This is a genomic window from Terrabacter sp. NPDC080008 (assembly GCF_040702505.1).
GTDB lineage: Bacteria > Actinomycetota > Actinomycetes > Actinomycetales > Dermatophilaceae > Terrabacter.
The window spans coordinates 1-57,671 of record NZ_JBFBLC010000005.1 but is presented as its reverse complement, the minus strand read 5'-3'; the positions used below and the strand labels follow the sequence as shown (position 1 = coordinate 57,671).

Here is a 57,671-nt window from a genome sequence, read left to right as displayed (position 1 = left end):
CGAGGATTCGGTCGAGGGGCACCGCCGTCAGGGCGTCCCGCAGGTTCCGGGCGCTCTTGAAGGTCACCGTGCCGGCGAAGCTGAGGTAGTAGCCACGGTCGACGCACTCACGCGCCATCGCCAGGTCGCCGGAGAAGCAGTGCAGCACCGTGTGCTCGGGAGCCCCCTCCTCGGACAGGATTCGCAGGACGTCGTCGTGCGCCTCGCGGTCGTGGATCTGCAGGGCCTTGCCGAGGCGCTTGGCGAGGTCGATGTGCCAGCGGAACCCGTCCTGCTGCACGGCGACGCCCTCGGGTCCGGTGCGGAAGTAGTCGAGGCCCGTCTCGCCGATGACGCGGATGCGGTCGTGGGCGGCCGAGGCCTCGACCTCGGCATAGGCGTCCTCGAGCCTGCCGGCGGCGGCGAGGCGCGGAACCTCGTTGGGGTGCAAGGCGATTCCACCGACGAGCTCGTCGTGCACCTCGATCGCCTTCATGGTGAAACGGATCCCGTCGAGGTCGCAGCCCACCTGGACGAGCCGGGTCACCCCGACGGCTCGGGCCCGCGCGATCGCCTCCGCCACGTCGAACGGCTCGTCGCCCTCGCGCGTGATGTCGAGATGCACGTGGTTGTCGACGACGTCGATGGGCAGCGGGTCGGGCAGTGTCTCCGGCAGGCCCCGTTGCCCGGACGAGCTGGGAGTCATGCGGACTCGCCGCCACCCTCGCCGGCGACCTCTGCGACAGCATGCTTCGGCTTGGCCATCTTCGGAGCGGCGAGCGGGTCGGTGTGGTGGCGGGTGCCGCCGCGGACCGAGTCGCCGAGCCGCGCGCGTTCGTCCTCGATCACCTGCTCGGGGTCGAGCTTGGTGAAGACGCCGGTGGGCTTGGTGATCGGCGTGCCGACAGCGACTGGGCGCGACTCCCAGCGCGGGGTCGCGGAGTACTCGCCGGTGATGACGGGATAGCTGCGCGACTCGTCGTCGAGGTCGCGGACCACCTCGAGCCGCGGCATCGGCATGAACTCTCCCTCGCCGCCGAGCACCGCGTGGACGCGGTTGGCCGCGTGCGGCAGGAACGGCGAGATCAGGGTGTTGATGTCCGATACGGCCTGGGCCAGCGTGTGCAGCACCGTCGAGAGCCGCTCGCGCTCGTCGTCGCCCTTGAGCTTGAACGGCTCGGTCTTCGACACGTACGCGTTGGCCTCGCCCACGACCCGCATGACCTCCGCGAGTGCCGCCTTCTGGCGGTGCCGCTCGAGCGAGGCACCGACGGTCGCGAACGCACCACGCACGGTGGCGAGCAGCTCCTCGTCGACGGGCTGGACGGCATACGCCCTCGGGATCTCGCCGAAGCTCTTGGCGATCATCGCGGCGGTGCGGTTGACGAGGTTGCCCCAGCCGGCGACGAGCTCGCTGTTGTTGCGCTGGACGAACTCGGCCCAGGAGAAGTCGGCGTCCTGGTTCTCGGGACCGGCCGCGCAGATGAAGTAACGGATCGGGTCGGGGCCGTAGCGCGCCACGATGTCCTGGACGTAGATGACGTGCTTGCGGCTGGTCGAGAACTGCTTGCCCTCGAGGGTCATGAACTCGCTCGCGACGACCTCGGTGGGCAGGTTGAGCTCGCCGTACGCGCCGGGCTCACCGCCCTTGTCTCCCTTGCCGGCGTAGCCGAGCAGCTCCGCCGGCCAGATCTGGCTGTGGAAGGTGATGTTGTCCTTGCCCTGGAAGTAGTAGGACACCGCGGACGGGTCGTTCCACCACTCGCGCCAGCGCTCGGGCTCGCCGATGCGACGGGCCCACTCGATCGAGGCGGACAGGTAGCCGATGACGGCGTCGAACCACACGTAGAGGCGCTTGGTGGGGTTGTCCTCCCAGCCCTCGAGCGGGATCGGGATGCCCCAGTCGATGTCGCGCGTCATGGCGCGGGGGCGCACGTCCTTGAGGAGGTTCTTGGAGAACTTGATGACGTTGGGGCGCCAGGTGCCAGAGGCCTCCCGGCCGTCGAGCCACTCGCCGAGCGCGCCGGCGAGGGCGGGCAGGTCGAGGAAGAAGTGCTGGGTCTCGATGAACTCCGGCGTCTCGCCGTTGATCTTGCTGCGCGGGTCGATGAGCTCGTCGGCGTCGAGCTGGTTGCCGCAGTTGTCGCACTGGTCGCCGCGCGCCTCGGGGAACCCGCAGATCGGGCAGGTGCCCTCGATGTAGCGGTCGGGCAGCGTGCGCCCGGTCGACGGGCTGATGGCACCGCGGGTCGTCTGCTCGATCATGTAGCCGTTGGCGTGGACCTGGCGGAACATCTCCTGCACGACGGCGTAGTGGTTGCGCGTCGTCGTGCGGGTGAAGAGGTCGTAGGACAGACCGAGGTCGGTGAGGTCCTGGGCGATGACGGCGTTGTACTTGTCGACGAGCTCCTGCGGGCTCAGGCCCTCCTCCTCGGCGAGGACGAGGATCGGCGTGCCGTGCTCGTCCGTGCCGCTCACCATGAGGACGTCGTGGCCGGCCATCCGCATGTACCTGCTGAAGACGTCGGAGGGCACGCCGAACCCGGCCACGTGGCCGATGTGGCGCGGGCCGTTGGTGTACGGCCAGGCGACGGCAGACAGGACATTGCTCATGGGAGCGATCCTAGGCGGGCGCGAAGTCGTGACGGCATACGGCCTCGCGAGGTATGACGGTGGCATGACAGGTCACGTTGCGCACGCGAGCGTGAAGGTCGACGCGACGCCGCAGGAGGCGTGGCGCGCCCTCACCGACCCCGAGCTGGTCAGCACGTGGATGGTGGGCACCGAGGTCAGCACCGACTGGCGCGTCGGCAGCCCGATCACCTGGCAGGGCGAGATCGACGGCCGGCCCTACCAGGACAAGGGCGAGGTGCTCGAGGCCGACCCGCCGCGGCGGCTCTCGGTCACCCACTACAGCCCGCTCATGGGTCAGGAGGACCGGCCGGAGAACTACCACACCGTCACCTACACGATCACCGGCGACGGGATGTCCGGTGGGACCACGGTCACCCTCGAGCAGGACGGCAACACCTCGCAGGAGCAGGCCGAGCAGTTCTCGCGCAACTGGCAGTCGATGCTCGAGGCGCTGCGGTCGACCGTCGAAGGACGCTGACGGGGCCGCTGACGAAGCGCCGGCAGCACTGTCGCACATGGGAGTCGGCACCGGCTCGTGCGAGCCGGTGCCGACGGGCGTGCTGGGTGCCTGCGTCAGCCGAGGCGTGCCTCGAGCGAGATCGGGACTGCCTTGAGCGCCTGGCTCACCGGGCAGTTGGCCTTGGCGTCCTCGGCGGCGGCGCGGAAGTCCTCGTCGGACATGCCGGGCACCTCGCCGACGACGCTGAGGGCGATCTCGGTGATGCCCGTGCCGGGCACGAAGGTCACGTTGGCGGTGGTGTCGAGCGTGGTCGGCGGCGTGCCGGCCTTGGCGAGGCCGTTGGACAGGGCCATCGAGAAGCACGACGAGTGCGCAGCGGCGATGAGCTCCTCCGGGCTCGTCTTGCCGTTCGACGACTCCGCCCGCGACGGCCAGTTGACGTCGTAGGTGCCGACGCCCGAGCTCTCGAGGCTGACCTGGCCGGAGCCTTCGAAGAGCGAGCCCTCCCAGTGCGTGCTGGCGGTGCGGGTGGTTGCCATGCCGTGCTCCTTCGCTGTGCGGTGGTCGAGGTCGGGCGGGACGCCCACCTCGTCGAACGGGGAACCACAGCAGCCTTACCCGCGATTCCCGCTGAGGCAAGCGGTCCGGTCAGCGGGCGGCGAGCGACGCGTCGTAGAGGGCTTTTTTGGACAGGCCCGTCCGCGCCGCGACGTCGGCGGCGACGTCCTTGAGCCGCTCCCCCGCGTCGACCCGCTGGCGTATGCCGGCGACGGCGTCCTCGAGGGACGGCACCTTCCGCTCGGCGCCGGCCACGACGATCGTGATCTCGCCCTTGACGCCCTGCTCGGCCCACGTGACCAGCTCATCGAGCGTGCCGCGACGGACCTCCTCGTAGGTCTTCGTCAGCTCGCGGCACACGGCGGCGCGGCGATCGGAGCCGAAGGCGTCGCGCATGGCGGCGAGGGTCTCGGCGAGCCGGTGCGGTGCCTCGAAGAAGACGACAGTGCGGCGCTCGTCGGCCACCTCGGCGAGCACCTTGGCGCGCTCGCCGGGCTTGCGCGGCAGGAAGCCGTCGAAGCAGAACCGGTCGACCGGCAGGCCCGAGACTGCGAGCGCCATGAGCACCGCGCTGGGTCCGGGGACGCAGGTGACGGGGACGTCGGCATCGATGGCGGCGGCGACGAGGCGGTAGCCGGGGTCGGAGACGGACGGCATCCCGGCGTCGGTCACGACCACGACGCGGTCGCCGGCAACGAGGCGGGCGACGAGGTCGGGCGTGCGGGAGGCCTCGTTGTGCTCGTGGTAGCTGATGACCGAACCGCTCGGCGTGACGGCGAGCTCGGTCAGCAGGCGCCGCAGCCGACGCGTGTCCTCGGCTGCGATGACGTCGGCGCCGGCGAGCTCCTGGCCCAGTCGCGGGGCCGCGTCGCGCGGGTCGCCGATGGGAGTGGCCGCGAGGACGAGGGTGCCGGTGCTCATGCCGTCATCCTCGCAGGGTGCGCAGCTCAGGCCGCGAGCGCGAGCGCGAGCACGCGTTCGAGGGGACTGAGAGTGTCGAGGTCGAGCTCTTCCGGCGACCCGTCATCGACGTCGAACGGGCGTGCCGGATCGTCGTCGCGGCGCACCGGATGGTTGAGCGGACTCGCGTGATCCGGGATGCGCTGCGGACCCCGGCCTCGGTGCGCCTGATCCTGTGGGCGCGCCCAGTCGTCGGACGTGGGCATGCCGGGCAGCAACGGTGGGGCGTGCGAGGTGTAGGTGTGCCGGGTCGGGGTCCTGGTCTTCACGGTGTGCGGTGCGCCAGGCTCCTCGCCGGTGACCGTGGTGGCGGTGAAGCCGGGCAGCTGCTTGGTCAGGTTGCACCGCACGCACAAGCCCTGTCCGTTCGCTGCACTGGTCGGGCCGCCGTCGGCGTGGTCGTGCACGTGGTCGAGGTGCCGGGCCGGGGCGTCGCACCACGGGGTGCGGCACACCCCGGCATCCCGGGCCAGCAGGAACCGGCGCAACACACCGTCGAACACCCGTCTGGTGGAGTCCATCGCCACCAGCGCCCCGGTCACCGGGTGCGCGAACAACCGACGCAGCCACACCCGCGCCGCCTGCTCCACGTGCTTCACGTACTCCGCAGCGCCTGCTTCATCGATCCCGCAGCCATCCCCCTGGCCGGCTCGCCTGTTGTCGGCATCCGCGTGCCGAGCCTCGGTGCTCCCGGCGCCGGCATGGCGGACCCTGCTCGCACCGGCATCCGTTCCGAACGCGCTGCTCGCTTGACGAGGCGCGCAGTCGATCCCCTCGTCGTAGCCGCCGAGCAGGTCCCGGGCCCACTGGGCCGGGACCGTGCCGTACCCGCGCAGCTGCGCCGGAGTGTCAGCGCCGGCCAGCAGCGTCTCGGCGCTCATCACCAGCTGCACCTCGACCGGCACCGCCCCCGCCGGCACCTGCCCGGTGACCCGCTCCACCAGCGTGTCCGCCATCACCTGACCCTTGCCCCGCTCGTCCCCCGCCGCCTTGGCCGCGTCCGCCGCCGCGGTCAACGCCGCATGCGCCGCGACGGCCTGCGCCACCGGCAGCAGCGCCGTCAGGTACGCCATCGTGTCCGGCGCCGGCCGCAGCGTCACCCGACGGTCCGCCTGCGCCTTCGCCGACCGCGCCATCACCGAGGCGGCATCGACCCGGTAGGCGACCGCCCGCACCCGCCGCGCCAGCTCCCGGTCGCCCAGCCCCGCCACCGGCTCCCGCCGGTCCCCCACGACCTCGGCGTCCACCAGCGACCGATCCTCACGGCTCAACGTCGCGGTCTCACGCACGATGATCTGCGCCCGCCACTCACTGAGCTCCCCCGCCTCCAAAGCAGCCAACGTGTGCGGCATGTCCCGCACCAGCGCCAACGCCAGCCGCACGTGGCCGGCACCCTGCACCGGCGACTCACGCCGCGCCAACGCCACCTGCGCCGCCACCCCGGTCATCCCCGACGGCCGCCGCCGCTTGGCTACCGACCCGGCAGCCTCCCCCTGCTTCCCGTCATCATCGCCGAGGGAAGCCGCTCGAGCCTGGTCCCGGGCGGCGCGCCACCCGTCGAAGTCCCCCGCCTCCGAGCACTCCCGCGCCCGTTCCCGCCAGCCCTGCGCCACCTGCTCCTGCGAGTCCACGAACGCCGCCGTCACCCGAACCTGCGCCGCCGCCACCGCCGCCTTGACCCGCTCCAACACCGCCAGCTGGTCCACCCGCACTCCGTCCGACACCGGCATCGGCATCGGGTCGAACGACCCGACGCGCGCGAGCGCCGACACGAGGGCCTCCAGGCCCCCGGTCGTCTCGAGCAGCGTCTCTTCGAACATGTGTACGACTCTAGACGGGACGTCTGACAGTGCACGGCCGTCGTCCACAGCCGCGCCGCTCGGCGAGCGACGACCCGGACTCAGTGTTCGACTGGTGTTGCGCCCGCTGCTCGGACCGCATCCAGCTCGCGCCGCCCTCGCCGCCACCCTCTGTCGGCGACACGTCCTAGCCGGCTGCCGCCACAGCCGTGGCTGCCGCCTCCGCGATCCGCTGGTGACCCGCGGCGTTGGGGTGATCCCCGTCCGGGGCGAGCAGGTGGGTCTCGTCCCATGCGTCGTCGGGTCCGCGGAACGCGGTCCGGAGGTCGACGTAGACCGTCCCCGGCGTGCTCGCAGCCGCCGCACGGATGATCTCGTTGACCCTCTTCGTCAGGGTCGAGGCCGCCTCGACGTAGGCCGGGCCCTGGTCGTGGGCATACTGACCGCCGAGCCACACGCTCCAGTAGTCGAGCACGACGAGCCCGATGGGGTGCCCGGCCGGCAGCTCCTTGACCTTCGTCAGGATGGCGTCGAGGTTGCTCTCGAGCTGCGGGAGCCGCTGCTCGTAGCAGGCGACGTCGGTCCCACACGACGGCGAGAACGCGACGTCGTTGGCGCCCACCTCGAGCGTCACGGCCTGGCTGTTCCGCAGCCGCGCGGTCACTGAGTCGTCCTTCGCGAGCTGCTGGAGGACGCCGTCGCTGGTGATGCCCGCGACGGCGTCGTTGGAGGCGCTCACCGGGTGTCCTGCGACCCGGGCTATGTCGTCGGCCATCAGCTGGGGATAGGGAGTGCAGCCGCACCCGGTGCCACGCGGGACCGAGTCCCCCAGCGCGGAGGTCGCGGTCACGGCACCGAGCCGAGCGGCGGTCACCGGCGAGGAGCCGGTGGGCACCGTCGAGGTCGTGCCTTGCACCGACGTCGAGCCGGCCGTCACCAGCCCCGCGGTCGCCGGTGGTGCGGTCGGGGCGACCGAGCAGGCGGAAAGGGAGAGGGACAGCGCCGCAGCGAGGAGCAGACCGGCCCGACGCCGGACGTGCACGTCTCGACCCGCGCGGCTCACCCCTCCAGTCTGCTCCGTCGTCACCGGGCGGGCGTTCTGATCGTGGACTCCCGAGGCCCCGACGACCCGCGCGCGGTAACACTGGGGCATGAGCACCCAGGGCCGCACCACGACCGAGCAGCTCCTCGAGGCCGACCGCCGCCAGCCCGACGTCGCCACCTTCGCCTCAGGCGTCTCGTCCGCCTCTCAGCACGCGGCCCTTCGGGCGTCCGTTCGCCAGCTGGGCACGCTCCTCGGCGAGGCGCTGACGCGGCACGAGGGCGCCGAGCTTCTCGCACTCGTGGAGAAGGTGCGCGGCCTGGCCCGCGAGCCCGAGGACGGCGAGCTGCGCGCGCTGTTGGAAGGGGTCGACGCACCCACCGCTGTCGTGCTGGCACGCGCCTTCACCGCATACTTCCAGCTCGTCAACGTCACGGAGCAGCTGCACCGCTGGCAGGAGCTCAGCGCCGTCGACGAGGCGCCGCTCGCGGCGACGGTCCGGCGCATCGGCGCCGCCCTCGAGGAGGGACGCCTCGACCGCGACGAGCTGGACGACGTGCTCACGCGCCTCGAGTACCGACCGGTCTTCACCGCCCACCCGACCGAGGCCACGCGGCGCACGGTGCTCAACCTGCTCCGCCGCATCGCCGTGACGGTCAGCGAGCTGGAGGACCCTCGCCGACCGGCGAGCGAGGGGCCCCGCACGGAGCGTCGTCTCGCCGAGCTGGTCGACATGCTCTGGCAGACCGACGAGTTGCGCATCGTGCGCCCCGAGCCGACCGACGAGGCCCGCACGGCGATGCACACGTTGCGCTTCCTCGCCGACCAGGTGGTGCCCGACCTGCTCGCCGAGCTCGACCGCGCGCTCGCGGGCATCGGCGTCGAGCTGCCCCCGTCGGCGCGGCCGCTGCGCTTCGGCGCCTGGGCCGGCGGTGACCGCGACGGCAACCCCAACGTCACGCCGGAGGTGACCCTCGAGGTCATCGGCATGCAGCACGACGCGGGCCTGGCGGAGCTCGTCGAGAAGCTCGACCACATGCTCCACGAGCTGTCCTCGTCCACGCGTTTCGTCGCGGTGACGGACGCGCTGCGCGAGAGCCTGAAGCGCGACGCGACCGCCCTGCCTGTCACCTACGACGCGGTGCGCCGGCTGAACGCCGAAGAGCCCTACCGCCTCAAGCTGAGCTTCATCCGCGTGCGCCTGCTGCGCACCCGCGACCGGCTCGATCACGGCACGCCGCACGAGCCGGGCCGCGACTACGCGACCTTCGACGAGCTGCTCACCGACCTCGCGCTCATCCGCGACTCGATGCTCGCCGGTGGTGACGAGCTCACCGCCGACGGCGCGATCCTGCGCCTCATCCGCGCCGTCGTCGCGACCGGCATGGGGCTGGCCACCCTCGACATCCGCGAGCACAGCGGCAAGCACCACGCCGCCCTGGCCGACCTCTACGACCGCATCGCCGAGCTGGAAACGCCGTATGCCGACCTCGACCGTCCCGCACGCATCGCCCTCCTCTCGCAGGAGATGGCCTCACGCCGCCCGCTGACGGGCCACGGCGTCCAGGACCTCGGCGACGCCGCGCACGCCTCCCTGTCGCTCATGAGTGCCATCGGCAGGGCCCTCGACACCTACGGCGCCGCGGTCATCGAGACCTACATCGTCTCGATGACGCACGACGTCGACGACCTCTTCGCCGTCGTCGTCCTCGCCCGCGAGGCCGGCCTGGTCGACCTCGGCAGCGAGACGTCACCGGCCACGGCCCGCATCGGCTTCGCCCCGCTCTTCGAGACGGTCGCCGAGCTCGAGGCGGCCGGGCCGCTGCTCGAGGCCCTGCTCTCCGACCCGTCCTACCGCCGCGTCGTCGCGGCCCGGGGCGACGTGCAGGAGATCATGCTCGGCTACTCCGACTCGTCCAAAGACGCGGGAATCGCCGCGTCCCAGTGGCAGATCCACCGGGCGCAGCGTGCGCTGCGCGACATCGCGCGCCAGCACGGCGTCGTCCTGCGCCTCTTCCACGGCCGCGGCGGCTCGGTGGGGCGCGGCGGCGGTCCGACCGGGGAGGCGATCCTCTCCCAGCCCTACGGCAGCCTCGACGGCCCGATCAAGATCACCGAGCAGGGTGAGGTGATCAGCGACAAGTACACCCTGCCCGGCCTGGCGCGCTTCAACCTCGAGACGGCCCTCGCCGCCGTGCTCGAGGCCTCGGTCCTGCACCGCAAGTCGCTCCTGCCGCGCGACGTCCTCGACGGCTGGAACGGAACGATGGACCTCGTCGCCGGCCGCGGCCAGGACGCCTACCGCGAGCTCGTCCGTGACGACCGGCTCGTCCCGTTCTTCGTCTCGGCGACGCCGGTCGACGAGCTCGGCAAGATGAACATCGGCTCCCGCCCCTCGAAGCGCCCCGGCGGCACCGGCGGCCTCGAGGACCTGCGGGCGATCCCGTGGGTCTTCGGGTGGACCCAGTCGCGGATCATCCTCCCCGGCTGGTTCGGCGTCGGCTCGGGCCTCGCCGCCGCCCGCGAGGACGGCCGGGACAAGACGCTGCGCGAGATGTACGGCTCGTGGGCCTTCTTCCGCACCTTCCTCTCCAACGTGCAGATGACGCTCGCCAAGACCGACCTCGACATCGCCGCCGGCTACGTCACCACGCTGGTCCCCGACGAGGTGGCGGGTGTCTTCGACGCGATCCGCGAGGAGCACGCCCGCACCGTCGATGAGGTGCTGCGCCTGACCGGCCAGAAGGAGCTGCTCGAGTCATCGCCGGTGCTGCGCCGCACGCTCGCGCTGCGTGACAGCTACCTCGCCCCGCTGCATGCCCTGCAGACCTCGCTGCTCGCCCGCTCACGCGCCGTGCCCGAGGAGGCTGAGCCGGACACCGACGTCCAGCGGGCGCTGCTGCTGACCATCAACGGCATCGCCGCAGGACTGCGCAACACCGGCTGAGGGCGTATGCCGTGTCGACGGCAGCCGCGCCACCGCGCGGTTCCTGCGTCGGCTCAGGTCGTCTCGGGGTCGGCGGACGGGCCGGGTGAGCCGGCGACGGCGCGCAGCATCCGGGCAGCCTGCTCGCGCATGACCTCGCGCAGCTCGGGCGGCTCGAGGACGGTCAGCTCCCACGGCAGTGCACCCAGGTGCATCGCCATGAAACCGAGGTGGTTGCCGCCGGACTCGAAGATGCAGCGGTCCGGGCCGTCTGCCGTCACAGTGCCGACCGACGCCGGAATGTGCCTGTCCACCGACGCCTTCGGCGCCTCGATGCGCACCCGCGCCAGGTGGTCGTAGACCCCGCCGGTGATGGAGCGGCGCACGTGCTCGGCGGCGTCCGGTGCGGGCCGGGGCGTGAAGCGCCAGCCGTTGGACCGTGCCTGCGCGATGCGGTCGAGCCGGAAGATGCGCCAGTCGTCACGGTCGAGGTCGAAGGCGAAGAGGTACCACCGCCGCCCGGTCGCGACGAGGCGGTACGGCTCGACCCGCCGCTCCCCCGAACCCCGCGGGCCGGCATACGCGAACGTCACGCGCTCGGTCTGGCGGCAGGCGCGCGCGAGCAGCAGCAGCGTCGTCGCGTCGACGGCTACGGCCCCGCTGTCGAGGGTCACGGTGGCCTCGTGGATGGCCTCGACCTGCGCGCGCAGGCGGCCGGGGAGCACCTGGTCGAGCTTGGCGAGCGTGCGCACCGCCGCCTCCCCCAGTCCCTCGACCGTGCCGCCGGCCGCGAGGCGCAGGCACACGGCGACCGCCACGGCCTCGGTGTCGTCGAGCAGCAGCGGCGGCAAGCGCCGCCCGGCTCCCAGCTGGTAGCCGCCGCCGGCCCCGTGGGCGGCGTTGACCGGGTAGCCGAGGTCGCGCAGCCGGTCGACGTCGCGGCGCACGCTGCGGGTAGTGACCCCGAGGCGCTCAGCGAGCTCGGTGCCGCTCCACACCGGCCGGCTCTGCAGCAGGTCGAGCAGGCGCAGCACCCGAGCGGTGGCGCCGGTGCCGTCGGACGATGAGGACATGTCTCGAGTGTGCCAGCCACTGCGGACAGGATCTGTCCTATATCTACAGGACGCTGGTGCCATGACCACGACACAGATCTCCATCGACTGGACCACCACGCTCGTCGACCAGGCCGCCCGGCACTGGACCAACCAGCTGCGCCCGCGCCTCGAGGGACTGACCGACGAGGAGTACCTCTGGGAGCCGACGCCCGGCGCCTGGAACCTGCACCCGCGCGGCCAGGGCGGCACCGAGATCCAGGGCGGCAGCGGCGAGCTGACCATCGACTGGGCCTACCCCGAGCCGGTCCCCGCTCCTGTGACGACGATCGCCTGGCGGCTCGCCCACCTCATCGTCGGCGTCCTCGGAACCCGGGTGCACCACCACTTCGGCGGCCCGGAGGTCGACTACCTGACCTTCCCCTACGCCGCCACCGCCGACGGCGCGCTGGCGCAGGTCGACGACGCGTTCGCCGCCTGGACCGAGGGCGCCCGGGGCTGGGACCTGGACGCGCTGGCCGAGCCCTGCGGCCCCAGCGAGGGCCCGTGGGCCGACCACCCGCGGGCCGAGCTGGTGCTCCACATCAACCGTGAGGTCATCCACCACGGCGCCGAGATCGCCCTGCTGCGTGACCTCTACGCCCACCGCAACGACTGAGCCACCGACCACCGACCGACCCCTCGAGCAAGGAGCACCACCATGGCCCACGTCCCGCCCGTCGCCGACGAGCGCGAGAGCCTGATCGCCTACGTCGACCAGCAGCGCGACGCCTTCTTCTCCGTCTCCTACGGGCTCACCGAGGAGCAGATCCGACTGGCCCCGACCGCCGGCACCCTGAGCATCGGCGGCCTCATCAAGCACGTCACCACCTGCGAGCGCGGCTGGACCGAGCGCATGGCCGCGGCGCCCCACGCACCCACGCCGCCCGACACCTCCGTCGCCGAGCAGGCCCGGGCCTGGGGCGACGACTTCAAGGTCACCGCCGACGACAGCCTCGAGTCGCTGCTCGCCGCCCTGGCCGTCCAGGGCGAGATCACGCGCCGGGTGCTGCGCGAGGCCGACCTCGGCGCTCCGGTGCCGGTGCCGCGCGACGCACCGTGGTTCCCGCACGACGTCGACGCGTGGTCGGTGCGGTGGGTGGCCATGCACCTCGTCGAGGAGCTCGCCCGGCACGCGGGTCACGCTGACATCGTCCGCGAGTCGATCGACGGCGCCACGATGTACGAGCTCGTCGCGGCCCGCGAGGGACAGCCCGAGACGCCGTGGCTCAAGCCCTGGCGGCCGGCTGCGCGCGCCGACGCCTGACCGGCCGGGCCGTCTCGGCGCCGGCCTACCGCAACGAGGCGAAGGGCCCTCGGAAGTATGAGTCCCAAGGGCCCTTCTGGTTGATCGGTGTGTTGGTGACTCTCCCGATCGACGTCTCGTCGTCTCCGGCCCCAGCAGCCTCGTCACCGGCTGCCGCGGTGGTCGCCCCACCGTGTGGACCCTCGTCTCCGAGCCGTCCCGCTCTCCCCGAGGGGAGTGCGTAGTTCAGTTGTACGCCGAGCCCTCACGCCTCGCCCGCGGTTCGGCGAAACTGCTCGCCCTCGTTCGCGAGGACCTCGTGCAGCAGCAGTGCACCGTCCGCGGCCGCGCGGGCCCGATCGACGTCGCCCGCGGCGGCATACGCGATCTCCGCGGCCTGCAGGGCACCCACCTCCGCCAGCACGACCTCGCGTTCCGCGTCGAGGTCCAGGCGGCGACGGTCGCGCTCGGTCGAACCCACACCGAGCGAGGACTGCGCCACCAGCCCCGCCGTCGCGGCCTCCCCGACGTTCGCCCCAACCTCAGCCACGGGCACGGCCTCGGCGTTCTCGATGGCGGCGACCGCGCTCCGGAGCACGCTCACGGCGGCGCGGTCGCGCTCGCGCATGGCAGCGGTGAGCCGGGCGCGCAGGAGCGTTCGCAGCGGTGAGGACATGACGAGACCGTATGCCGTCGGGCGGGCGGAGGCGACCGGGTTTCAGGTCGTGCCGAGGAGCCGCTCACGCAGGAAGGAGGTCACCCGCTCGACGGCCTCGGGGTGCCGGTGGTCGGTCAGGGTCGCGTGCCCGTGCCCGTCGAGCTCGACGGCGACGAAGCCGTCGCCGAGCTCGCGCCGCAGCGTCTCGAAGCGGGTGCCCGTGACCCAGTCGGAGTGGTAGCGCACCCCGAGCACCGGGCAGCCGTCGGCGACGCGGCGCCGCACGGTGGCCAGGTCGTCCGGGTCGAGGTTGACGTCCGCGGCGCGGGCCGGACCGATCGGCAGCGGTGTCGCCGGCTGCGCGACGACCGGCGCGACCACGACCGGGTCGACCATCGCGGCGAGCGCGAAGCCGCCGGTCACGCACATCCCGAGCACGCCGACACCGGGGCCGCCCGCCTCCGCGTGCACCCGGCGGGCGAGGCTGCGGAGCCAGCCCGCGAGAGGTGCCGTGCGGCCCGTCGCGAAGAGGGTGAACTCGCGGGTGACGCACAGACGCGGGACGACCCGGGCGGCCTCCCAGGTGCGGGGCGGCGCATGGGACGAGCCGAACAGGTGCGGCATGACGACCGTGAAGCCGCTGTCGACGAGGTGCTGACCGATCTCGATCACCTCGGGGGTCAGCCCCGGGCTCTCGTGGACGACGATGACTCCCGGCCCGACCCCTTGTGTGTACGTCGCGTACGCGAAACCCTCCGCGGCGTGCTCGCCGCGACGCCAGTCGGAGAGCAGCGACATGCCGGAGACGCTACGCCGCCAGGCTGTCCGGAGGTCCCTCGGCGGGCGGCCCGTCCTGCCTGCGAGGTTACGCTGGGCGCCATGGCGACCACAGCGACGGCGGAGCGCGGCCGGTTCGCCGGCCTGCTCGCCGCCTCCGACCGCGACCCGGCGCCCGCGGTGGAGCCGGCAGCCCGCCGGGGGCTGCGGTGGGAGACCGTCCTCGTCCTCGGACTCAGCCTCGGCTCCTCCGCCGTCTACGCGGTGCTCAGCATCATCGAGAAGCTGACCCGACCCGTGCCGCTGTCGCAGCAGACCACTGCGATGAACCAGTCGGCGACGCCGGGTCGGCCCTGGCTCGACCTCGCCTATCAGCTCGCCGGCATCGTGCTCCCACTCGCCGCTGTGGCCCTCGCGCTCTACCTGCTGAACCACGTCCGCCGCCCGGCCGGCGACGTCCGGGCCGGCCGCTTCATCGGGCTCGACCGGCGCGAGCCCGGCCGCGACCTGCTCCGCGGCGCCGGGCTCGCTGCGCTCATCGGCATCCCCGGCCTCGGCCTCTACTTCGTCGCCCGGGCCATCGGGGTCAACACCCAGGTCGCCGCCGCCAACCTGCAGCCGGTCTGGTGGTCGGCGCCCGTCCTGGTCCTGGCGGCCGTCGAGAACGCCCTCCTCGAGGAGGTCGTCATGGTCGGCTACCTCTTCACCCGCTGGCGCCAGACGGGCTGGGCGTGGCCGCTCGTCATCGGTGTCTCCGCGCTGATCCGCGGCAGCTACCACCTCTACCAGGGCTTCGGCGGCTTCGCCGGCAACATCGTCATGGGCCTCGTGCTCGGGCTCGTCTTCGTGCGCACCCGACGGGTCATGCCGCTCGTCGTCTGCCACGCGCTGCTCGACACCGTCGCCTTCGTCGGCTACTCCGTGCTCAAGACCCGCGGCGTCGCGATCTGAGCCCGCGGCAGGAAGCCCGGCGCACCCGAACGGCACGGCGCCCGCCCGACCCAGCGACACTGCATACGATGGCGCCCATGAACTCGGCCCGGCAGCTGCGCGCTCGCCTGCTCGGGGACCCGGCCGACGACTTCCGCCTCTCGCGCCGCACCGCGGGCCGCATCGCCTGGCTCGGCTGGGCGGGGCCGCTCTTCTTCATGCTCGTGGGCGGCTTCATGCGCTTCTGGCACGTGGGCGCCCCGCACCAGCTGGTCTTCGACGAGACGTACTACGTCAAGCAGGGCTGGTCGATGGTCCTCTACTGGTTCGAGATGAAGAACGACCCGACCCTGCAGAACGCGAACCAGGTCGACCAGCACTTCACCGCCAACGACCCGATGGTCTACGGCACCGAGGGCGACTTCGTCGTGCACCCGCCGGTCGGCAAGTGGCTCATCGGCTGGGGCGAGGTGCCCTTCGGCATCCTCAACTCGTTCGGCTGGCGCTTCGCCGTGGCGCTCGCCGGGACGATCTCGATCCTCATGCTCGGCCGGATCGCGCGCCGACTCTTCCGCTCCGACCTGCTCGGCACCGTCGCGGCTGCGCTGCTCGCCTTCGAGGGGCACCACTTCGTCCACTCGCGCACCGGGCTGCTCGACATCTTCATCATGTTCTTCGGGCTCGCGGCCTTCGGCGCCCTGCTCATCGACCGCGACCGGGCCCGCGAGGTGCTGGCCCGCAAAGTCGGCGACAAGGCGCGTGCGGCCACCTCGTGGCTCGGGCCCTGGCTCGGCTGGCGGCCGTGGCGGTGGGTCGCGGGCCTCATGCTCGGGCTGTGCTGCGGGGTGAAGTGGTCGGGGGCCTACTTCCTCGTCGCCTTCGGCCTGCTCACCGTCCTGTGGGACCTCGGCGCCCGGCGGGCCGCCGGCGTGCGCGGCTGGACAGCCGGCACCTTCGTGAAGGACGCGCCGTACGCGTTCGTGCAGGTCGCGCTCACCGCCGTCCTCACCTACGTCGCGAGCTGGACCGGCTGGATCCTCACCAAGGGCGGCTCGTTCCGGGACTGGGCGCAGAACAACCCGACCACCCACACGTGGCTGCCCGACTGGTGGCGCTCGCTGTGGGCGTACCACCAGCAGATGTACGCCTCGACCCAGGCCATCACCTCCTCGCACCCGTACCAGACCAACCCGTGGTCGTGGCTCATCCAGGGGCGGCCGACGTCGTTCTTCTACGAGGGGCCCAAGCAGGGCGTCGACGGGTGCACGGTGGCCCAGTGCAGCAAGGCGATCACCTCGATCGGCACCGTTTCGGTCTGGTGGGGCGGCACGCTGGCGATCTTCGTACTGCTCTTCATGTGGGCGCTGCGCCGCGACTGGCGGGCCGGCGGCATCCTGTGCGCGCTCTTCGCCGGCTACCTGCCGTGGTTCTTCCTCGGCAACCGCACGATCTACACCTTCTACGAGGTCGCCTTCGTGCCCTACGTCGTGCTGGCCTGCGTCTACGTCCTGGGGATGGTCATCGGCGGCCGCGAGGCCTCGGTGACCAGGCGCCGCATCGGCTACGGCGTCACGGGCGCGTTCGTGCTGCTCTCGATGGGGCTCTTCGCCTTCTTCCACCCGATCTACGTCGCCGACGTCATCCCGCTCTCGGAGTGGCAGGCGCGGATGTGGTTCCCGAGCTGGGTGTGAGGCCGCTCCGGGGCGCCATCGCAGGTCCTGCGGGACGCGCGGGCTGGGCAAGCACCTCGGGAGGATGCGCCCGCCCAGCCCCGCGCGTCTAGGGAGTGGAGCCGCCGCTCGGGACCGGGGAGGCGGTGGCCCCGCCAGCCGCGACCGAGGGACCGGTCGTGCCCGTGGGCACCGCTGTCGAGGGATCCGGCGAGGCCGTGGAGCCCGTGGACGGTGGCGCGCTGCCCTGCTCCGACGGGGTGGGACCGGGCTCGACGGTGGCGCTCGTGGCGCCCTGGCCCGTGGGCGGGGCCGTCGAGGCCGTCGAGGCCGTCGAGGCCGGTGGCGTAGTGGCCGGTGGCGTCGTGGAGGCCGACTGGCTGGTGGACGGCGTGGTCGCGCCAGGCGTCGGGGTTGCTGACTGCGCGGGGAACAGGGCCCTGATCTGGTTCTGGTAGGCCAGGAGCTTGGAGCGGATCTGGTCCAGCGGGAGGTTGTCGACGGAGCCCGCGAACGCCGAGATCTGGCGCCACAGCGCGTCGAGGCGCTGGCGGGTCTCGGGGGTGAGCTCCGCAGGCACCGTCAGGACGAGCTGCTGCGCCAAGGCGTAGGTCACGCACTGGGCGCAGGAGTAGTTGACCGCACCTGAGACGTTCTGCGGGATCGCGACGCGGGCGTCCCCGGTGATGAGAACGACCTGGAAGGCCACAGCCACCGTCTTGCAGCCGCGGCAGCTGGCGAAGGCGTACGCCTCGTTGGAGTTGGCGACGGTGCTGCCGTCGGCCCAGACGAGCGCGAAGGCGACGTCGTAGAGAATCGAGCCGTCGGTCGTGTTGACGGCCAAGGCCTGGTTGTCGCCGGCCCCGGGCGCGCCCGGGCGGTTGAACGGGAACACCCAGGCCGGGGTCGCCGTCTCCTGCCCGCTCGCGGTCTTGGGAACCAGGACCAGGGCGAGCGCCGGGTGGTCCTTCGTCGGGGGAACCGAGGTCGAGGCCCACACGGAGCGCTGTCCCTCGACGACCTGCCCGTCCGAGAGGGCGGCGCCACGCGTGAAGCCGGCCGCACTCAGGCCGTCCACGACGGTGCCGTGCTCGAAGGGCTGGACCGGGCGGTAGCGGTTGGCGTCGGGCCACCAGGCCCAGGCGAGCCCCGCCGCAACGGCGAGCACGAGCAGCCCGGCGAGGGCGCGGCGTCCGGGCCGGCCCACGGTCTTGCGCCACAGCGACAGCACGACCGTCCTGACCAGCCGGGCCAAGACCAGGAGCGAACCGAGCACGGGCAGGCAGACGGCCACGACCGCCAGCGCCCTGACGGCCACACCGACGAGATCGCCGCCGGACCAGTCGGCCCCAAGGGCGTGCGCCTGCTTCACCACGCTGCTCCACGCCGTGCCGAGCACTCGGGGCAGCGCCAGCACCATGAGGACGAGGGTGGCGAGCAGCAGCGGCACGATGACGAGCACCCACGCGGTGACCACCGCCCTCGCCCACCGCTTGAGCTCCGTCGCCCGGGGTTCGGGTTCGCGGCCGGGCACGAGGCTGCGCAGGGTCGGCCCGATCCGCGAGGCGAGGTCCGGCACGCCCGTCAGGTCGGCCAGCACGTGGTAGCCGTCGAAGCGGACCATGGGCGCCAGCTGGCGGACCATCTGCAGCAGCTGGGCTGCGAGGATCAGCAGGAGCGCATCCCACCGCGTGGTGAACCAGACGGCGAACATCGCCACGGCCACCAGCGCATTGAAGTAGAGCCCCCCGAGGTCCACCCGCAGGCGCCCGGCGCGACCGAGTCGGTAGCTGTCGGTCACGTCCGTGTAGAAGGCCGGCCACACGAGGTAGAGCCCGGTGCCCATGGCGCCGGGCGTCGCGCCGCCGTAGCGACAGGCCGACGCGTGCCCGAACTCGTGGAAACCTGCCGAGAAGATGGTGATGACGAAGACGACGACGAGCAGCAGGGGCTGGTCGAACGCCTGGTGCGTCGCCGAGGCCAGGCCCTTGGTGAACAGGACCCAGCCCGAGACGAGGGCGAACGCCACCAGGACCACCACGACGAGCGCCGGTGCGAACAAGGCCGCGAAGGGGGCGGTCAGGCGTCGGGTCACCGCAGGGTCGGACACCACCCAGCGGAAGCGGAGCGCGAGCAGCGGGTTCGCCTTCCTCAGCGCCGGTTCCGACCCGTCGGCGTTGCACACGAGACCCAGCGGCCGCAGCCGCGTCTCGACGAGCTGCTGGACGTCGCCGGGGGCGAGACGTCGCCCGTAGGCGGTGCTGACCCGCTCGGCCACCTCGGCAGGAGTGCGGCGACCGTCGATCGCCTCGAGCACCAGGTACAACAGCGGCGTGAGCTGGACGGTCTGCCCGTCGGGCCGTCGCACGAGTGCCGGCGGGTTGCGGTAGCCCGAGCCCGTCGCGGTCCCCAGCAGCTCGACGCCAGCAGTGCGCGCGGGAGGCCGCTCCACCTGGTCGACAGCCGGGCCCACGCCCGCGGACGACGGGGCCGAGGCGTCGGAGGAGGTCGCCGGCCCCGAAGCCCTGTCGTCCGCTGACGTGACGGTCACGGTCTCACCGTCTACTGCTGGATCTCGGAGGTCTGGTCCGCCGTGGCCTGCGCGGTCCCGGCCAGGTGCTGGGTGATCGAGCCCTGCTGGTCCGCGATGGAGGTCGCCTCGGAGCCCACCGAACCGACGTTGGCCGAGACCGAGGCGTCGATCGGCGCGGCGACGTTGGCGTTGGCGGCCACGGCACCGTCGATCGGGGCGGCCAGCTTCGCGTCCGCGGCAGCGTTGACGTCGATGTTGAGCAGGTTGCCGCTGAGCGCCGAGGACGCTGTGGGCGCGGTCGTCGTGCCCGCGTCCGGGGTCGCCGTCGTCGCGGTCGACGGGTCCGTCGCACCGGCGTCCGGCGTGGCCTGGTCGATCGTGCTCTGCTGCGGCGCGTGCGCCACTGCAGACCCCGACAGGTCCTGGTTGATGTCCACACCCTGGTGGGCGACTGCTGCGTCGGCGGAGCCGACGGACAGGATGTTGGCGCCCACGGCCCCGTTGATCGGTGCGGCCACGTTGGCGTTCGCCGCCACACCGAGGTCGATCGGGGCGGCCACGTCGAGGGCGAGGTTGAGGTCGGCGTTGAGGTCGAGGAGGGACATCACCTCCTTGTCCGGGAGGGCCGTCCCCCCTTCGGCGGCCAGCTCCTCTGCGGACAGGGGCGGCAGTTCGGCTTCGCTCATCACTGTCTCCGTTCCGGCACGTGCGTGTGCCCGGCACTTGGTTGCGGTGGAGCACCCATACCCGGCCATTCCGCCACACCAACGGGGCGGAAACAGGAAGAGAGACCGGACGAAAAGCGTGTCCGTTCTCTCTGGCCTTGGTGGAGCTGAGGGGATTCGAACCCCCTGCCTTCTCATTGCGAACAGGTGCGGGGTCCTGATCGTGCTCGTCTTGGTGCTGCGCATGCGTTACGTCGGCACCCTTGGTGGGTGGGACCTCGCTGAGCGGGCCCTGAAGAGGAGCCGACTCTCGAGGTGGGCAGTGGTCCTCTGCGGGGCTGTGCCCCGCGCTTTTCTGCGCCGCAGGCGCAGCTTGAGCCAGTACAGAAACTCCTCACGGCTTGGACGTCCGGCCCGCAGGCCTCCTTCGCGGGTCGGTCACCGAGGGGCATCCCGTGCGACTACAGGCGGGCATGGCGTACGCCGGTGGAGGGTTCCTAGGGTTCCTGCACGGGGCGGTCGCGTCGGCCGGCCATCCGGGCCTCCACGAGGGCGCACCCGAAGAGCAGGCCGGCCAGGGCCACAGTCACGAGCACGGTGTCCAGGATTCCTTCGTCAAGGCCCACCGTTCGACCCTTCGTGTTGCCTGGTCATGGCTGGTTCCAGCCGCTGTTGTAGACGTCGAGGCCGAACCGGTTCAGCCCCGCGGTCTGTGCGTAGCCGAGGTAGGGCAGCCGGAAGATGTCCTCGATGGAGGCCAGCAGCGAGTAGTGGTTGTAGCTGGTGGTGCTCCACGTGTTCGGCTTGACGTAGCGGGAGAGGACGAGCGCGCCGATGCGGCCGCCGCCGAGGCCGGTGATGCCCGGCAGCGCAGCATTGGGGCCCGGGCCCTCGTTACAGCAGGCGGTCGCATCGCTTTGGGGGCCGTCGGACTCGTCGGCGGTGATGACGAGCATCCCGTCGGCCTTGTAGGCCGGGGAGTTGAGGATCTTGGGGACCCAGACCTTGAGCCAGTCATCGACGCTGGTCAGGCCGCCGGGCTGGCCGTCGACGCACGGGGAGTCGTGCCCGTCGTGGCACAGGTTGGGGGTGATGTAGCTGAGGTTCGGGGTCGTGGTCGCCGAGGCCAGGTCCGTGGTGAGCGCGTCGAGACCCACGACGTGCTGGGCGCAGGTGGGTGAGGCGGTGATGGAGGAGAAGTACATGAAGGGGTTGTGCCGCACGGCGTACTGGTTGCCGGCGGTGGCCTTCTGCGTCGGGTCGACGGTGTCGATGGCGGGATGGAGGCACGGGGTGGCCATGTCCTCCATGTAGCCCTTCCACGTCAGCTTCTGGGCGTTCAGCTGGTCGGTGAGGTTGGGGACCGAGGTGGGGAAGACGCAGCCGCTGCCCACGGCCTGGCCGGGGGCAGCGGTGCCGGTGCCGGCGAACTGGGAGTAGACCTGGCAGTCGGACTGCATCTGGTCGTTGGGGCCCTGGCCGGAGATCTGGGCGACGTAGTTGGGCTGGGAGTTGTGCGCGGTGCCGTAGTACGTGTTGAGCAGCACGCCCTGGGAGCGCAGCGTCTGCGAGAGGTACGGGGCGGCGGAGCCGGCGCCCCAGGTCTTGTCGTAGCCCTTGTTCTCGATGTTGATGACGAAGACGTGCTTGATCGGGGGCACGTATGCCGCCGTGCTCGTTGCGGCGCCGCTGGGGCTCGACCCGACCAGGCCCAACCCGAGGAGGGCGAGCGCTGCGATAGCGGTGGCGAGGACGCCGCGTCGCGCGGGCATGAGGCGGTGGGGGCGGGTCACGGGAGGCTCCATCCGTCGGCGAGGGCTTTGGTCTTCAGGTCCGGCCACTCGGCCTGCTCGGGGCCGGTCACAACGGCGGGCGTGCAGGCGGTGGCGGTGAACGGCGGCACCGTGAACCTGGGCGCGGTGAGGTTCGGCGCAGACGAGAAGTCGAGGACCTCGGCGATGTTGCGCGCGTTCGTGTCGCGGGGCGTGAGCGGCTGCAGGCCCCAGCGCCACTCGATCGCCTTGAGGATCGAGGTGTGGTCGTAGGTGTTGTGGGCCACGAAGCCTCGGCGGGCCCGCGGGGAGACCATCAGGGCCGGGACGCGGAAGCCGCGCAGGGAGGTGCTGCCGCTGGTGTCCGGGGCGGTGCCGGGTGCGACGTGGTCGTAGAAGCCGCCCCACTCGTCGAAGTTGACGACCAGCAGCGTCCGTGACCAGTTCGGGCTCGAGGTGACCGCCTCGTAGACCTGATTCAGGAACTGCTCCCCGGCCCGGATGTCGGCGTGCGGGTGGTCGTCGCTCGACGAGCCGGAGCTCTCGTCCATGAACCTCGGGTCGATGAACGAGACGTCGGGCAGCGTCCCCGCGGCAGCGTCCGAGAGGAAGGTCGCGAACGGCTTGGAGATCGGCAGGTACTTCGTGCCCCACAGCGCGACGAACGGGACGTCGGAGTAGTAGTAGCGACCGGTCCGTCCTGCGGCGGCGAGGCGGTCCCAGATTGTCGGCAGCGTCGAGGTGGCGGTCGAGTTGTGGATCCGGTCGGTCTGCGCAGCATGCATGTAGAACCGGTTCGGGTAGGTCTCGGCCATCACCGCGGAGAAGTACCCGTCGCACATCGTCCAAGCCGGCGCGGCCTGCCCCAGGAACGCCAGGTCGGCCTGCTGGTAGTAGCCGATCGGGAGCAGGTCGTCCTCACCGGCACGGAGCCAGCCGTCGGCCTTGCCGCCGTTGAACTGGATCAGCCCACCCTCCTGCGAGTGGTCCGGGTCGTTGTGGCCGCAGCTCGCGAACTCGGTGAGGTGGTGGGTGGAGCGGGCGACGCCATAGCGGTCGACGTAGCTCAGGCCCGCCTGCTTGCCGTTCGCCCCGGGCAGCCAGCCCATGAGGTGGTCGAAGGAGCGGTTCTCCATCATCACGACCACGACGTGGTCGATGCCCGAGGTGCCGGGGGCCGGAAGGGCCACCGCAGCATCGGCCGATTCGGGGCGGACCACCGAGGACCCGCCCGAGAGGGCCAGTGCACCTCCGGCTGCCGCGGCGGTGCCGAGGAGCCGTCGTCGCGTCAGTTGCCGTCGCGTCATCTTCACCCGCCCGACGCTAAGGGCCGTGTAGGCGACACCCCAAAGCCGGGACGTGTATCTCACGCGGCGTTCACCAAGAGTTCGCTCAAGAACGTCGGAATGGTGAGTTGCGACACATGACCGGGAGTCAGTAAGCCTGAAATCTGCTCTGCCACAGAGGATTTGGGGATACCGCGGTGAAGCTCCTCCTCAGTAGCGCAACGTTGGCTGGTGCAACGCCCGGGGTTCATGGTCCGTACTGAGCCGCATCCACGAGGGCATCGTCACCACGGAGCCCTGGGAGTCGACCGTGCCTTGACGGCCATCTCATGAGTTGGTGCCGAGGAGAGCCAGCGACCAGTCTCATGGAACACGCGGGAAGGTGGATGCATGATCTGGACGTGGGTGCTTGCCGTCGAGCCCGCTCACCTCGGGGCACACCGACGGGAGACCGGCGGATGACAAAGGGAGAACCCCGCCCCCTCCTGCGTGTTTCTGCAGGTGGGACGGGGTTTCTCGGTGGTGGAGCTGAGGGGATTCGAACCCCTGGCCTTCTCATTGCGAACGAGACGCGCTACCAACTGCGCCACAGCCCCAACGTGCGAAGGAACGATAACACCACGCCGACCGGCACACCCAATCGACCCGGCAGCACGCCTCGGGACCCCGCCCCCGCCCTCACGCGCCGGGCTACACTCCAGGCAGCGACGGCATACAGCCGGTCGCGTGACGACGGCAGGGAGGTGGGCGCCATGTGCGGCGAGCCTCCCAGTCATACAGCCGGCGAGAGCTGACCGCTCGGGCTCCCTGGGGGCGCCGCGGCGCTTCTCGTCGTGATGACCGCCTGCCCCTTCGTCCCTCACGGGAGTCGTCATGTCCGAGCGCCCTCGCAACCCCATCCGCACCCTTGCCGGTCGCGTCCGCCGCCCCGCGCCCGCTCCGGACGTCCACCCGAGCTCCCAGGCGGCCGCCTCGCCGCGGCAGCACCGCCGCCCCGGCGCCAGCATGGTCGACAGCGCCATCTACGTCGCCGGCCGGCGCGTCGCGTCGCCTGCGACGCTCGCCGAGACCTTCCGGGGCCTGCGCGAGCAGGACGGTTCCGTCGGCTGGATCGGCCTCTACCGACCGACGCAGGACGAGCTGGCAGCGCTGGCCGGTGAGTTCGACCTGCACGAGCTCGCCGTCGAGGACGCCATCGTGGCCCACCAGCGGCCCAAGATCGAGCGCTACGGCGAGACCCTCTTCGTCGTGCTCCGGGCGGCGCGCTACGTCGACGCGGCCGAGGAGGTCGAGTTCGGCGAGCTGCACCTCTTCGTCGGCCCCGACTTCGTCATCACCGTGCGCCACAGCGAGGCGCCCGACCTCTCGGCGGTGCGCCGACGTCTCGAGAGCGACCCCGAGCTGCTGGCCCGGGGGCCCGAGGCCGTGCTCTACGCGATCCTCGACCGCGTCGTGGACGGCTACGTCCCCGTCGTGCGCGGGCTGCACAACGACATCGACGAGATCGAGACCGAGGTCTTCCGGGGCGACCCGGCCGTGTCACGGCGCATCTACGAGCTGAGCCGCGAGGTCATCGAGTTCGAGCGGGCCGTGCGCCCGCTCACGACCGTCATCCAGTCCCTCTCCGACGGCTTCGAGAAGTACGGCACCGACGAGGAGCTGCGGCGCTACCTGCGCGACGTCGAGGACCACCTCACGCAGGTCCGCGAGCAGGTCGAGGGCTTCCGCCACCTGCTGCGCGACATCCTCACGGTCAACGCGACCCTCGTGGCCCAGAAGCAGAACGAGGAGATGAAGCAGCTCACCGAGGCGAGCATGGACCAGAACGAGGAGGTCAAGAAGATCTCGGCGTGGGCCGCGATCCTCTTCGCGCCCACGCTCATCGGCACCGTCTACGGGATGAACTTCGACGAGATGCCCGAGCTGCACTGGCGCTTCGGCTACGCCTTCGCCCTGGGCATGATGGCCCTGGTCAGCGCCGCGCTCTACGGCATCTTCAAGGGACGTCGCTGGATCTAGCAGTCCCGGAACGGCGTGACCCCGGACGGCGGGTACGAGGTGGGCATGGCTCGAGCACGGATCGGCGTCTCCGGGTGGCGCTACCCCTCGTGGCGCGGCGACTTCTACCCCAAGGGCCTCCCGCAGCGCCTCGAGCTGACCTACGCCGCCGAGCGGATGACCTCCATCGAGATCAACGGCTCCTTCTACTCCCTCCAGCGCCCGAGCTCGTATGCCGCCTGGCGGGCCGCCGTGCCCGCCGACGTCGACTTCGCGGTCAAGGGCGGTCGGTTCATCACCCACATGAAGGCGCTGCGCGACGTGGAGACCCCCCTCGCCAACTTCTTCGCCAGCGGGGTGCTCGCGCTCGGCCCCCATCTCGGCCCGGTGCTGTGGCAGCTGCCCGCCCGCCTCGAGTTCGACCCCGACCGGCTGCGCGCCTTCTTCGAGCTGCTCCCCCGCTCCACGGCCGCGGCGGCCCAGCTGGCCGAGAAGCACGACGACAAGCTCAAGGAGGGCCGCATCCTCACCACGTGCGAGGTCGACGTCCCGATGCGGCACGCCCTCGAGCCGCGGCACGAGAGCTTCGACACCGAGGAGGCGCGGGCACTCTGCTCGGAGTTCGATGTCGCGATGGTGATCGCCGACAGCGCCGGCACGTGGCCGGTCATGGACGATGCCACGAGCGACTTCCGCTACGTGCGACTGCACGGCGAGACCCAGCTCTACGCCAGCGGCTACACGGACGAGTCGCTCGACCGGTGGGCCCGCACGTGTGGCCACTGGATGGAGCAGGGGCACGACGTGCACGTCTACTTCGACAACGACGCCAAGGGGCATGCACCTCACGACGCGGTGCGCCTGCTCCAGCGCCTCGGGGTGCCCACGGCGGCCGGGCCGCAGTGACTCCCGTGGCGTACGCCTGCTCCGGGGTCACAGGGACCTTCCCGGCCGTCCGCGGGCGCGCCCGATAGGTTCCACGTGTGAGCCGAAGCGTCTACGTCGCCTCCCCGGAGGGCCTCACGGGCAAGTCCGCCGTGGCCCTGGGCCTGCTCGACGCCCTGGTCCGCGAGGTCGGGTCGGTGGGGGTCTTCCGCCCGCTGACCACGCTGGGCGGCAGCGGCCCGGACGACGAGGTCGACCACATCGTCGAGATGCTCGTGAGCCAGCCGGGGATCGAGCAGACCTACGAGGAGGCCCTGGGCGTCACCTACGCCGAGGCCCACGACGACCTCGACGAGGCGCTGCACCGGATCGTCGAGCGCTTCGGCGCCCTCAGCGCCCGCTTCGAGGTCGTGCTCGTCCTCGGTTCCGACTACACCGACGTCTCGACGGGCACCGAGCTGTCATTCAACGCCAGGGTCGCGGCCGACCTCGGCTCGGCGGTGGTCCTCGTGGTCCACGGCCGGGACCGCACGCCCGAGCAGATCCGCGTCGCAGCAGAGACCGCGGTGGCCGAGCTGCGCGCCAACCACGCCCAGACCGTCGCGGTGGTCGCCAACCGCGTCGACCCGGACGCCGTCGACGCCGCCCGCACCGCGCTCGACGGCCTCCCCTTCCCCGTCACCGCCGTGATCCCCGAGAACCCGCTGCTGTCGGCGCCGAGCTTCCGGGCTCTCGCAGACCACATCAGCGCCCGGCTCGTCCTCGGCAGCGAGTCGTGGATGGACCGCGACAGCCTCGGCCTCATCGTCGCGGCGATGAGCCTGCCCAACGTGCTGGCCCGACTGACCCCCGACGTCACCGTCATCGCCCCGAGCGACCGCACCGACCTCATCCCGGGCCTCATGCTCGCACACCAGTCCGGCACCTTCCCGACGCTCGCCGGCATCATCTTGACCGGCGGATACCCCATCCCCGAGACGATCGCGCGCCTGTCCGCCGGCGTGCAGCAGGACCTGCCGATCGCGCTGACCGACGACGGCACGTTCCGCACCGCGGAGCAGCTCATGCAGGTGCGCGGCCCGATGACGAAGAGCTCGCGCAACAAGATCGAGACGGCGCGTCGCCTCTTCGCCGAGAGCGTCGACCAGGCCGCGCTGCTCGCTGCCGTCGACGTGTCGGCCTCCGAGGTGCGCACCCCGCTGATGTTCGAGTTCCAGCTCATGGAGCGCGCCCGCTCCGACCGCCGGCACATCGTGCTGCCCGAGAGCCAGGACGACCGCATCCTTCAGGCGGCGGACGTGCTGCTGCGCCGCGGCGTCGCCGACCTGACCCTCCTCGGTGAGGAGACGAAGGTGCGGGCGCGGGGCTCGGCCCTCGGCCTCGACCTCGACGCCGCAACCGTCGTGTCGCCCACCGATCCCGAGCTCGTCGAGCGCTTCGCGCAGGAGTATGCCGTCGCCCGCGCCCACAAGGGGATGACCGTCGAGCGTGCCCGGGAGGTCGTCACCGACATCGCGTACTTCGGCACGATGATGGTGCACCTCGGCCTCGCCGACGGCATGGTGTCGGGCGCCGCCAACACGACCGCCCACACCATCCGGCCCGCCCTCGAGTTCATCCGGACGGCCGAGGGGGTCGAGACCGTCTCGAGCGTCTTCCTGATGTGCCTCGCCGACCGGGTGCTCGTCTACGGCGACTGCGCCGTGATCCCGGACCCGACGGCCGAGCAGCTCGCCGACATCGCGATCTCGTCGGCGCAGACCGCGGAGCAGTTCGGCATCGAGCCGCGCGTCGCGATGCTGTCCTACTCGACCGGCTCGAGCGGCTCGGGCGCCGAGGTCGAGAAGGTCCGTGCCGCAACGCAGCTCGTGGCCGAGCGTGCGCCCGACCTCGCCCTGGCAGGGCCCATCCAGTACGACGCGGCCATCGACCCGGTCGTCGGTCGCGCCAAGATGCCCGACTCCCCCGTAGCCGGCCACGCCACGGTCTTCGTCTTCCCCGACCTCAACACCGGCAACAACACCTACAAGGCGGTGCAGCGCAGCGCGCACGCCGTCGCCATCGGCCCGGTGCTGCAGGGCCTGCGCAAGCCGGTCAACGACCTGTCACGCGGGGCGCTCGTCGACGACATCGTCAACACCGTGGCCATCACGGCCGTGCAGGCCCAGGCCACCTCGAACCAGCAGGGAGAGCAGCGATGACCGAGTCCACCCGTGAGCGACCGGTCCTCGTCCTCAACGCCGGCTCGTCGTCGCTCAAGTACCAGCTCGTCGTCCCCGAGACCGGCGAGGTGCGCGCCCGCGGGCTCATCGAGCGCATCGGTGAGTCGGGCAGTGACGTGCCCGACCACTCCGCCGCGCTCCAGACCATGGCCGAGCGCCTGCGGGACGAGGGGGTCGACCTCGACGAGCTCTCGCTGCGGGCGGTCGGCCACCGCGTCGTCCACGGCGGACCCGACTTCTCCGAGCCGGTGGTCATCGACGACGCCGTCCTGGACCGCATCCGGGAGCTGAGCGCCCTTGCGCCGCTTCACAACCCCGCTGCCGCCATCGGCATCGAGGCTGCCCGCAAGCGCTTCGACGTGCCGCACGTCGCCGTCTTCGACACCGCCTTCTTCTCGTCCCTGCCGCCCGAGGCGTCGACGTATGCCGTGCCCCGCGACCTCGCCGAGAAGCACCAGATCCGCCGCTACGGCTTCCACGGCACCTCCCACCAGTACGTCGCCCACGCAACCGCCGACCTGCTCGGCCGACCGGTCGAGGAGCTGCGCCAGGTGGTGCTCCACCTCGGCAACGGGTGCTCGGCCTCTGCCGTGCGAGGCGGGCGAGCGGTCGACACCTCCATGGGGCTCACGCCGCTCGAAGGGCTCGTCATGGGCACCCGCTCGGGCGACGTCGATCCCGGGCTCCACGCATACCTCGGCCGCGAGGCGGGGCTCTCGCTCGAGGAGATCGACACGCTGCTCAACAAGAGGTCGGGAGTGCTGGGCCTCAGTGGCGTCAACGACTTCCGCGAGCTCGAGCACCGGTTGGCGGCCGGCGACCCCGATGCCCAGCTGGCCTTCGACGTCGTGGCCCACCGGCTCAAGCACTACGTCGGTGCCTACGTGGCGATCCTCGGCGGCATCGACGCGCTCGTGTTCACCGCAGGGGTCGGCGAGAACAGCATCTCCGTGCGCGCCGCCGTCACCGAAGGGCTCGAAGCCCTGGGCATCACCGTCGACCGCGCGCGCAACGCCGCCCGCTCCACGACCGCCAGAGTCATCTCGCCGGCCGGGGCGAGCGTCGCCGTCGCCGTCGTGCCGACGAACGAGGAGCTCGCGATCGCCCGGCAGACCGCCGACCTCGTCGGCTGATCAGGTGCGCTGCTGCGCCTCGAGGTACTCCCGGAGGGAAACGGGCCGGCGACCGGTGAGCCGCTCGACGTCGCCGCTCACCCCGTCGAGCTCACCGCGCGCGACGGCCGTGTAGGTCGACACCCAGGCGTCCAGCTGCCAGTCGGGTGCGCCGTAGGCCGCGCGCGACGCGTACGCCTCCTCGAGCGTCTCGTCGTGGAAGCGCACGTCGCGACCGGTCACCTCGCTGACCACCTGCGCCATGTCGGCGAACGTGAGCGCCTCGGGACCGGTGAGGTCGTAGGTGGCGCCCGCGTGCGCCGCGGGCTCGCGCAGCACGACGGCCGCCACCCTCGCGATGTCCTCGTGCGCGATGACCGCGGCGCGGCCGCTGTCCGCCGGCCCCCTGATGACGCCGTCGTCGCCGACCATCTGCTCGACGAACTCGAGGTAGAGGTTGTCGCGCAGGAAGGTCCAGTCCAGGCCCGAGGTCCGGATGTGCTCCTCGGTGGCCGCGTGGTCCCGGGCGAGCGTGAAGGTCGCGTCGGCCGCGGCGCCGAAGAAGGACACGTAGACGACGTGGTGCACCCCGGCAGCGGCCGCTGCGTCGACGAAGGTCCTGTGCTCCTCGAGGCGGTCGGCGTTCTCCGCCGCGGACACCATGAAGAGCGTCTCGACGCCCTGGAGGGCCGCTCGCGCTGCCTCGCCGTCCGCGTAGCTGCACCGCGTCGCGGTGGATCCCGTCAGCTGCGGCGCCCGCGTGACGTCGCGCACGAGCAGCCGCTGACGCAGGCCCTGCGATGCCAGGTCGCGGGCCACCAGGCCGCCCAGCCACCCGGTCGACCCGGTGACGGCCAGGGTGGGGGACGCCTCGTGCGCCGGTCTGCTCATGACCTGAGCGTAGGCAGCCGCGGGGCTCCGCGCACCAGCCTGCCCGACGGCATACGGTGGGACGGTGACTCACAACCCCGGTGACCGCTCCGGCACACTGCCCGACGCGGCAGCACCCCTCCCCCGTCCTGCCGGCGACGCCCTGGCAGCCTCCGTCGACGGCCGCTCGGACATCCCCCACCGCGAGCTCCCGGGCATCGAGGCCGCGGCCGTGCCGCCGGGCATCCGGGTCGCCGCCGACTGGTCGTGGCGCCTGCTGCTCATCGGCGCCTTCGTCTACCTGCTCTCGATGGCCCTTCGCACGGTCTCCGAGATCATCGTTCCCGTCGCCATCGCCCTGCTGCTCACCGCGCTGCTGCGCCCGGTGGCCACCCGTCTGCAGCACTGGATGAAGCCGGGAGCCGCGGCCGGCCTCACCCTGGTGGGCACGATCATCCTCGTCAGCGCCCTCTTCACGATGGTCGGGTCGCAGTTCAGCAGCGGTTTCGCGGACCTCACGAGTCAGGTCTCGACCGGGCTTGAGACCGTGAGGGACTGGGTGCGGACGACCTTCCGCATCACGGACGCGCAGTTCAACAGCTACTTCGACACCATCCGCCAGCAGGTCAGCAGCTCGGGCAACCTCGGCGACACCGCGACGTCGCTGGGACTCACCGCCACCCACTTCGTCGCCGGGCTGTTCATCGCGCTCTTCTCGCTCTTCTTCTTCCTCTACGAGGGACCGCGCATCTGGCACTGGGTCACCGGGCTGTTCCCGCGGGCGATGCGCACCCGCATCGACAGCTCGGGCGTCATCGCCTGGGGCCAGATGTCCTCGTTCGTGCGGGCGACGCTCATCGTCGCGCTCGTCGATGCCATCGGCATCGGTGTCGGCGCCGCGATCCTCAAGGTGCCCTTCGCCTTCGCCATCGGCATCCTCGTGTTCATCTTCGCGTTCATCCCGATCGTCGGGGCGCTGCTCTCCGGCGCGGTCGCGGTGCTGCTGGCGCTCGTGGCCCACGGCCTGGGCATCGCCCTGATCATGCTCGCCGTCGTCATCGGCGTGCAGCAGCTCGAGGCGCACGTGCTCCAGCCGTTCCTGCTCGGGAAGGCCGTCAGCGTCCACCCGCTCGCCGTCATCCTGGCCATCGCCGCCGGCTCGGTCATCGCCGGCATCGTCGGCGCCCTCGTGGCCGTGCCGTTCGCCGCCGTGATCAACGCGGTCGGCAAGCACCTCTTCGGCGACGAGACCCAGCAGGAGCTCGACCGCGAGATGCAGGAGTCCGCCGACGACGGAGGCGCGCCCGCGAACGCCTGATCTCAGGCGGTCGCGCCGCACGCCTCGGCGACGAAGGCGTCGACCGCGGCGTTCCAGGCAGCGGGCTGCTCCATGTTCGGGTAGTGCGCGCCGTCCGGGACCTCCTCGTAGCGGCCGCGCCGCACCCCCGCCGCCAGGCGGCGACCCATGTCGCGGTGGTCCCTCGAGTCGAGGGCGCCGCACAGGGCCAGCACGGGCACGTCGATCTCGCCGAGGCGGTCCCAGGCGTCCTCGACCGGTTGCGGCATCACCGCGTCGGGGCTGGCGTGACGGGCAAGCGTGTCGGTGAGCATCCGGCGGCAGCGCGCGACCGTGTCACCCCCGACCTCGTCCATCGAACGCTGCGGTCCGGCGCAGAAAGCGAGGCTGGCCTCGACGTAGGCCTGGGCATCGCGCTGGGCGATGGACCGCTGCCACTCCTCGAGGATGCCCAGCACCCACGGGTCGGAGAAGGTGGGCGCACTGGTGCCCGTGCCGCTGACGACGATCGCGCGGACGGCGTCCGGGTGCTCGAGGGCGGTGTCGGTCGCCGCGCCCCCGCCCATCGACACTCCCACGAGGATGGCGGGACCGGCGTCGAGGTGGCGCACGAGGGCGGCGACGTCGTCGCAGTGGCGGATCGGCACGTCCAGGGTCGAGGCCAGGCCGTGGCCGCGCAGGTCGGGCACGACGACGCGGTGCGTACGCGCCAGCACGGGAACCTGGTCGTCCCACATCCGGTGGTCCAGCCCACCGCCGTGGAGCAGGACCACCAGCCCGTCCCCGCGGTGCGGACCCGTGTCGGTGTAGGTGAGGTGGCCGTTGTCGAGTTCCAGTCGGTGCACGATTCCGCTCCTGTGTCGTGTCGATGTTCGGTCGAGCAAGTGGTCGGCAGTGGTCGGCCAGTGGTCGGCCAGTGGTCGGACAGTGGTCGGACAGTCGGTGAGGACGGGCCGGGAGACGCCCTCGTCCCGTTCGTCGGGGCCGCGCCCGGCGTCAGCGAGCGCCGGCGCGGTCGACGGCCGCGACGTCAGGGTGCGGCACGGTGGCGCCCGAGCCGGCGAGCCTGCGCACGCCCGCCGTCAGGCGCTCGAGCACTGCGGCGCAGCGCATGAGGTCCTCCTCGCCGATTCCTGCCGTCGCAGCCTCCAGGTTCGCCGCCTCCACGGCGCGCAGGGAGGCGAAGACGGAGCGGCCGTGTGTCGTCACCGCCACGAGCCGGGAACGCGCGTGGGCCGGGTTGTCGCGCAGCTCGAGGTGGCCGAGGCGCACGCCGTCGTCGACGACCTTCTGCACGCCCTGTCGAGTGACGAGCAGGGCCCGCCCGAGGTCGGGCACGGTCTGCGGTCCATCGTCGAGCAGCAGCTCCAGGATCGCCCGGAGCGGCAGCGTCAGCTCCGTGCCGACGAGCAGGTCCGCCACGGCATGCGCTGAGTACTGGTGCAGCGGGCGGACCTGGCGCAGGACGGCATACGCTGCTGCACTCCGGATCATGACAACTAAGTTGTCATATCGTGGAGGACTAGCGCAAGGCCCTTACCGCGCTCAGCGCGAGCCGAGGAGCTGCTGGGTGCGCGCGTCAGCGGGCAGGAACGTCTCGAGGTGGAGGTCCTCGAGCGTCGCGTCCGTCGCAGTCTCGAGACGGGCGCTGACGCTGAAGAAGCGCAGGAGCGCCCCCCCGACCTCGAGCTCCAGGGCGAGCACCGGTCCCACCTCCGCGAGCGGCCGCGCGGTCGCGGCACGCAGATAGCCGGCGGCCTCGTCGGCCAGCTCGTGCAGCACCGGGTCGTGTGTGTGCTCCGCGCGACCGCGCACCTGGTGCAGCAGGTGGGCAGCCCACTGCTCGAGGTTGCGGATGCGCGGCGCCAGCCCTCCCGGGTGGAGGCTGAGCCGGACCACGTTGATGGGCGGCTCGAGCAGGCACGGGTCGCACCCCTGGAGGAGCACGTCCACGACGGCGTTGGCGTCGACGACGTCCCAGTGTCCGTCGAGCAGCAGCGCCGGATACGGCTGGTGCGCGTCGAGCAGCTGCCGCAGCCCGTCCATGACGGGGGCGAGCTCGGCGTCCTCGAGCCCGCGCGGGTGGTGGCGGGGCGCGTAGCCTCCGGCGAGCAGCAGGGAGTCGCGTGACCGGAGCGGGACCTCGAGCTGCTCGGCGAGCCGCTCGATGAGCTCCGGGCTGGGCTGCGCGCGCCCCGTCTCGACGCAGCTGAGGTGCCGGGTGCTGACGCCTGCCCGGGACGACAGCTCGAGCTGGCTCAGTCGGCGTCGCTCGCGCCAGGTGCGCAGCAGCTCGCCGACGGTCGGCGCCTGGGGCGCCCCGGACGTCGTGACCCCACGGGCGGAGCGTGGGGGGCGGGTGTGCGTCGTCGTCACGGCGTGCAGCGTACGGCCGGTCGGGTGACCGCGCCACGACCGGCCATGACCTCGGAGGTCATCGACGCCATGACCGTCGGCCGGTGAGGCTGTCGCCGTCAGAGCACACCGATCAGGCTAGGAGCCATCCCATGAGCGACATCGTCCGCACCTACCTCGACACCTGGAACGCCACCGACGCCGACGCCCGGCGCACCCTGCTCGAGGCGCACTGGTCGCCGACCGTCACCTACACGGACCCGATGGCCGAGGCGTCGGGGCACGACGGCATCGACACGCTCGTCGGCGGCGTGCAGGCCCAGTTCCCGGGCTTCGTCTTCACGCCGGTCGGTGAGCCGGACGCCCACCACCGCCAGCTGCGGTTCCAGTGGGGCCTCGGGCCCGAGGGCGCGGAGCCGGTTGTCGTCGGTTTCGACGTCATCGTGCTCGACGACCGGGACCGCATCACCGACGTGCGCGGCTTCCTCGACCGGGTGCCCTCCTGAAGGCCCGCCCGGGGGCGTATGCCGCGGGCTGCGTCCCCGGGTCGCCTCCGTCGCGGAGGTGCCGGCTACTGGGAGACGGCGCGCCGCGCGAAGAGGGCGCGGTCGTCGAGCTCGTCCGCCTCCTCGGCGAACTCGGGGGTGTCGAAGACGTCGGCCGGGATCCCGGAGTCGGTCCAGCGCGGCTCCGCCTTCGCCTTGAGGACGTACGTGGGCGGCGGCACCGGGACGGGGCTCCAGCTGCCCTGGGGCGCCTGCTCCGCGGCCGGGGCGGGCGCCGGCACCGGCACGGGGCCGGTGGACAGGGCCTGCACGTCGAAGACGCCCCGCGGGACCTCGTGGGCGCGGACGGCCATGTTGCCGTCCCCGGCGGGCTGCGCCGCCGCGCCGGTCACGCTCTGGAGCGCCATGACGGTGCTGCGGATGACCTGGGTGTCCTCGACGGACAGCACCGGCACGGACAGCCGCTCCGGAGCCTCGTGGCCCCGGCTGTCGCGGCCGGAGCGGTTGTGACGCTGCGGGGCGGGACGGCGTGCCTGCGGGCCGGGCTGGCGCCGTGCGGCGCCCTCGTCGCCCGCGACCGTGCGCAGTCGGTCGGCGCGCGCCTCTGCACGGAGCCAGACGACGACGGCCACGAAGGTCAGGACCGCGAAGGGCACCGAGACCCACATGAGCACGCCGGTGACAGTCAGCACGATCGACACCGGGAGCCAGAGCAGCGCCAGGAGCAGCAGCAGGGCCCGCAGCCTCCGCTGGGAGACCGGCACCGGTGCGACGACCGGTGCCGCACCGGGTCGGCCGGACCGCACGGGTCCGGTCGTCGGGCGTGCGGTCTGGGGCATGGGGTCCACCTCGGCGTCGGGGGCGATGTCTCGGTCGGTGCGGTGCAGGACGGGCCCGGCACCTGCGTGGGCGGTCCAGGCGCTGGGCACCTCGGCGTTGACCCGCCGGGCCACGAGCGGCGAGCTGCGTCGGCCGGCACCGGCGGGCACGGCCCGCTTGACGTCGACCGTGGCGCGTACGGCGACTGCGGGCTTGACGGCATACGAGTGGGGGCGCGGGGTGCTGAGGTCGGCGACAGGCAGGGCCGGCCGCTTCTCGAGCACGCGCATCGCCTCGGAGAAGTCCTCCATGGACCGGGTGGCCGCGGCGTCCTCACGGCGGCGCGCCCAGTGCTGCACGAGATAGGCGGCCCAGATCGCCACGATGACGACGAAGACGAGGCTGCTGACGGGCACGGCACCAACCGTAGGCCGAGGCGGAGCGCGCACCCGGCACATTCGAGGTGTGTCGCGCAAGAGGCTGCTGTTACAGATGTGACAGACGAGCCATGAGGGTCGATCCGGCCAGGTCCTCGGTGGTAACGGCGAAGGACCGGTGGTCGCGCCAGGCCCCGGCGATGTGGAGGAAGCGTCGACGCACGCCCTCGTCGCGCAGGCCGAGCCGCGCGACCACCCCGAGCGAGGGCTCGTTGTCGAGTCGGATGTTGACCTCGACGCGGTGCAGGCCGCCGGGCCCCAGGGCGTGGTCGATGGCGAGGGCCACGGCGCGGGTGGCGATGCCCCGGCCCGTCATCGAGTGGTCGAGCCAGTAGCCCACGGCCGCCGACTGCTGGGCGGCCCGCACGATGCCGAAGAGGTGGACCTGGCCCACGATGCGACCGCCGACCTCGATGCACCACGGCAGTGAACGGTCGGCGCGCGCCTCGGCGTCGAGGTCGTGCACGAACTGGCGGAAGCTCACGGTGGGCCGCGCCGGTGCCTCCGGCGGCAGGGTCGGCTCCCACGGCTGGACGTGGTGGGCGTTGTCGCGGCGCACCCGCTGCCACTGCGCCTCGTCCTCGACCCGGAGCGGGCGCAGCACGATCGCAGGCTCCCGCGTGGCGTCGCCAAGGACGATCGGCCACGGCGCCGACTCGTCGCGGTGGCGACGCCAGGGCGTCCTCATGCCGGGTGGTCGCTGCCCGGGATCTGGTCGAGGGCGTGGCCCAGCACCGGCTCGAGCACGTCGAGCGCATCGCCGACCCCGCCCCGGGACCCCGGGAGGTTGGCGACGAGCGTGCGTCCGGCCAGGCCGACGAGCCCGCGGGAGAGCATCGCCGTCGGAACCCCCTTGGCGATCCCCGCCGACCGGATGGCCTCGGCCACGCCGGGGACGAGGCGATCGAGCAACGGCGCGGTCTGCTCCGGGGTCACGTCGGTGGGCGTCAGTCCGGTGCCTCCCGTCGTGAGCACGAGATCGGGCTCGCTGGCCAGCACCTCGCGCAGCGCCATGCCGAACTCGTCGCCGTCGGGCACGACGACGGGTGCTCCGACCTCGAAACCCCAGCCGTGCAGGCGTTCGACGATGACGGGACCGGACCGGTCGGGATAGACCCCGGCTGCCGCGCGGGTGGAGACGGTGACCACGACGGCGCGGCGGCCGGCGCCGATGTGCTCACTCATGCCAGTCCCCCGACCGGCCCCCGGACTTGGCGGTGACCCGCACGTCGGTGATGCGGCCGTGCTTGTCGACGGCCTTGACCATGTCGATGAGCGCGAGCGCTGCGACAGAGACCGCAGTCAGGGCCTCCATCTCGATGCCGGTGCGGTCGGCGGTGCGCACGGTGGCGGTGATGTCGGCGCCGTCGTCGGCGACCGTGACGTCCACCTCGACGCCGTGCACGGCGATGGGGTGGGCGAGCGGGATCAGCTCAGGGGTGCGCTTGACGGCCTGGATGCCGGCGATGCGCGCCACGGCGAGCGCGTCGCCCTTGGGCACGCGCCCCGAGCGCAGGGCCGCCACGGCCTGCGGGCTGAGCAGCACCCGGCCGGCCGCGCTGGCCTCGCGAGCCGTGACGGCCTTGGCCGACACGTCGACCATGTGGGCGCTGCCGTCGGCCCGGACGTGCGTCAGCCCGGGCACCTGCTCGACAGGCTCGGTGGGCTGGGTCATCACGCCTCCGGGTCGAGCAGCAGGACGTCGACGACCTCACCGGCGACGAGCTCGGTGACGTCCTCGGGCACGACGAAGAGGGCGTTCGCGCGCGACAGGTCGGCCACGAAGTGCGAGCCCTGGCCTGCGACCGGCACCGCGACGAGCGTGCCCTCGGCCGAGCGCGAGACCAGCGCGCGGCCGAACTGGCGCCGGCCGCCGAACGACTCGACGCCGGAGATCAGGGTGGCCGGCCGCAGCCGGCGCTTCTCCGGCGTCAGGCGCATCAGCCGGCGCAGCGCCGGCCGGACGAAGACCTCGAAGGACACGAACGACGACACCGGGTTGCCCGGCAACGCGAAGAACGGCACCCGCCGGCCGCCCGGGCCGGTGAGGAGGCCGTAGCCCTGCGGCTTGCCCGGCTGCATGGCGACCTTGACGAAGTCGATCCCCTCGCCGGCCAGGGCGTTCTTGACGACGTCGTAGGCGCCCATCGACACGCCGCCGCTGGTGACGACCACGTCCGTCGTCGCGACGACCTCGTCGAGGAGCGCGATGAGGTCCTGCTCGGAGTCGCCGACCGCTCCCCGCATCTCCGCCGAGGCGCCGGCATTCACGGCCGCGGCCCACAGCATCGACGAGTTCGAGTCGTGGATCTGCCCGGCGCCCAAGGCTTCCCCGGGCGGCACCAGCTCGGAGCCCGTCGAGACGACGACGACGTGCGGCCGTCGGTGCACCTCGACCTCCGCGTGCCCGCAGGCCGCGAGGAGGGCGAGCGTGCGGGCGCCGACCACGGTGCCGGCGGGCACGACGACGGAGCCGGACGTGACGTCCTCGCCGCGCGGCCTGACGTATCGGCCGCGCGTCACCGCGGTGCGGCACTCGACGTCGCCGGAGGCGGACCCGTCGGTGTCCTCGACGGCGATGACGGCGTCGGCACCCTCCGGCATCGGGGCGCCGGTCATGATGCGGGCGGCCTCACCCGGCCCCACGGAGAACGTGGGCTGCTCACCGGCAGCGACCTCGCCGACGATGCGCAGCCGAACCGGCGCGTCCGCGGCACCGGCGAGCGAGTCGGCGCGAACGGCATACCCGTCCATCGAGGAGTTGTCGAAGTGCGGGAGGTCGACCTTGGCGCGGACGTCGCGGGCGACGACGAGGCCGAGGGCCTCGGTGAGCGGGGTCCACTGGGTCGGGGCGGGCTCGAGCGTCGAGAGGATGGCCCGCAGGTGCTCGTCGACGGTGCGCACCTCGCCGGGTGCGACCGGCGGCGCCGCTGCACCGGCGGACACCTCGCCGAGGACGGCGTCGTCGAGGACGCGGCGGTAGCCGTCGATGAGCACGTCTCCCACGCAGCGCACGTTGCGTCCGAAGACCGGGTCGCCGATGACGCGCAGGCTCGTGCAGTCCCGCATCGACGGCACACCCCGAGGGAAGCGCTTCTCGAAGCCGGACACGAAGCGGTAGGCCGAGTCGAGGTCGACGTAGGGCTCCGGGCCGTCGACGGCCGCGACGACGTGGAAGCTCTCGTCGAGCGAGAAGAAGTCGGAGCGGATCACGAGCAGGTCGTTCGTCGTCTTGACCGGGCGGAAGCGGGTGCGCGGCACGAGGATCGCCTCGGACCCCTCGAAGACCTCGATCGCCGTGCCCATCGCCGACTCCATCTGGATGACCTCGGGCGAGCTCGGGTCGGCGGGGTCGACGTTCTTGCGGTTGACGATGATCGGCAGGCCGAGCACGCCCTGCTTCTGGGTCATCCGCTCGCGGAGCACCTCGAGGTCGACCCACACGTTGTTGGCGTTGAAGGTGTTGTGCCGCTTGATGTCCCGGAAGAAGCGCTCCTCCCCCTCGGCCACCATCGCGGTGTCGCGCAGCACGATGCGGCCGTCGGACTTGCGCACCGCCAGGTGCCCACCCTTGCGGTCGCTCTTCGTGCGCCGGCAGACCTCCGCGACGTAGGGCACGCCGTGCTCGACCATCCAGGCCGCGACGTCGGGGTCGCACGTGGCGCCGAGGTTGTCGGAGTTGGACAGGAACGCGTAGCGGATGCCCTTGGCCAGCAGGGCGTCGAGCACGCCGGAGGTGACGAGCGAGACGTAGATGTCGCCGTGGCCGGGCGGGCACCACTCGAGCTCGGGGTCCTTGGGCCACTTCACCGGCGTCAGGCCGTCGGGGCACAGCTTCGGCTCGGCGTTCTGGATGAAGTCCAGCGGGACGCCCTCGACGGGGAGGTCGGGGTACTTCTCGAGGATGGCGAGCGACTCCTCCGACGTGCGGAAGGAGTTCATCAGCACGAGCGGCAGCTCGACGTCCCACTGCTTGCGCAGGGCCAGCACCTGCAGGGCGATGATGTCGAGGAAGGTCAGGCCGTCCCTGACCTCGAGCGCCGACTTGGCGCCCGTCATGCCCATGCCGGTGCCGAGGCCGCCGTTGAGCTTGATGACCGCCGTCTTGGACAGGGCGGCACGCGCCTCCTCGTCGGAGACCTGCACCTCGCCGAGCGCCTGGATGTCACCGAGCGGCTCGATCGAGTCCTCCGGGATCGTTCCGAGGGCCCCGGCCTCCAGCTGCTCGAAGTAGTGCTCGAACACCCGGATGGCCTCGGGGCCCAGTCCCCGCTCACGCATCAGCTCGACGGACTCGCGCAGCCCCTGCTCACTCATGGCCCTCACCTTACGATGGGGCACGTGCGCATCCTGCCGCTCCACCGACCGGATCCCCGATGAACGCCTCGGGCAAGCATGACCTGCGTCACGCCGCGCGAGCCCGCCGTCGCGAGATCGCGGCCCGCACGGACCCAGCCACGTGCGAGGCCGCAGCGCAGGCCCTGGCCGACGCGGTGCTGGGGTTCGTGCCGGACGCGGGACGGGTCGCCGTCTACGAGTCGCTGCCCGACGAGCCCCCCACCGCACGCCTGATCGAGGCGCTGCTCGACACCGGCCACGAGGTCATCGTGCCCGTCGTGCTCGACGACTACTCGCTCGAGTGGAGGTATGCCGTCCCCGGCGCGGGTGCCGACGCCGCCAGGGTGCGCCGTCCCGGCCACGGCGGCCGCACCCCCTCGCCCGCGGACCGGCAGGGCTGGCTGGGCGTGGACGCCCTGGCGAGCTGCGACCTGATCGTCACGCCCGGCCTGTCCGTCGACGCCCACGGCACCCGTCTGGGCCAGGGCGGCGGCTGCTACGACCGGGCCCTGCTCCACCGCGACCCTGCCGCGCCCGTCGTCACCCTGCTGCACGAGGGTGAGCAGAGCGCCGAGGACCTGCCGGCGGACGCGCACGACCTGCCGGTCGACGGCTACGTCACGACGGCAGGACGCGTGGTGCGGCTGCGCTGAGGAGCGCGGCACCCGGCATACGCCATCGGAACACCGGGCAGCCGGGGCTCACTGGCCCGCGGTCGGGGACGCCGGTTCGAGGGTCAGCTCGTCGTTGCCCGCCTCGCGCACCGCCTTGTCGGTGAACGGCCACGGGAAGGTCTCGTTGGCCGCCCACGCGTCGACCTGGTCGGCGTAGTGGTCGTCGCCGGCGTGCCCCGACTGGCCCGTGGCGTTGACCCAGCGGGAGGCGTCGAGGTTGCCGAGGTCGACGATCATCCGCATCGACGGCCCCGCGGTGACGCCGTAGCCCGGCTCGGACGCGTTCCACGCGTTGGCGTTGACGATGGCGCTGCCGCCGCCCAGCTCGATCGGGCCGCGGTCGAAGAGGTCCTGGATGATCGACGGCACCCCGTCGGCGCCCATCACCGGGTGCTTGAGCTCGAGCTCGTGCAACCGGCCCCAGCGCCACGTCGCCGGCACCTTGCCGAGCTCGCGGGCTAGGTCGAGGCGGGCCTCGACGAGGGCGCGCTTGAGGATCTCGCCCGAGCCCTCCGTGACCCCGGGGGTGGTCTTGTCGTCCCACCAGTCGTTCTTGGGGTCCTTGAGCAGCTGCTCCATGACCACCATCCATCGGCTGCCGCCGTCGGGGGCCATGTCAGGCGGGAGCTCGTCGAAGGTGTACTCGAGCAGGTGCTTCCACACGGCGTTGTAGTACGCGGCCGCGGCGGAGTCGCGTGACTTGTCGTTCGGCTGGTTGCCGTCCCAGTCGCGCAGCAGCCGCTGGGCCTGGGCGGTGAAGTCGTCGACCTGCACGGAAAGAAGCCGCTCGACGAGCGCCGGCGCGTAGGTGTTGCGGGTGTCGCCCTGGATCTGCGCCATCGTCGCGGGCGAGACCTTCGGTGTGGCCGCGAGCAGGGTCCGGATGCGCTGCGCGCGGAAGCCGTAGTCCCACTCGGAGGTCAGGAAGGGCGTCGGGCTCGCCGTGACCGCCTGGTTGGCCGTGACGAGGAAGCCCTCGGGCGGGTCGAAGGTGCTCGGCAGCTGGTCGAACGGGACGTAGCCCTTCCAGTCCCACTGCGAGTCCCAGCCGGGCGAGGGCCAGAAGCCGGGCGGCGCCCCGGGGGTCGAGGAGCGGCGGATCGGGATCCGCCCCGGCGCCTGGTAACCGATGTGGCCGGCGGTGTCGGCGTAGACGAGGTTCTGCGACGGGACGGAGAAGGACGCTGCGGCCTTGCGGAACTCGGTCCAGTTCCGGGCCTTGTCGATGGCGAAGACCGCGTCGGCCGTCGTGCCCGGCGTCAGCGCCGTCCAGGCCAGCGACACGGCATACCGGTTGGACTGGGGAGCGCCGCGCACGACGCTGCGGTCACCTGCGGCGTCGACGTCCGAGAGGACGTCGGAGAGGATCGGCCCGTGCACCGTCGAGCGGACGGTCAGCGGCACGTCGGCCCCGCCGGCGACCTTGATCACCTCCTGGCGCGTCTCGAGCGGGATGTTGCGCCCGTCGCGGAGGTAGGTGTTGCCGGTGACCTGCTCGAGGTAGAAGTCGGTGACGTCCGGGCCCAGGTTCGTCATGCCCCAGGCGATCGTGTCGTTGTGGCCGATGACGACGCCCGGCAGCCCCGAGAAGGTGAAGCCCGAGACCCGGAAGGGGCACGCGGGGCTGACGCTGCGGCACTGCAGGTTCACCTGCATCCAGATGCCGGGGATCGACAGGCCGAGGTGGGGGTCGTTGGCCAGCAGCGGCTTGCCCGTCGTCGTGCGCGATCCCGAGACGACCCAGGAGTTCGAGCCGATGCCGTCGCCGCGGCCGAGGGTCGCCGGCACCGCGTTGACCGCCTTGAGGGTCGCGTCGACGGCGGCGTTGCCGGTCGCTGAGCGCATCGCCGTGAGGGCGGCCGGCGCGGGGCTCGCCGCCTGGTCGGACGCGGCCGAGGCCGGCTGCCAGTCCTGCTGCGAGAGGATCGGCTGGTTGCGGTCCACCGGATAGGGCGGGTAGAGCAGGTTGACCTGCTTGAGCGACCGCGTTGTGCGGGACAGGCGGGCCCGCGCCAGCTCGTCGTCGTAGTCGCCGCGCAGGTCCCAGGCCATTGCCTTGAGCCAGGCCAGCGAGTCGACCGGCGACCACGGCTCGACGCGGTAGCCGGGGTTGCGGCGGGCGAGCACGGTGTACTCGAGCGACATCTTCTCGGGCGACTCGGTGCGCTTGATGTACGCGTTGACGCCGTCGGCGTACGCCTGGAGGTACTGGCGCGTCTCGGGGGCGAGCTTGGGCAGCTCCTCCTCCGCGACCCGGCGCCAGCCCATCGCGCGGATCACCTTGTCGCTCTCGAGGCCGGCGCTGCCGACGAGCTCGGAGAGCCGGCCGGCGGTCACGTGCCGGCGCAGGTCCATCTCGAAGAAACGGTCCTGCGCACTGACGAAGCCCTGCGCCTGGAAGAGGTCCTTGGCGTTGTCGGCGTAGATCGTCGGCACGCCGCGGGCGTCCCGGCTGACGGTGACGGTGCTCGTCAGGCCCTCCATCGAGAGCTTGCCGGTGGTCTCCGGGAACGACTGCCGCACGACGCCGATGGCCAGGGTCCCGACCGCGACCACCGCCATGACGACGAGGACGGCGACGACCAGGACGATCCGACGAGCGCGCTTCAACCGTGACACGCGACGAGCCTAGGCCCCCGCCGGAGACCGCCGACCACGCCCCGCGGGCGGGTGCAGCAATCGTTGCCGAACCGTGGGCAATGCCCGCGGCACGTCCCCCGGTGTGTCCGCGGCACGTCATCTGTGCTGGCGTGTACGGACAAACCGGTGGTCGGCAGCGAGTGCCGGGATGGTTGGATTGGGGCCACACCCGAGGAGCCGCCTTCTGATCGCACACCCGGCCATCACGTCGTCGACCATGGATCTCGACGACCTGACGCGTGTGCTCCTCATCGGCTCGCTCGTGCTGCTCGTCGCGGTGGCCGCCGTGCGCCTGTCCGTCCGGTCCGGGCTGCCGTCACTGCTGATCTACCTCGGCATCGGCCTGGCGCTCGGCAATGCCGGTGCCGGCATCCAGTTCGACGACGCCTCGACCACCCGGGTCCTCGGCTACGCGGCGCTCGTGCTCATCCTCGCCGAGGGCGGCCTCACGACGTCGTGGTCCGGCATCCGGCGCTCGGTCGCCCCGGCCGCCGTGCTCTCGACGGTGGGCGTCGTCGTCTCGGTGCTCGTCGTCGCCGTGGCCGCGCACGCGTTCCTGCCGCTGTCGTGGACGATCTCGCTGCTGATCGGGGCGATCGTCTCCTCGACCGACGCCGCCGCCGTGTTCGCCGTGCTGCGCAACGTCGCCCTGCCCCGTCGCATCTCGGGGATCCTCGAGGCCGAGTCCGGGTTCAACGACGCGCCCGTCGTCATCCTCGTCGTGGCCTTCGCGGCGCAGGGCCTCCCGGGCGGCACGGCTCAGCCGTGGTGGGTGCTGCTCCTGGAGGCCGCCGGTGAGCTCGCCGGTGGTGCGGTCGTCGGGGTCGCAGTCGGCTGGGTCGGCGGGCAGCTGCTGCGGCGCGTGGCGGGCGCCTCGTCGGCGCTCTTCTCGATCGGGGTCCTGGCGCTCACCGTCCTCGCGTACGCCGTCGGCGCTGCCCTGCACGTCTCCGGCTTCCTCGCGACCTACCTGGCGGCGCTCGTGCTCGGCAACATGGGGCTTCCCAACCGCGTCGCGTTCCAGAGCTTCGGCAACGCGATGGGGTGGATCGCCCAGATCGGCCTCTTCGTGCTGCTCGGGCTCCTTGCCGACCCGCGCCGGCTCGACGAGATGTTCGGCAAGGCCCTCGTCATCGGCCTCGTCCTGCTCCTCGTGGCACGGCCGCTGTCGGTCGTGGCGTCGGTGTCGTGGTTCAAGGTGCCGTGGCGGGAGCAGGCGTTCCTGTCGTGGGCCGGCCTGCGCGGGGCCGTGCCGGTCGTGCTGGCCACCGTGCCGCTCGTGACCGGGACCCCCGACACCGAGTGGATCTTCGACCTCGTCTTCATGCTCGTGGTCGTCTTCACGATCGTCCAGGGGCCCACCCTCCCCTGGGTCGCCAAGCGCCTGGGCCTGACCGAGCAGGTGCACTCCGTCGACGTCGACCTCGAGTCGACCTCGCTGATGGAGATCAGCGCCGACGTGATCCAGGTGACGGTGGGCGCCGAGTCGCGCCTGCACGGCGTCGCGGTGTTCGAGCTGCGCCTGCCCAAGGGCGCCAACGTGACCCTGGTGGTGCGCGGCGGCGAGGGCTTCGTGCCCGAGCCGCACACGACCATCCGGCACGGCGACAGCTTGCTCGTGGTGACCACCTCGAAGGTCAAGCAGCGCACAGAGAAGCGCATCCGCGAGATCAGCCGCGGCGGGCGACTCGCCGGCTGGCCGTAGACTGGCTCTTGGCCCTTTTCATCCCTCTCGACGTCCCGAGGTTCCGCCTGTGCCCACCTACTCCTACGCGTGCCAGAACTGCGGCCACGCCTTCGACATCCGCCAGTCGTTCAGCGACGACGCCCTGACGGTGTGCCCGGAGTGCGGCGAGCCGCGGCTGCGCAAGGTGATCCACCCGGTGGGCATCGCGTTCAAGGGCTCGGGCTTCTACAAGACCGACTCGCGGGCCTCGTCGAAGAGCGCGTCCAAGCCCGCCGCGGACTCCACCTCGTCGGCCGACGGCGGCACGAAGAAGGACACCCCGTCCACGTCCACGTCCGACTCGTCGGGCACGTCGTCCTCCACGTCGTCGTCGCCCGCGTCGTCGTCCTCGTCCACACCCTCCTGAGCTCCGGGGACGTTGTCCCCACCCCGAGGACGTATGCCGCCGAGCCGGCCGGGTGCCCACCCTAGGCTCGGTGCATGACCACCTCGCAGACGTCCACGTCCGCCTCCGCCGCATCCTCTCCGGCACCGAGCGAGCAGGCTGAGTCGGCAGAGCCGAGCGAGCAGGCCGCGTCCGGACCGCGGGCCGAGATCGGCGTCATCGGCGGCTCCGGCCTCTACGAGTTCCTCGACGACTACGAGACGGTCGAGGTCGAGACGCCCTTCGGGCCGCCGAGCGACCCGCTCGTCATCGGCGAGGTCGAGGGGCGCTCCGTCGCCTTCGTCGCCCGCCACGGCAAGGGCCACCGCTTCGCGCCACACCGGGTCAACTACCGCGCCAACCTCTGGGCGCTGCGGGCCGTGGGCGTGCGCCAGATCCTCTCCCCCTGTGCGGTGGGGTCGCTCAAGCCGGAGCACGGTCCCGGCACGGTGGTGGTCCCCGACCAGGTCGTCGACCGCACGTGGGGCCGCGCCCACACGATCTACGAGGAGGAGGGCCCGGTCGTTCACGTCGGCTTCGCCGACCCCTACTGCCCCAACGGACGGCAGGTCGCGATCGACGCCGCCCGGCTCTCGCCCCTGCCGGTCGTCACGGACGGCACCCTCGTGGTCGTCAACGGGCCCCGGTTCTCCTCGCGCGCCGAGTCGCTGATGCACCAGCAGGCGGGCTTCGGCATCGTCGGCATGACGACGATGCCCGAGGCCGCGCTGGCCCGCGAGCTGGCGATGTGCTTCACGACGATCGCGATGGTGACCGACCACGACGCGGGAGTCGAGGGCGGTGACGCGGTGAGCCACGAGGAGGTCCTGCGGGTATTCGCCACCAACGTCGAGCACCTCAGCGCGATCCTTCGCGACGCCATCGGGCAGATGCCGGCGCACGAGCCCGACGAGACTGCAACCTGTCTGTGCCGGCGAAGCCTCGACGGCATCGAGCTGCCCTTCCGGCTCCCGTGATGGGCTCGACCCGGCCCTGGTCCCGCTGGCGCACGGTGCGCGGCCGTTCGCCGTCCTGGCCCGACGGCCCGCGCCGGCGCCAGGCCCGGCGCAACCGGTGGCGCCGCTGGTCGGCGGCCGCCCTTGCGGCGACGGCCGTGCTGGTGACCGTGGGCGCCGTGCGCCCGGCGCCGGCCGGGGGTGCCGGGGAGCCGACGCTCGTCATGGTCCGGGACGTCGCGGCCGGTGCACGGCTCGCGACCGAGGACGTCGCCGTGGCACCGCGTGCCCGCGGGCAGCGGCCGGCCGGCGCCATGGCCTCGGTCGAGGCAGCCGTCGGTCGCGTAGCCGCAAGCCCCTTGGCCGCGAACGAGGTCGTGACGCCGGCCCGGCTTGTGGGCGACGACCTGCTGGCCGGCCAGCCGGAGGACCGGGTGGCGGTCAGCGTGCCGGTCCTGGACACCGCGGCCGTGGGCGTGCGAGCCGGCCAGCACGTCGACCTCTACGCGACGGGCACCGGTGCGCTGGCGGCGACCGACGTCGTCGTGCTCGCGGTGCGCGAGGCCCAGGAGTCAGCGGGCCTGGGCACCGCGGCGCCCGCGCGCGTCACGCTCGCCCTCGACCCGACCCAGGCCGGCGAGGTCGCCAAGGCCATGAGCGCGCTCCAGGCCGGCCAGAGTCTCATCGTCGCGGTCCGGCGCGGAGCGTAACCGGCTCCGGAGCACTAGGCTCCCGTTCACCCGGCGTCTCGCCCCGACCCCTCACGACTTCGTGGCCGGTCGCGGCCGGCCCTGGGGTGGCACGTCCGTCAGCACACCCGCACCACCCACGGAACGGCCGAGATCGTCGGCTTTCCGGTACCGGGCATCGAAAGCCCTGTCGGGGCACAGAAAGGACGCTTCATGCTCAAGGGTTTCAAGGACTTCCTGATGCGAGGCAACGTCGTCGACCTCGCCGTCGCGGTCGTCATCGGCACCGCCTTCGCGGCCGTCGTCAACGCATTCGTCAAGGTCATCATGGACCTCATCGGCAAGCTGGGCGGGACGCCGAACTTCTCGTCGTTCACGCCGGGTGGCGTGGCTATCGGCGCCTTCATAACGGCCCTGATCAGCTTCGTGATCGTGGCTGCAGCGGTCTACTTCATGGTCGTCGTCCCGATGAACAAGCTCGCCGAGCGCCGCAAGAAGGGCGTCGAGCCCGAGCCCGAGGCACCGTCGGAGGAGATCATCCTGCTCACCGAGATCCGCGACGCCCTGCGGGTCCGCTGACGAAGCCACTCACCACGACGCAAAGTGCCCACTCGACTTTCCACGTCGAGTGGGCACTTTGCGTCAACGAGGGGACACCTCCATGCATCTGCCAGCCCCGCTGAAGCCCGACTTCACGTGTGGCAAAGTGCCCACTCGACTTCATACGTCGAGTGGGCACTTTGCGACATCGAAGGCGCACCTCCACGGACCTCCCAGCCCCGCTGGCACCCGACGCCACGTGTGGCAAAGTGCCCACTCGACTTCTTGGTCGAGTGGGCACTTTGCGTCGGTCAGGGACTGGGTCAGAGCGTCGGGCTGTCGTCGTGCTGCGGGCGCTCGTAGCCACCGAACACCTCGGCCAGGGCCAACGGACGAGCGGCCTCGGCGTGCCGACGTGCACGCTGGAGAGTGCGGCCCAGCAGCAGGTGCGCGTACCCGTCGGTCGGCGAGTCCTCGATGACCCGCAGCAGCGTGGCCTCCGCACGCCCCAGCTGCGCGGACTGGAAGTAGGCCCTCGCGAGCAGCAGCCGCAGCTCCGTGACGGAGTGCAGCACCGCGTCCGTGCCGTCCGGAACGACACGCGCGGACTCGGCCTCGTCGACCAGCTCGGCCAGCGCCGTGGCAGCCGCGAGGTGGTCGCCTCGTTCGACCAGGCCCTGGGCCCAGGAGAGGCGCAGCGAGAACGGTGTCGTCGTGTTCATGCGCCGCTCAACGCCGCGCCCGGTCGGCGCATTCCGCCGGTCCGGACCACGGCTCACTCGTAGTGCGGCGGACGCTGTTCCTCGAGCCACTGGTCCCCGACACCGGAGCGGGAGGGTCGCTCGCCCCACCCGAGGTCGAGCTCGTCGCTGCTGCGCCGAAGCGAGGTACCCGGCTCACCGGAGCCCGGCTCGCCCGCCTCCTCGGCGGCGCCCGTGCCCTTGCGGAAGACGCGTCGACGCTTGCGCTTGGGCGCCGGCTTCTCGGCTGCGGCGGTCTCGGGCGCGGCCGGACTGTCTCCGGCCTCGCCTCCGGACGAGCCGTCCCCACGCGCGGGGCCCGCGCCCTGGTCTGGGTCCGTCGAACCGGCGACGGCGGACTCGGGTCCCGCCTCGCCGGTGGGCCCCGTGGGCGTCGTCGTGGTCGTGGCCGCCTCCGGCCGCGAGAAGCTCCGGGCCAGGGTGACGATGCGGGCGATCTCCCGCGCCGGGTCGCGGAACACGTCGGTGCTCCAGACGCGCTCGTGGATCCACCCGAGACGCTCGAGCTGCTCGGGGCGCAGGCGGTCACGCTCGCGCGTGCTGCGCAGGGCGGCATACCGCTCCCCGTCGGTCTCGACGGCGATGAGCGCGCGACCGCGGTGGTAGGGGTCCTCCACCGCGATGTCGATGCGGTGGTCGGCCGTGCCGAAGTCCTCGTGGACGGTCAGCCCCTGGCGGCGCAGCCGCTCGGCGAGGTCGTGGCGCAGCGGGTCCTGCGTCAAGGTGGCGGCCGCGAAGAGCGTGCCCTCGTCGTCGGAGTCGCCGCCGCTCTGCGCGTACGCGAGGAAGTCGCGCAGCATGACGGCGCCGCGAGCCTTGAGCCGGTTCGGGTCGAGGTCGGAGGCCCGCAGCGCCGACACGACGGTCATCCGCGTGCGCGCCCGGGTGATCGCGACGTTGAGGCGGCGCTCGCCCCCCTCGTTGTTGAGCGGGCCGAAGCGGTGCAGGACCCGGCCGTGCGGCGTCTTGCCATAGCCGACCGAGAGGATGACGGCGTCGCGCTCGTCACCCTGGACGCGCTCGAGGTTCTTGACGAAGAAGCGCTCCTCGCGGGTGTCGTCGAAGAAGCCTGCGACGTCGGGATTGGTGCGCAGCGCCTCCGTGATGGCGTCCTCGAGCCGGTCGGCGTGCCGGATCCCGAGGGCGATGACCCCGAGCGACTCCGTGGGCCGGGTGCGAGCGTGATCGAGGACGAGCTCCACCACGCGCGCGACCTCGCCGTCGGTCGTCTCGATGGCCTCGACGCCCGGCTGGACCTCGGCCACGCCCTCGACCGGCTCGAACGTGACGGCCGAGTCGAGGGAGGTGCCGGGGAACGTCGTGAGTCGCCCGTCGTACATCGCCTGGTTGGCGAAGGCGATGAGGCGCTCGTCGCGGCTGCGGTAGTGCCAGCTGAGGTTGCGGGTGGGCAGGGCTGCCGCCAGCACGTCGAGGACCGACTCGAACCCCTCGGTCAACGTCTCGTCGTCCGGCGCTGCGGCGTCGGCCTCGTCGTCGGAGACCACCGTGAAGAAGTTGGTCGGCGGCAGCTGCCGCTCGTCACCGGCCACGACGACCTGCCTGGCGCGCGAGATGGCCGAGATCGCCTGTGCCGGCTGCACCTGCGAGGCCTCGTCGAAGATGACGACGTCGAACCAGCGGCCCGGTGGCAGCGTGGAGGCGACGACGAGCGGGCTCATCGCCCAGCACGGCTTGATGGCAGTGAGTGTCGTCCCAGCCTGCGGCATGAGGTCGCGCAGCGACCGGTGCCGCCGCGCCTTGCCGGCCTCGGCGCGCACGAGCGCCTCGTGGGCCGGGTTGTCGGCCAGGACCTCGCGCACGTTCCGGGCGACGGCGCCGCGCACCCGCTGGACGGTGGCGGACTGGTGCGCGCGGTCGGCCTCCGCGAACTCGGCGACGTCGCGGCGCAGCCCCTGACCGTCGTGGGCGCCGTATGCCGGGTCGCGCACGGTGATCTCCTGCGCCAGCGAGGCCCACCACACGTGCTCCACCTCGGCCGTCACCTGGTCGGTCGGCACGCCGCGGCGGGCGAGGTCGTCAACGACCGCGCCGAGACCAGCCCCGCGCAGCTCATCGAGGGCCGCCGTCACCTGCGGCAGCACGGCGATACGGTCCGGACGGCTCGCGAGGGCAGCCAGACGTTCGCGCAGCTCACTCAGCGGCAGCGACGTCAGGGTCTGCCCCTCGGGTCCGGGCGCGAGCCGCTCGTCGAGCCACTCGAGGTCACCGGTGAGCTCGCCCAGCAGGGCCAGGCCCTCGTCGAGCCGCGGCGAGATCTCGGGACGACCGCCGCCGCCGACGAGCTGGAACCAGTGCTCGCGCTGCTCGTTCGCCGACTCGAGCTCCTCGTGGAGGTCGGCCGGCGGGCGACCCGGGCGGAGCAGTCGCTTGGTCTGCTGGCGGATGCGCCACCGTGCGACCCACCCCATGTCGACGCCGCGCGCGTCACGCCAGTCGCGGGTGGCAGTGGCGGCGATGTGCTCCTTGAGCGGGATGTCGAAGACCTCCGGCCGGAACACCTCGAGCGTCTCGCGCACCTTGAGCATCGTGTCGAAGGCGGACTTCCAGTCCTCGAGCGAGTTGGCCTCGGGCACATGCGATTCCGAGAGTATGCCGTTGAGCCGCCGGGCGGTGTCGTCCAGCCCGCTCGTGCTGTGGCGGGTCGTGATGTCGAGCGCCTTGGCGGCCTCGTCGGTGGTGAGGACCCGCGCACCGAACCACGGGTCGTCGCCGTCGCGCGTCCACGCCCCGAGCCCGGCCGCGTCACGCAGCCGCCGGCCGAGCTCGACGGCCCGGACGCGGCTGAGGCCGGCGAGGTCGCGGCTCCCGAGCCGCACGTGCGAGGTGGGTGGCGGTGTGCGCGTGCCCAGCTCGACGAGTGCCTGCTGCGCTTCGTGCGCCGAGACCCCCCACGGCTGCCGCACCTCGTGCAGGGCACGGACATGGCCCTGCAGCCGGGAGCGCCGCTCTCGCAGGGTCGAGGTCGTACGGTCGAGGTCCGGCGCCTCGTCCAGCGCCGTCTCGAGGCTGCGCGCGAACTGCTGCGCCGTGGCACGCCGGTTCGTCGGTCCGTCGTAGGCGTCGAGCACGAGGTCGCCGATGCCGAGCCGGTCGAGCCGGCTCAGCACGGCGTCGATGGCCGCCCGCTTCTCGGCGACGAAGAGCGTGGACTTGCCCTCCGCGGCCAACGCGGCGATGAGGTTGACGATCGTCTGGGACTTGCCCGTGCCTGGAGGTCCCTTGACCACGAGGTGGGCGCCCGCGCGTACGGCCTCGATGGCCGCCTGCTGGGAGGAGTCGGCGTCGAGGACGAGGTACTCGTGCTCCGGGTCGGGGTCGGGGTCGCTGTCGGGCACCCGCAGGCGCACGGCGGCGAGCGCCGACTCGTCACCGGCCAGGGCGGCGACGACGTCGTGGTCGGCGAGGGTGTCGCGCTGCAGCCCGAGGTCGGCGACCATCGGCAGCTTCGCGTAGGAGAACGTGCCGAGCACCAGGCGGGGGCTGATCTCGAACTCGGGGACGCGCTCGCACGCGTGGCCGAGAGCGGCATACACGGGATACGGGTCGAAGCCGTTGCCCGCGGTGGCGAGGTCGGCGAGGGCCTCGGGGTCGACCTCGATGCCCTGCTCGGAGCGGAGGTACTCGCGCAGCACCGGGTTGAGCTCCACGTCCGGACCGAGGTCGATCTCGAAGTCCTCCTGCGCCGCACCGGTCGGGCGCAGCACGCAGGACCTCAGCAGCACGGGCGCGGCCGGCGGGCGGGCCGCCCGCGGCACCGACCACGTCGCCATGCCGATCGCGACGAAGCCGGCTGCGATGCCGCGCTCCTCGCGCAGCTCGAGCGCCTTGGCGCGGATGGCGCGGGCCCGGCGCCGCGCCTCGGCGAACGCGGCGGGCTCACGGACGAGGTCGGACAGGCGCGTGCGACGGCCGGCGAGCAGCATCGACACCCCGCCGGGGTGCGCGGTGGTGAGGTCGAGGGTGCCGGAGGGCAGGTCGCGGTACCACAGCAGGGTGTTGCGACCGCCGAGGTCGACGAGTGTGCGCTGCCACGTGCGAACCGCGGCCGCGACGCGGTCGGCGCGCGGGTCGCCCGAGGGCGACTCCGCCACGGTGGCAGGGTCGGTCCTGAGGGCGTCGGTCATTCCTGCAGGCTAACGAACGAAGGGCACCGCCCCGGTCACCGACAGACCAGAGCGGCCGAATCACAGGGTCTTCGCCCGAGAACGCGCGAGTGCCGCGTGTGCCCGCTCAGGAATCGGGGTCGAAGGCGTCCACGAGTGCTCGGGCGATCACGAAGACCCCCACGCCGGCCCGGGCGGCGGCCCTCCGGAGACGCTCCTCGGCGGCGTCCGGCTCGAATCCGCGGGCGCTGACCAGAATCCCGATCGCCTGGTCGACGTATGCCTGTCCCCTGATCCGGCCCGGGCTCTGGACCGCCTCGAGGCGGGTCTCGAACGACAGGTCGGCGTTCGCGACCGCTCCGGGCGCCCAGGCACCGAAGATCTCGGCGAGCTCGTCCACACGGCCGTCGAAGGTGTCCGGGGCGGCACCGTAGAGGTTGACGCCGCCGGTCACGACCCCACCGTGCCGGAAGGGCAGCGACAGGGTGCTCTGGATGCCGGCGGCGGCAGTCGCCTGCGCGAAGAGCCGCCACCGGTCCTCGTCCAGGAGCGAGCCGACGTCGGTCTGAACCGGTTCAGCTGTGCGGACCGCCTCCACGCAGGGCCCGTCGTCGGCGTACTGGATCCCGTCGAGCGCGGCGACGTCGAGGTCGCTGGCGACATAGGTCAGCACGAGGTCCTGGCTGACCATGCCGAGGCTCACGCCCATGAGGCCGGGAAAGCGTTCCTTGGCGCGCTCGACCAGCCGTTGCAGGTCCCCGCGCAGCTCCAGGTCGCCGAAGCGCTCCAGCTCCTCCAACGCCTCGTGCGTCTCGGGGATCGGCTCCATGTCCATCGGCTTACCCGTCCGGGCGTCCCGTCACGCGGGGTGACGGGACGCCCCTGTCTCGTCCGAGGCCGGTGTCAGTGGCGGCCCTGCGGCACGGTCAGCGGGAAGCTGCCGGGTGCGTTCGCCGTCCACGAGCTCGTGTATGCCGTGAGGTAGCGGTCGAGGTAGGGCGACCGGTCACCTTGGGTGGGCACGTCGGTGCGCGGGCTCTGGAGGTCGAGCGAGAGCGAGGCGGACCGGACGGTGATCGTCTGCCCGGACGCCGTGTCGGCCCACGAGCGGGTCGTGTCGGTGCCGATGCCCACGACGAGCTGGTGCCCGCTCTTCAGGACCCAGTCCGTGGACTTGAGGTCGAACGCGAGCCGGCCACCGCGCACGAGCGACATCTGCTCGTCGAACATCACCGCGGTCCCGTCCGGCGCGACGTCCCAGAGCCGGACGAGGACGTTGCCCTGCCCGCTCGTGCTCATCGCGACACGGGGGGTCCCGGTGACGCGGACGTCGGAGTGGGTCGGCTTCGACCAGGTGTAGTACGCGTTGCCGTCGTCGGTCGTGCGCGGCTTGGGTCCGTAGCCACGCTCCGTGCCGACGCCCGGCGGCAGCTCGGGTGCGTGCTCCATGTCCCACCGGCCGGTGTCCTGCGCGCTGGGCGCGAGGCTGCTCGTCGCCGGGACGCGGCCCTTGTCGTCGACGTAGCTGCCGGCCTGCAGGCGCACCTCGACGTCGCGCCGGACGGTGGGCCAGGTCGACTGGGCGCGCCACTTCCCGGTGCTGTCCTCGATGGCGAAGGCCGGGTCCTTCACCGTGGGACGGATCCCCTTGAGGTGCTCGTCGTAGAAGCGCATGACCTCGTCGAACCAGCCGGCCCGGCCCATGCGCAGCACGCCGTCGGAGCCGGTCTCGTTGCCGCGCACGTGCTCCCACTGCCCGAGCCACCCACGCTCCTCACCGACGTGGTTGTCGAGGTAGGTCTCGATGTCCTCCGGCTTGGTGTTGTTCTCGATGAAGCCTTGCGTGACGAAGAGCGGGACCTTCGAGCCCTTCGCCTGTGCCGCGAGGTTGCGGGCGCGCCAGTAGGCCGAGTTGGGGTCGGGATTCTGCGTGTCGGTGAGGTTGTCCGCGAGGCACTCGGGGTGCGCGACCTCGTAGGCGGCGTTGGACTTGTACTTCGCCGAGTCGTCCGACATGCCCTGGATGCTCGCGATGGAGTTGTACGCCTGGGGCGTGCCGAGGTAGTTCGGGCGGCGCACGCCGTTGCTGAAGAGGTAGTTGTACATGTCCCAGACCGGCTCCTGCGCGACGACCGCCTCGAGCCCGGACGGAGCAAGGTTGGCGCCGACGAGGCCGGTCGACGCGTCGTAGGACTTGCCGTAGAGCCCGACCTTGCCGGTCGACCACGGACGGCTGGCCGACCACTCGACGGCGGCCTTGACGTCGGCCTGCTCGCCGGGGCCGACCCAGTCGAGACACCCGGTGGAGCCGCCGAAGCCGCGCAGGTCGACCATGACGACCGTGTAGCCGCGCTTCATCAGGTCGGCGCCCTCGATGAGGTCGTTGAAGCGCTCGGACGGGCCCGTGCCGGTGAAGCCGTCGTCTCCGGTCTGACCGCGGTGCGCGAAGTACGGACCCACGGAGAGGATGACCGGGGTCTTCGCGCCGGCGGGCAGGCCGGCCGGCCGGAGCACGTCGGCGTGCAGCTCGACGCCGCTGTGGTCGGAGGACGGGAAGTACTCCTCGGTCCACAGCGCCCCCTCGGGCACGCGCGGGTTCTCTGCGTGCGAGACCGGGTGGTCGGGCGACGGGATGGGGTTGGCAGCTGCCACCACGGGCGCCGCGAGCGCAGCTCCGGAGGTGAGGGCGACGGCCGTGAGGATCGACAGACTTCGGGAACGGGACATGAGATGCCTATCAGCTCGGCGACACTGTGTTTTGACGCTAGAACCGGACAAATCGCCCGGCAACCGGAGATGCCATCCCTTGAACAAATGCTGACGCGGGGTGTCGGATCGGCACGGGCTCGTTCGTTGCAGAGGTGAGGCGGGGGCCGACCGGCGCCCCGCCTCACGAGGATCCAGACCGAGGAGATGGTGCACATGCAGTACCTGCTGTCCGTGATCGACGACGGCGCCGGTTCGGCGACACCGACCGAGCAGACCGACACCGACGCCTTCAACGACCGGCTGCGGGAGCAGGGCCACTGGGTCTTCGCCGGGGGCCTGGGCTCGCCCGACCCGGCCACCGTCGTGGACAACCGCGGCACCGAACCGGTCGTCACCGACGGGCCCTTCGTCGAGTCGAAGGAGTGGCTCGCTGGCTTCTGGATCGTCGAGGCGCCGGACCTCGACGTGGCCCTTCGCCTCGGAGCCGAGGGCTCGCGCGCCTGCAACCGCAAGGTCGAGGTGCGGCCGTTCCTGTGAGCCCTTCAGACGCAGCAGGCAGCCGTGGGGCCCCGGTGGACCGGGAGCAGGCCCGGCAGGTGTTGGCCCGCGCCCACCGGGAGGAGTGGGCGCGGGTCGTCGCCTCCCTGGCGCGGCGCTTCGGTGACCTCGACGTCGCGGAGGAGTCGGCGGCCGAGGCGTTCGCGACGGCCGTCGAGCGCTGGCCGGCGGATGGCATACCTCCCAACCCCGGGGCGTGGCTGACGACCACCGCGAACCGGAAGGCCATCGACCGGCTCCGGCGTGAGAGCAGGCGTGAGGAGAAGCACCAGGAGGCCCACGCGATGAACGTCCACGACGACGCGCAACCGGTAGGGCCCGTCGACGACGACCGGCTCCGGCTCATCTTCACGTGCTGCCATCCGGCCCTCGCCATGGAGACGCGGGTGGCACTCACCCTGCGCATGGTCGGCGGACTGACCGTCCCGGAGATCGCCCGGGCGTTCCTCGTGCAGGAGTCGACGATGGGCCAGCGCATCACACGCGCCAAGGCCAAGATCAAGGCGACGCGCATTCCCTACCGGGTGCCGCCCGCTGCGGACCTGCCCGTACGCGTCTCCGGCGTGCTCACCGTCCTCTTCCTGATCTTCAACGAGGGCTACCTGGCGACCGGCCCCGAGAGCGACCCGCTGCGCCCGGACCTCACCGCCGAGGCGATCCGGCTGGCCCGGCTCGCGCGGACCCTCCTGCCGGATGACGGGGAGGTCGCCGGGCTGCTCGCGCTGATGCTGCTCACCGAGGCGCGCCGGGCCGCCCGGGTCTCGCCCGGGGGCGAGCTCGTGACGCTGGCCGAGCAGGACCGGGCTGTGTGGGACAGCGCGCTCGTCGCCGAGGGGCACGCGATCGTACGCGAGCGGCTGGCCTCCGGGGTCGCGCCGGGCCGTTTCCAGCTCCTGGCCGCCATCGGTGCCGTGCACACCTCCGCCCCGCACGCAGCTGACACCGACTGGTCACAGGTCGTCGCGCTCTACGACCAGCTCATGCGCCTCGACCCCTCCCCCATCGTCGCCCTCAACCGGGCCGTGGCCGTCGCCGAGCTCGACGGGCCCGAGGTCGCCCTGGCCCTCGTGGCGCGACTGCAGGACGCGCTGGCCGGCTACCACGCCCTGCACGCGACGAGAGCAGACCTGCTGCGCCGGCTGGGCCGCGACGACGAGGCCCGGGCGGCCTACGACCGGGCGATCGAGCTGGCCGGGAACCGGGCGGAGACCGCCTACCTGAGCCGGCGGCGGGACGAGCTCGGGTAGACCGAGCCCCTCCCCTCGGCGGCGTCGTGGCGGTGCCGCCCGCTCTCCGTGGGGAGCGGAGGAGGCGGTCAGCAGACGGTCAGGTGCCGCGCAGCGAGTCTGCAGCGGCTGTCGGGGGACCGTGCAGGGTCGCTGTTCGTGCAGATCCGCCCGACTTTTTTCTGATGTGGCTCCCGTGCTGCGCGCCGCCCTGCTGGTCCCCTTTTGGGCGCTATGCGGGATTTGCAGCGCCCTCCTCGGGCGTCACTAGGGTGCTGCGGCGGAGGGTAAAGAAGGGAAAACAAGTCCATGGTGACAATTCGCCGATCAGGCATCATCGCTGCTCTGGTCGGGCTCCTCGTGACCCTCGTCGGGTTGGTGTTGACCCAGTCGTCCGCATCCGCGGACTCGACCACGCAGCTGGTGTCCAGCAACAGCAGCTGCCACGGAAACCGGTGGAGGCACTGTCCTCCGACCACCACTCCGCCACCGACCACGTCAGGCACGACGACCCCGACCAGCACCACGTCGACCACGTCGACGACCACCTCGCCGACGACGACGACGACGTCCACCACGTCGGCGCCGACCACCACCTCGTCGGCACCGTCGACGACCACCTCGGTGCCGGTGACGTCGACCACGACGACACCCGCACCGACGACCACGACCACGACGCCCGCACCGACCACCACGACACCGGCACCGACGACCACGACGCCGACGTCCACCAGCTGCCCGGTGCAGTGGACCAGCTCCTCGTCCAACGGGTCCTGGACCAACTCCGGCCACCTGGTCAACAACAACATGTGGAACAGCGCCGCCGGACCCCAGACCATCTCGGCCTGCTCCTGGCAG

At 72.0% G+C, this 57,671-nt stretch carries 49 protein-coding genes and 1 tRNA gene (1 of these 50 running past the window's edge); 20 read left to right on the top strand and 30 right to left on the bottom strand.

The window, feature by feature from the left end; all coding sequences use genetic code 11:
- Positions 1-685, bottom strand: the 5' portion of a protein-coding gene (locus AB0316_RS14900) for a TatD family hydrolase (RefSeq protein ID WP_366273818.1). The gene continues 197 nt to the left of window position 1, outside the view; only the first 685 of its 882 coding nucleotides appear in the window; it begins with the start codon at positions 683-685; its stop codon lies beyond the left edge, outside the window.
- Positions 682-2,592 carry a methionine--tRNA ligase gene (gene metG / locus AB0316_RS14895; protein ID WP_366273817.1) on the bottom strand — a complete coding sequence of 637 codons (1,911 nt, stop codon included), beginning with the start codon at positions 2,590-2,592 and terminating at the stop codon, positions 682-684. The genes AB0316_RS14900 and metG overlap by 4 nt, the downstream gene beginning before the upstream one ends.
- Positions 2,593-2,656: 64 nt before the next feature.
- On the opposite strand from metG, the gene AB0316_RS14890 reads away from it, so the two are divergent.
- A complete protein-coding gene (locus AB0316_RS14890) occupies positions 2,657-3,091 on the top strand; it encodes an SRPBCC domain-containing protein (RefSeq protein ID WP_366273816.1) in 435 nt (144 codons plus the stop codon).
- 95 nt (positions 3,092-3,186) lie between these two features.
- Here AB0316_RS14890 and AB0316_RS14885 read toward each other — a convergent pair whose 3' ends face one another.
- From AB0316_RS14885 to AB0316_RS14870, 4 genes are all read right to left on the bottom strand, one after another.
- Positions 3,187-3,612, bottom strand: a complete 426-nt coding sequence (locus AB0316_RS14885; protein ID WP_366273815.1) for an OsmC family protein — start codon at positions 3,610-3,612, stop codon at positions 3,187-3,189.
- A gap of 109 nt (positions 3,613-3,721) precedes the next feature.
- The gene (gene rsmI, locus AB0316_RS14880; RefSeq protein WP_366273814.1) at positions 3,722-4,552 is read right to left on the bottom strand and encodes a 16S rRNA (cytidine(1402)-2'-O)-methyltransferase; all 831 of its coding nucleotides are present in this window, start codon (positions 4,550-4,552) and stop codon (positions 3,722-3,724) included.
- Positions 4,553-4,578: 26 nt separating this feature from the next.
- Positions 4,579-6,459 carry a DUF222 domain-containing protein gene (locus AB0316_RS14875; RefSeq protein WP_366273813.1) on the bottom strand — a complete coding sequence of 627 codons (1,881 nt, stop codon included), beginning with the start codon at positions 6,457-6,459 and terminating at the stop codon, positions 4,579-4,581.
- A 118-nt stretch (positions 6,460-6,577) separates the two neighbouring features.
- Positions 6,578-7,453: an SGNH/GDSL hydrolase family protein gene (locus tag AB0316_RS14870; protein ID WP_366273812.1), complete on the bottom strand. Its 876-nt coding sequence runs from the start codon at positions 7,451-7,453 to the stop codon at positions 6,578-6,580.
- 88 nt (positions 7,454-7,541) lie between these two features.
- On the opposite strand from AB0316_RS14870, the gene ppc reads away from it, so the two are divergent.
- Positions 7,542-10,379, top strand: coding sequence for a phosphoenolpyruvate carboxylase (gene ppc, locus AB0316_RS14865; RefSeq protein ID WP_366273811.1), 2,838 nt, complete (start codon positions 7,542-7,544; stop codon positions 10,377-10,379).
- 53 nt (positions 10,380-10,432) lie between these two features.
- On the opposite strand, the gene AB0316_RS14860 is transcribed toward ppc, so the two are convergent.
- Positions 10,433-11,431: a YafY family protein gene (locus AB0316_RS14860; protein ID WP_366273810.1), complete on the bottom strand. Its 999-nt coding sequence runs from the start codon at positions 11,429-11,431 to the stop codon at positions 10,433-10,435.
- Positions 11,432-11,492: 61 nt separating this feature from the next.
- On the opposite strand from AB0316_RS14860, the gene AB0316_RS14855 reads away from it, so the two are divergent.
- The gene (locus AB0316_RS14855; RefSeq protein WP_366273808.1) at positions 11,493-12,068 is read left to right on the top strand and encodes a DinB family protein; all 576 of its coding nucleotides are present in this window, start codon (positions 11,493-11,495) and stop codon (positions 12,066-12,068) included.
- 42 nt (positions 12,069-12,110) lie between these two features.
- Positions 12,111-12,716, top strand: a complete 606-nt coding sequence (locus AB0316_RS14850) for a DinB family protein (RefSeq protein WP_366273807.1) — start codon at positions 12,111-12,113, stop codon at positions 12,714-12,716.
- 244 nt (positions 12,717-12,960) lie between these two features.
- Here the strand turns inward: AB0316_RS14850 and AB0316_RS14845 are convergent, their stop codons facing one another.
- Positions 12,961-13,371 (bottom strand): hypothetical protein, encoded by a 411-nt coding sequence (locus tag AB0316_RS14845; RefSeq protein WP_366273806.1) that lies wholly within the window; start codon positions 13,369-13,371, stop codon positions 12,961-12,963.
- Between the two features lie 42 nt (positions 13,372-13,413).
- Positions 13,414-14,151 carry a dienelactone hydrolase family protein gene (locus AB0316_RS14840; RefSeq protein ID WP_366273805.1) on the bottom strand — a complete coding sequence of 246 codons (738 nt, stop codon included), beginning with the start codon at positions 14,149-14,151 and terminating at the stop codon, positions 13,414-13,416.
- An 81-nt stretch (positions 14,152-14,232) separates the two neighbouring features.
- Here AB0316_RS14840 and AB0316_RS14835 point away from each other — a divergent pair, with 81 nt between their 5' ends.
- A complete protein-coding gene (locus tag AB0316_RS14835) occupies positions 14,233-15,081 on the top strand; it encodes a CPBP family intramembrane glutamic endopeptidase (RefSeq protein WP_366273804.1) in 849 nt (282 codons plus the stop codon).
- Positions 15,082-15,158: 77 nt separating this feature from the next.
- The gene (locus AB0316_RS14830) at positions 15,159-16,751 is read left to right on the top strand and encodes a phospholipid carrier-dependent glycosyltransferase (protein WP_366273803.1); all 1,593 of its coding nucleotides are present in this window, start codon (positions 15,159-15,161) and stop codon (positions 16,749-16,751) included.
- A gap of 88 nt (positions 16,752-16,839) precedes the next feature.
- Here the strand turns inward: AB0316_RS14830 and AB0316_RS14825 are convergent, their stop codons facing one another.
- The 6 genes from AB0316_RS14825 to AB0316_RS14800 form a co-directional block, all read right to left on the bottom strand.
- Positions 16,840-19,281, bottom strand: coding sequence for a hypothetical protein (locus AB0316_RS14825; RefSeq protein ID WP_366273802.1), 2,442 nt, complete (start codon positions 19,279-19,281; stop codon positions 16,840-16,842).
- A gap of 11 nt (positions 19,282-19,292) precedes the next feature.
- Positions 19,293-19,949: a peptidoglycan-binding protein gene (locus tag AB0316_RS14820; RefSeq protein ID WP_366273801.1), complete on the bottom strand. Its 657-nt coding sequence runs from the start codon at positions 19,947-19,949 to the stop codon at positions 19,293-19,295.
- A 476-nt stretch (positions 19,950-20,425) separates the two neighbouring features.
- Positions 20,426-20,554 carry a hypothetical protein gene (locus tag AB0316_RS14815; protein WP_366273800.1) on the bottom strand — a complete coding sequence of 43 codons (129 nt, stop codon included), beginning with the start codon at positions 20,552-20,554 and terminating at the stop codon, positions 20,426-20,428.
- 24 nt (positions 20,555-20,578) lie between these two features.
- Positions 20,579-21,721: an alkaline phosphatase family protein gene (locus AB0316_RS14810; protein WP_366273799.1), complete on the bottom strand. Its 1,143-nt coding sequence runs from the start codon at positions 21,719-21,721 to the stop codon at positions 20,579-20,581.
- Positions 21,718-23,007 carry an alkaline phosphatase family protein gene (locus tag AB0316_RS14805; protein ID WP_366274069.1) on the bottom strand — a complete coding sequence of 430 codons (1,290 nt, stop codon included), beginning with the start codon at positions 23,005-23,007 and terminating at the stop codon, positions 21,718-21,720. Before AB0316_RS14805 ends, AB0316_RS14810 begins: the two co-directional genes overlap by 4 nt.
- Before the next feature lie 499 nt (positions 23,008-23,506).
- A tRNA-Ala gene (locus AB0316_RS14800) sits at positions 23,507-23,582 on the bottom strand.
- Between the two features lie 277 nt (positions 23,583-23,859).
- Here AB0316_RS14800 and corA point away from each other — a divergent pair.
- The 4 genes from corA (at position 23,860) to AB0316_RS14780 (ending at position 29,224) form a co-directional block, all read left to right on the top strand.
- On the top strand, positions 23,860-25,005 hold the full coding sequence (corA, locus tag AB0316_RS14795; RefSeq protein ID WP_366273798.1) for a magnesium/cobalt transporter CorA: 1,146 nt from the start codon (positions 23,860-23,862) through the stop codon (positions 25,003-25,005).
- 45 nt (positions 25,006-25,050) lie between these two features.
- The gene (locus AB0316_RS14790) at positions 25,051-25,890 is read left to right on the top strand and encodes a DUF72 domain-containing protein (protein ID WP_366273797.1); all 840 of its coding nucleotides are present in this window, start codon (positions 25,051-25,053) and stop codon (positions 25,888-25,890) included.
- A 77-nt stretch (positions 25,891-25,967) separates the two neighbouring features.
- Complete coding sequence (pta, locus tag AB0316_RS14785; protein WP_366273796.1) at positions 25,968-28,070, top strand: phosphate acetyltransferase; 2,103 nt, start codon at positions 25,968-25,970, stop codon at positions 28,068-28,070.
- Positions 28,067-29,224, top strand: a complete 1,158-nt coding sequence (locus tag AB0316_RS14780) for an acetate kinase (protein WP_366273795.1) — start codon at positions 28,067-28,069, stop codon at positions 29,222-29,224. Before pta ends, AB0316_RS14780 begins: the two co-directional genes overlap by 4 nt.
- Here AB0316_RS14780 and AB0316_RS14775 read toward each other — a convergent pair whose 3' ends face one another.
- Positions 29,225-30,094, bottom strand: coding sequence for an SDR family oxidoreductase (locus AB0316_RS14775; RefSeq protein WP_366273794.1), 870 nt, complete (start codon positions 30,092-30,094; stop codon positions 29,225-29,227).
- 64 nt (positions 30,095-30,158) lie between these two features.
- Between AB0316_RS14775 and AB0316_RS14770 the strand changes: the two genes are divergently transcribed.
- Positions 30,159-31,391 carry an AI-2E family transporter gene (locus AB0316_RS14770; RefSeq protein WP_366273793.1) on the top strand — a complete coding sequence of 411 codons (1,233 nt, stop codon included), beginning with the start codon at positions 30,159-30,161 and terminating at the stop codon, positions 31,389-31,391.
- Positions 31,392-31,393: 2 nt separating this feature from the next.
- On the opposite strand, the gene AB0316_RS14765 is transcribed toward AB0316_RS14770, so the two are convergent.
- The 3 genes from AB0316_RS14765 to AB0316_RS14755 all read right to left on the bottom strand — a co-directional run bounded on the left by AB0316_RS14765 (position 31,394) and on the right by AB0316_RS14755 (position 33,746).
- Positions 31,394-32,215 (bottom strand): alpha/beta fold hydrolase, encoded by an 822-nt coding sequence (locus AB0316_RS14765; RefSeq protein ID WP_366273792.1) that lies wholly within the window; start codon positions 32,213-32,215, stop codon positions 31,394-31,396.
- A gap of 151 nt (positions 32,216-32,366) precedes the next feature.
- Positions 32,367-32,864, bottom strand: coding sequence for a MarR family winged helix-turn-helix transcriptional regulator (locus tag AB0316_RS14760; protein WP_366273791.1), 498 nt, complete (start codon positions 32,862-32,864; stop codon positions 32,367-32,369).
- A 51-nt stretch (positions 32,865-32,915) separates the two neighbouring features.
- Positions 32,916-33,746, bottom strand: coding sequence for a helix-turn-helix transcriptional regulator (locus AB0316_RS14755; RefSeq protein ID WP_366273790.1), 831 nt, complete (start codon positions 33,744-33,746; stop codon positions 32,916-32,918).
- Positions 33,747-33,877: 131 nt separating this feature from the next.
- On the opposite strand from AB0316_RS14755, the gene AB0316_RS14750 reads away from it, so the two are divergent.
- Positions 33,878-34,231, top strand: coding sequence for a nuclear transport factor 2 family protein (locus AB0316_RS14750; protein ID WP_366273789.1), 354 nt, complete (start codon positions 33,878-33,880; stop codon positions 34,229-34,231).
- 65 nt (positions 34,232-34,296) lie between these two features.
- Here AB0316_RS14750 and AB0316_RS14745 read toward each other — a convergent pair whose 3' ends face one another.
- The 5 genes from AB0316_RS14745 to glp form a co-directional block, all read right to left on the bottom strand.
- Entirely contained in the window at positions 34,297-35,466 is a 1,170-nt protein-coding gene (locus AB0316_RS14745; protein WP_366273788.1) for a hypothetical protein, read from the bottom strand.
- Between the two features lie 70 nt (positions 35,467-35,536).
- Entirely contained in the window at positions 35,537-36,091 is a 555-nt protein-coding gene (locus tag AB0316_RS14740) for a GNAT family protein (RefSeq protein WP_366273787.1), read from the bottom strand.
- Positions 36,092-36,171: 80 nt separating this feature from the next.
- On the bottom strand, positions 36,172-36,672 hold the full coding sequence (locus tag AB0316_RS14735; protein WP_366273786.1) for a molybdenum cofactor synthesis domain-containing protein: 501 nt from the start codon (positions 36,670-36,672) through the stop codon (positions 36,172-36,174).
- Positions 36,665-37,162: a cyclic pyranopterin monophosphate synthase MoaC gene (gene moaC, locus AB0316_RS14730; RefSeq protein WP_366273785.1), complete on the bottom strand. Its 498-nt coding sequence runs from the start codon at positions 37,160-37,162 to the stop codon at positions 36,665-36,667. Before moaC ends, AB0316_RS14735 begins: the two co-directional genes overlap by 8 nt.
- Positions 37,162-39,804 (bottom strand): gephyrin-like molybdotransferase Glp, encoded by a 2,643-nt coding sequence (glp, locus tag AB0316_RS14725; RefSeq protein WP_366273783.1) that lies wholly within the window; start codon positions 39,802-39,804, stop codon positions 37,162-37,164. The genes moaC and glp overlap by 1 nt, the downstream gene beginning before the upstream one ends.
- Before the next feature lie 59 nt (positions 39,805-39,863).
- Between glp and AB0316_RS14720 the strand changes: the two genes are divergently transcribed.
- Positions 39,864-40,478, top strand: a complete 615-nt coding sequence (locus tag AB0316_RS14720) for a 5-formyltetrahydrofolate cyclo-ligase (protein WP_366273782.1) — start codon at positions 39,864-39,866, stop codon at positions 40,476-40,478.
- A 48-nt stretch (positions 40,479-40,526) separates the two neighbouring features.
- On the opposite strand, the gene AB0316_RS14715 is transcribed toward AB0316_RS14720, so the two are convergent.
- Positions 40,527-43,118, bottom strand: a complete 2,592-nt coding sequence (locus tag AB0316_RS14715) for a penicillin acylase family protein (RefSeq protein WP_366273781.1) — start codon at positions 43,116-43,118, stop codon at positions 40,527-40,529.
- 238 nt (positions 43,119-43,356) lie between these two features.
- On the opposite strand from AB0316_RS14715, the gene AB0316_RS14710 reads away from it, so the two are divergent.
- The 5 genes from AB0316_RS14710 to mscL all read left to right on the top strand — a co-directional run bounded on the left by AB0316_RS14710 (position 43,357) and on the right by mscL (position 47,474).
- A complete protein-coding gene (locus tag AB0316_RS14710; protein WP_366273780.1) occupies positions 43,357-44,844 on the top strand; it encodes a potassium/proton antiporter in 1,488 nt (495 codons plus the stop codon).
- A gap of 49 nt (positions 44,845-44,893) precedes the next feature.
- Entirely contained in the window at positions 44,894-45,232 is a 339-nt protein-coding gene (locus AB0316_RS14705; protein ID WP_366273779.1) for an FmdB family zinc ribbon protein, read from the top strand.
- A gap of 74 nt (positions 45,233-45,306) precedes the next feature.
- Positions 45,307-46,227 (top strand): S-methyl-5'-thioadenosine phosphorylase, encoded by a 921-nt coding sequence (locus AB0316_RS14700; RefSeq protein ID WP_366273778.1) that lies wholly within the window; start codon positions 45,307-45,309, stop codon positions 46,225-46,227.
- Positions 46,227-46,916, top strand: a complete 690-nt coding sequence (locus AB0316_RS14695) for an SAF domain-containing protein (protein ID WP_366273777.1) — start codon at positions 46,227-46,229, stop codon at positions 46,914-46,916. Before AB0316_RS14700 ends, AB0316_RS14695 begins: the two co-directional genes overlap by 1 nt.
- 192 nt (positions 46,917-47,108) lie before the next feature.
- On the top strand, positions 47,109-47,474 hold the full coding sequence (gene mscL, locus AB0316_RS14690) for a large conductance mechanosensitive channel protein MscL (RefSeq protein ID WP_366273776.1): 366 nt from the start codon (positions 47,109-47,111) through the stop codon (positions 47,472-47,474).
- Positions 47,475-47,758: 284 nt separating this feature from the next.
- On the opposite strand, the gene AB0316_RS14685 is transcribed toward mscL, so the two are convergent.
- The 4 genes from AB0316_RS14685 to AB0316_RS14670 form a co-directional block, all read right to left on the bottom strand.
- On the bottom strand, positions 47,759-48,157 hold the full coding sequence (locus AB0316_RS14685) for a tetratricopeptide repeat protein (RefSeq protein ID WP_366273775.1): 399 nt from the start codon (positions 48,155-48,157) through the stop codon (positions 47,759-47,761).
- A 53-nt stretch (positions 48,158-48,210) separates the two neighbouring features.
- A complete protein-coding gene (locus AB0316_RS14680) occupies positions 48,211-52,341 on the bottom strand; it encodes an AAA domain-containing protein (protein ID WP_366273774.1) in 4,131 nt (1,376 codons plus the stop codon).
- A gap of 106 nt (positions 52,342-52,447) precedes the next feature.
- Positions 52,448-53,149: a GAF domain-containing protein gene (locus AB0316_RS14675; protein ID WP_366273773.1), complete on the bottom strand. Its 702-nt coding sequence runs from the start codon at positions 53,147-53,149 to the stop codon at positions 52,448-52,450.
- A 74-nt stretch (positions 53,150-53,223) separates the two neighbouring features.
- A complete protein-coding gene (locus AB0316_RS14670) occupies positions 53,224-55,047 on the bottom strand; it encodes a CocE/NonD family hydrolase (protein ID WP_366273772.1) in 1,824 nt (607 codons plus the stop codon).
- Between the two features lie 195 nt (positions 55,048-55,242).
- Between AB0316_RS14670 and AB0316_RS14665 the strand changes: the two genes are divergently transcribed.
- Positions 55,243-55,566 (top strand): YciI family protein, encoded by a 324-nt coding sequence (locus AB0316_RS14665; protein WP_366273771.1) that lies wholly within the window; start codon positions 55,243-55,245, stop codon positions 55,564-55,566.
- A gap of 35 nt (positions 55,567-55,601) precedes the next feature.
- A complete protein-coding gene (locus AB0316_RS14660; protein WP_366273770.1) occupies positions 55,602-56,834 on the top strand; it encodes a DUF6596 domain-containing protein in 1,233 nt (410 codons plus the stop codon).
- 68 nt (positions 56,835-56,902) lie between these two features.
- Here the strand turns inward: AB0316_RS14660 and AB0316_RS14655 are convergent.
- Positions 56,903-57,671, bottom strand: a 769-nt coding sequence (locus AB0316_RS14655) for a hypothetical protein (RefSeq protein WP_366273769.1), incomplete at its 5' end; no start/stop codon positions are given.

Coding starts and splice junctions, on each gene's coding strand:
- glp (WP_366273783.1), bottom strand. CDS start 39,804: ATGAGTGAGCAGGGGCTGCGCGAGTCCGTCGAGCTGATGCGTGAGCGG.
- AB0316_RS14680 (WP_366273774.1), bottom strand. CDS start 52,341: ATGACCGACGCCCTCAGGACCGACCCTGCCACCGTGGCGGAGTCGCCC.
- AB0316_RS14695 (WP_366273777.1), top strand. CDS start 46,227: ATGGGCTCGACCCGGCCCTGGTCCCGCTGGCGCACGGTGCGCGGCCGT.
- AB0316_RS14675 (WP_366273773.1), bottom strand. CDS start 53,149: ATGGAGCCGATCCCCGAGACGCACGAGGCGTTGGAGGAGCTGGAGCGC.
- AB0316_RS14735 (WP_366273786.1), bottom strand. CDS start 36,672: ATGAGTGAGCACATCGGCGCCGGCCGCCGCGCCGTCGTGGTCACCGTC.
- rsmI (WP_366273814.1), bottom strand. CDS start 4,552: ATGAGCACCGGCACCCTCGTCCTCGCGGCCACTCCCATCGGCGACCCG.
- ppc (WP_366273811.1), top strand. CDS start 7,542: ATGAGCACCCAGGGCCGCACCACGACCGAGCAGCTCCTCGAGGCCGAC.
- AB0316_RS14840 (WP_366273805.1), bottom strand. CDS start 14,151: ATGTCGCTGCTCTCCGACTGGCGTCGCGGCGAGCACGCCGCGGAGGGT.
- AB0316_RS14685 (WP_366273775.1), bottom strand. CDS start 48,157: ATGAACACGACGACACCGTTCTCGCTGCGCCTCTCCTGGGCCCAGGGC.
- mscL (WP_366273776.1), top strand. CDS start 47,109: ATGCTCAAGGGTTTCAAGGACTTCCTGATGCGAGGCAACGTCGTCGAC.
- AB0316_RS14860 (WP_366273810.1), bottom strand. CDS start 11,431: ATGTCCTCATCGTCCGACGGCACCGGCGCCACCGCTCGGGTGCTGCGC.
- AB0316_RS14750 (WP_366273789.1), top strand. CDS start 33,878: ATGAGCGACATCGTCCGCACCTACCTCGACACCTGGAACGCCACCGAC.
- moaC (WP_366273785.1), bottom strand. CDS start 37,162: ATGACCCAGCCCACCGAGCCTGTCGAGCAGGTGCCCGGGCTGACGCAC.
- AB0316_RS14850 (WP_366273807.1), top strand. CDS start 12,111: ATGGCCCACGTCCCGCCCGTCGCCGACGAGCGCGAGAGCCTGATCGCC.
- AB0316_RS14670 (WP_366273772.1), bottom strand. CDS start 55,047: ATGTCCCGTTCCCGAAGTCTGTCGATCCTCACGGCCGTCGCCCTCACC.
- AB0316_RS14790 (WP_366273797.1), top strand. CDS start 25,051: ATGGCTCGAGCACGGATCGGCGTCTCCGGGTGGCGCTACCCCTCGTGG.
- AB0316_RS14805 (WP_366274069.1), bottom strand. CDS start 23,007: ATGACGCGACGGCAACTGACGCGACGACGGCTCCTCGGCACCGCCGCG.
- corA (WP_366273798.1), top strand. CDS start 23,860: ATGTCCGAGCGCCCTCGCAACCCCATCCGCACCCTTGCCGGTCGCGTC.
- AB0316_RS14845 (WP_366273806.1), bottom strand. CDS start 13,371: ATGTCCTCACCGCTGCGAACGCTCCTGCGCGCCCGGCTCACCGCTGCC.
- AB0316_RS14775 (WP_366273794.1), bottom strand. CDS start 30,094: ATGAGCAGACCGGCGCACGAGGCGTCCCCCACCCTGGCCGTCACCGGG.
- AB0316_RS14855 (WP_366273808.1), top strand. CDS start 11,493: ATGACCACGACACAGATCTCCATCGACTGGACCACCACGCTCGTCGAC.
- AB0316_RS14820 (WP_366273801.1), bottom strand. CDS start 19,949: ATGAGCGAAGCCGAACTGCCGCCCCTGTCCGCAGAGGAGCTGGCCGCC.
- AB0316_RS14835 (WP_366273804.1), top strand. CDS start 14,233: ATGGCGACCACAGCGACGGCGGAGCGCGGCCGGTTCGCCGGCCTGCTC.
- AB0316_RS14700 (WP_366273778.1), top strand. CDS start 45,307: ATGACCACCTCGCAGACGTCCACGTCCGCCTCCGCCGCATCCTCTCCG.
- AB0316_RS14710 (WP_366273780.1), top strand. CDS start 43,357: ATGGATCTCGACGACCTGACGCGTGTGCTCCTCATCGGCTCGCTCGTG.
- metG (WP_366273817.1), bottom strand. CDS start 2,592: ATGAGCAATGTCCTGTCTGCCGTCGCCTGGCCGTACACCAACGGCCCG.
- AB0316_RS14665 (WP_366273771.1), top strand. CDS start 55,243: ATGCAGTACCTGCTGTCCGTGATCGACGACGGCGCCGGTTCGGCGACA.
- AB0316_RS14760 (WP_366273791.1), bottom strand. CDS start 32,864: ATGATCCGGAGTGCAGCAGCGTATGCCGTCCTGCGCCAGGTCCGCCCG.
- AB0316_RS14720 (WP_366273782.1), top strand. CDS start 39,864: ATGAACGCCTCGGGCAAGCATGACCTGCGTCACGCCGCGCGAGCCCGC.
- AB0316_RS14780 (WP_366273795.1), top strand. CDS start 28,067: ATGACCGAGTCCACCCGTGAGCGACCGGTCCTCGTCCTCAACGCCGGC.
- AB0316_RS14885 (WP_366273815.1), bottom strand. CDS start 3,612: ATGGCAACCACCCGCACCGCCAGCACGCACTGGGAGGGCTCGCTCTTC.
- AB0316_RS14830 (WP_366273803.1), top strand. CDS start 15,159: ATGAACTCGGCCCGGCAGCTGCGCGCTCGCCTGCTCGGGGACCCGGCC.
- AB0316_RS14890 (WP_366273816.1), top strand. CDS start 2,657: ATGACAGGTCACGTTGCGCACGCGAGCGTGAAGGTCGACGCGACGCCG.